53 protein-coding genes (2 of these 53 cut by a window edge) are annotated in these 57,671 nt (G+C 51.2%); 17 read left to right on the forward strand and 36 right to left on the reverse strand.

Annotated elements, in window-relative coordinates:
- From ACCI51_RS00190 to ACCI51_RS00275, 18 genes are all read right to left on the reverse strand, one after another.
- Positions 1–665: the 5' portion of a hypothetical protein gene (locus ACCI51_RS00190; RefSeq protein ID WP_371842177.1), read on the reverse strand. It extends 571 nt beyond the left edge of the window; only the first 665 of its 1,236 coding nucleotides appear in the window; the start codon lies at positions 663–665; its stop codon lies beyond the left edge, outside the window.
- 3 nt (positions 666–668) lie between these two features.
- Positions 669–1,376 (reverse strand): ABC transporter ATP-binding protein, encoded by a 708-nt coding sequence (locus ACCI51_RS00195; RefSeq protein WP_371842178.1) that lies wholly within the window; start codon positions 1,374–1,376, stop codon positions 669–671.
- Positions 1,373–2,164: an ABC transporter permease gene (locus tag ACCI51_RS00200; protein WP_371842179.1), complete on the reverse strand. Its 792-nt coding sequence runs from the start codon at positions 2,162–2,164 to the stop codon at positions 1,373–1,375. The genes ACCI51_RS00195 and ACCI51_RS00200 overlap by 4 nt, the downstream gene beginning before the upstream one ends.
- Before the next feature lie 2,163 nt (positions 2,165–4,327).
- Positions 4,328–4,708, reverse strand: coding sequence for an IS30 family transposase (locus ACCI51_RS00205; RefSeq protein WP_371842433.1), 381 nt, complete (start codon positions 4,706–4,708; stop codon positions 4,328–4,330).
- Between the two features lie 354 nt (positions 4,709–5,062).
- Positions 5,063–5,251: a helix-turn-helix domain-containing protein gene (locus tag ACCI51_RS00210; protein WP_371842180.1), complete on the reverse strand. Its 189-nt coding sequence runs from the start codon at positions 5,249–5,251 to the stop codon at positions 5,063–5,065.
- Positions 5,252–6,106: 855 nt separating this feature from the next.
- Positions 6,107–7,090, reverse strand: coding sequence for a lipoyl synthase (gene lipA, locus ACCI51_RS00215; protein WP_371842181.1), 984 nt, complete (start codon positions 7,088–7,090; stop codon positions 6,107–6,109).
- Positions 7,083–7,784: a lipoyl(octanoyl) transferase LipB gene (gene lipB, locus ACCI51_RS00220; RefSeq protein WP_299585419.1), complete on the reverse strand. Its 702-nt coding sequence runs from the start codon at positions 7,782–7,784 to the stop codon at positions 7,083–7,085. Before lipB ends, lipA begins: the two co-directional genes overlap by 8 nt.
- Positions 7,784–8,065, reverse strand: coding sequence for an HP0495 family protein (locus tag ACCI51_RS00225; protein WP_299585421.1), 282 nt, complete (start codon positions 8,063–8,065; stop codon positions 7,784–7,786). The genes lipB and ACCI51_RS00225 overlap by 1 nt, the downstream gene beginning before the upstream one ends.
- 175 nt (positions 8,066–8,240) lie before the next feature.
- Positions 8,241–9,386: a D-alanyl-D-alanine carboxypeptidase family protein gene (locus tag ACCI51_RS00230; protein WP_299585423.1), complete on the reverse strand. Its 1,146-nt coding sequence runs from the start codon at positions 9,384–9,386 to the stop codon at positions 8,241–8,243.
- Between the two features lie 377 nt (positions 9,387–9,763).
- Entirely contained in the window at positions 9,764–10,630 is an 867-nt protein-coding gene (locus ACCI51_RS00235) for a septal ring lytic transglycosylase RlpA family protein (RefSeq protein ID WP_371842182.1), read from the reverse strand.
- A 149-nt stretch (positions 10,631–10,779) separates the two neighbouring features.
- Positions 10,780–11,790 carry a lytic murein transglycosylase B gene (gene mltB, locus ACCI51_RS00240; protein WP_371842183.1) on the reverse strand — a complete coding sequence of 337 codons (1,011 nt, stop codon included), beginning with the start codon at positions 11,788–11,790 and terminating at the stop codon, positions 10,780–10,782.
- Between the two features lie 41 nt (positions 11,791–11,831).
- Entirely contained in the window at positions 11,832–12,977 is a 1,146-nt protein-coding gene (gene rodA, locus ACCI51_RS00245; RefSeq protein WP_371842184.1) for a rod shape-determining protein RodA, read from the reverse strand.
- Positions 12,970–14,862, reverse strand: a complete 1,893-nt coding sequence (mrdA, locus tag ACCI51_RS00250; protein ID WP_371842185.1) for a penicillin-binding protein 2 — start codon at positions 14,860–14,862, stop codon at positions 12,970–12,972. The genes rodA and mrdA overlap by 8 nt, the downstream gene beginning before the upstream one ends.
- 121 nt (positions 14,863–14,983) lie before the next feature.
- On the reverse strand, positions 14,984–15,460 hold the full coding sequence (rlmH, locus tag ACCI51_RS00255; protein WP_299585433.1) for a 23S rRNA (pseudouridine(1915)-N(3))-methyltransferase RlmH: 477 nt from the start codon (positions 15,458–15,460) through the stop codon (positions 14,984–14,986).
- 5 nt (positions 15,461–15,465) lie between these two features.
- Positions 15,466–15,843 (reverse strand): ribosome silencing factor, encoded by a 378-nt coding sequence (rsfS, locus tag ACCI51_RS00260; RefSeq protein ID WP_299585435.1) that lies wholly within the window; start codon positions 15,841–15,843, stop codon positions 15,466–15,468.
- Complete coding sequence (gene nadD, locus ACCI51_RS00265) at positions 15,843–16,538, reverse strand: nicotinate-nucleotide adenylyltransferase (protein WP_299585437.1); 696 nt, start codon at positions 16,536–16,538, stop codon at positions 15,843–15,845. Before nadD ends, rsfS begins: the two co-directional genes overlap by 1 nt.
- Before the next feature lie 36 nt (positions 16,539–16,574).
- Positions 16,575–17,858 carry a glutamate-5-semialdehyde dehydrogenase gene (locus tag ACCI51_RS00270; protein WP_371842186.1) on the reverse strand — a complete coding sequence of 428 codons (1,284 nt, stop codon included), beginning with the start codon at positions 17,856–17,858 and terminating at the stop codon, positions 16,575–16,577.
- A gap of 102 nt (positions 17,859–17,960) precedes the next feature.
- Positions 17,961–18,536: an LON peptidase substrate-binding domain-containing protein gene (locus ACCI51_RS00275; protein WP_299585441.1), complete on the reverse strand. Its 576-nt coding sequence runs from the start codon at positions 18,534–18,536 to the stop codon at positions 17,961–17,963.
- A 194-nt stretch (positions 18,537–18,730) separates the two neighbouring features.
- Here ACCI51_RS00275 and ACCI51_RS00280 point away from each other — a divergent pair, with 194 nt between their 5' ends.
- Positions 18,731–19,012, forward strand: coding sequence for a peptidylprolyl isomerase (locus ACCI51_RS00280; protein WP_299585443.1), 282 nt, complete (start codon positions 18,731–18,733; stop codon positions 19,010–19,012).
- A gap of 300 nt (positions 19,013–19,312) precedes the next feature.
- On the opposite strand, the gene ACCI51_RS00285 is transcribed toward ACCI51_RS00280, so the two are convergent.
- The 4 genes from ACCI51_RS00285 to mpl all read right to left on the reverse strand — a co-directional run bounded on the left by ACCI51_RS00285 (position 19,313) and on the right by mpl (position 24,377).
- Positions 19,313–21,901 carry an efflux RND transporter permease subunit gene (locus ACCI51_RS00285; RefSeq protein ID WP_371842187.1) on the reverse strand — a complete coding sequence of 863 codons (2,589 nt, stop codon included), beginning with the start codon at positions 21,899–21,901 and terminating at the stop codon, positions 19,313–19,315.
- A 118-nt stretch (positions 21,902–22,019) separates the two neighbouring features.
- Positions 22,020–22,250, reverse strand: coding sequence for a SelT/SelW/SelH family protein (locus tag ACCI51_RS00290; RefSeq protein ID WP_371842188.1), 231 nt, complete (start codon positions 22,248–22,250; stop codon positions 22,020–22,022).
- 66 nt (positions 22,251–22,316) lie between these two features.
- Entirely contained in the window at positions 22,317–22,898 is a 582-nt protein-coding gene (locus tag ACCI51_RS00295) for a flavin prenyltransferase UbiX (protein WP_371842434.1), read from the reverse strand.
- Between the two features lie 90 nt (positions 22,899–22,988).
- Entirely contained in the window at positions 22,989–24,377 is a 1,389-nt protein-coding gene (gene mpl, locus ACCI51_RS00300; protein ID WP_299585451.1) for a UDP-N-acetylmuramate:L-alanyl-gamma-D-glutamyl-meso-diaminopimelate ligase, read from the reverse strand.
- Positions 24,378–24,658: 281 nt separating this feature from the next.
- Between mpl and ACCI51_RS00305 the strand changes: the two genes are divergently transcribed.
- The 3 genes from ACCI51_RS00305 to ACCI51_RS00315 all read left to right on the forward strand — a co-directional run bounded on the left by ACCI51_RS00305 (position 24,659) and on the right by ACCI51_RS00315 (position 29,278).
- Entirely contained in the window at positions 24,659–25,921 is a 1,263-nt protein-coding gene (locus ACCI51_RS00305) for a 6-phosphofructokinase (RefSeq protein ID WP_299585461.1), read from the forward strand.
- A 496-nt stretch (positions 25,922–26,417) separates the two neighbouring features.
- Entirely contained in the window at positions 26,418–28,337 is a 1,920-nt protein-coding gene (locus ACCI51_RS00310; RefSeq protein WP_371842189.1) for a histidine kinase, read from the forward strand.
- 242 nt (positions 28,338–28,579) lie between these two features.
- Entirely contained in the window at positions 28,580–29,278 is a 699-nt protein-coding gene (locus ACCI51_RS00315; RefSeq protein ID WP_371842190.1) for an FG-GAP repeat protein, read from the forward strand.
- Between the two features lie 169 nt (positions 29,279–29,447).
- Here the strand turns inward: ACCI51_RS00315 and ACCI51_RS00320 are convergent, their stop codons facing one another.
- The 3 genes from ACCI51_RS00320 to ACCI51_RS00330 all read right to left on the reverse strand — a co-directional run bounded on the left by ACCI51_RS00320 (position 29,448) and on the right by ACCI51_RS00330 (position 33,317).
- Complete coding sequence (locus tag ACCI51_RS00320) at positions 29,448–29,807, reverse strand: VOC family protein (RefSeq protein ID WP_299589215.1); 360 nt, start codon at positions 29,805–29,807, stop codon at positions 29,448–29,450.
- Positions 29,808–29,841: 34 nt separating this feature from the next.
- Positions 29,842–30,216: a hypothetical protein gene (locus tag ACCI51_RS00325; RefSeq protein WP_371842191.1), complete on the reverse strand. Its 375-nt coding sequence runs from the start codon at positions 30,214–30,216 to the stop codon at positions 29,842–29,844.
- A gap of 251 nt (positions 30,217–30,467) precedes the next feature.
- Positions 30,468–33,317, reverse strand: a complete 2,850-nt coding sequence (locus tag ACCI51_RS00330) for an ExeM/NucH family extracellular endonuclease (protein WP_371842192.1) — start codon at positions 33,315–33,317, stop codon at positions 30,468–30,470.
- Between the two features lie 250 nt (positions 33,318–33,567).
- Here ACCI51_RS00330 and ACCI51_RS00335 point away from each other — a divergent pair, with 250 nt between their 5' ends.
- The 3 genes from ACCI51_RS00335 to ACCI51_RS00345 are packed head-to-tail and all read left to right on the forward strand — an operon-like array spanning position 33,568 to position 35,537.
- The gene (locus ACCI51_RS00335) at positions 33,568–34,044 is read left to right on the forward strand and encodes a MarR family winged helix-turn-helix transcriptional regulator (RefSeq protein WP_371842193.1); all 477 of its coding nucleotides are present in this window, start codon (positions 33,568–33,570) and stop codon (positions 34,042–34,044) included.
- Positions 34,041–35,009, forward strand: coding sequence for a S41 family peptidase (locus tag ACCI51_RS00340; protein WP_371842194.1), 969 nt, complete (start codon positions 34,041–34,043; stop codon positions 35,007–35,009). Before ACCI51_RS00335 ends, ACCI51_RS00340 begins: the two co-directional genes overlap by 4 nt.
- Positions 35,010–35,051: 42 nt before the next feature.
- Positions 35,052–35,537, forward strand: coding sequence for a GNAT family N-acetyltransferase (locus ACCI51_RS00345; RefSeq protein ID WP_371842195.1), 486 nt, complete (start codon positions 35,052–35,054; stop codon positions 35,535–35,537).
- Between the two features lie 18 nt (positions 35,538–35,555).
- Here ACCI51_RS00345 and ACCI51_RS00350 read toward each other — a convergent pair whose 3' ends face one another.
- Entirely contained in the window at positions 35,556–36,155 is a 600-nt protein-coding gene (locus ACCI51_RS00350; protein WP_371842196.1) for a pyridoxamine 5'-phosphate oxidase family protein, read from the reverse strand.
- Between the two features lie 103 nt (positions 36,156–36,258).
- Between ACCI51_RS00350 and pdxR (ACCI51_RS00355) the strand changes: the two genes are divergently transcribed.
- The 3 genes from pdxR (ACCI51_RS00355) to pdxR (ACCI51_RS00365) all read left to right on the forward strand — a co-directional run bounded on the left by pdxR (ACCI51_RS00355) (position 36,259) and on the right by pdxR (ACCI51_RS00365) (position 42,445).
- Positions 36,259–37,731 carry a MocR-like pyridoxine biosynthesis transcription factor PdxR gene (gene pdxR, locus ACCI51_RS00355; protein WP_371842197.1) on the forward strand — a complete coding sequence of 491 codons (1,473 nt, stop codon included), beginning with the start codon at positions 36,259–36,261 and terminating at the stop codon, positions 37,729–37,731.
- A gap of 241 nt (positions 37,732–37,972) precedes the next feature.
- On the forward strand, positions 37,973–39,379 hold the full coding sequence (locus tag ACCI51_RS00360) for a hypothetical protein (RefSeq protein WP_371842198.1): 1,407 nt from the start codon (positions 37,973–37,975) through the stop codon (positions 39,377–39,379).
- Positions 39,380–40,981: 1,602 nt separating this feature from the next.
- Positions 40,982–42,445, forward strand: coding sequence for a MocR-like pyridoxine biosynthesis transcription factor PdxR (pdxR, locus tag ACCI51_RS00365; RefSeq protein WP_371842199.1), 1,464 nt, complete (start codon positions 40,982–40,984; stop codon positions 42,443–42,445).
- A 161-nt stretch (positions 42,446–42,606) separates the two neighbouring features.
- On the opposite strand, the gene ACCI51_RS00370 is transcribed toward pdxR (ACCI51_RS00365), so the two are convergent.
- The 6 genes from ACCI51_RS00370 to ACCI51_RS00395 all read right to left on the reverse strand — a co-directional run bounded on the left by ACCI51_RS00370 (position 42,607) and on the right by ACCI51_RS00395 (position 49,155).
- The gene (locus ACCI51_RS00370; protein WP_371842200.1) at positions 42,607–43,668 is read right to left on the reverse strand and encodes a lipase family protein; all 1,062 of its coding nucleotides are present in this window, start codon (positions 43,666–43,668) and stop codon (positions 42,607–42,609) included.
- A gap of 78 nt (positions 43,669–43,746) precedes the next feature.
- Positions 43,747–44,337, reverse strand: coding sequence for a peptide-methionine (S)-S-oxide reductase MsrA (msrA, locus tag ACCI51_RS00375; protein WP_371842201.1), 591 nt, complete (start codon positions 44,335–44,337; stop codon positions 43,747–43,749).
- A gap of 63 nt (positions 44,338–44,400) precedes the next feature.
- Positions 44,401–45,585, reverse strand: coding sequence for an iron-containing alcohol dehydrogenase (locus ACCI51_RS00380; protein WP_371842202.1), 1,185 nt, complete (start codon positions 45,583–45,585; stop codon positions 44,401–44,403).
- A gap of 233 nt (positions 45,586–45,818) precedes the next feature.
- A complete protein-coding gene (locus ACCI51_RS00385; protein ID WP_371842203.1) occupies positions 45,819–46,280 on the reverse strand; it encodes a hypothetical protein in 462 nt (153 codons plus the stop codon).
- 24 nt (positions 46,281–46,304) lie between these two features.
- On the reverse strand, positions 46,305–47,693 hold the full coding sequence (locus ACCI51_RS00390) for an aldehyde dehydrogenase family protein (RefSeq protein WP_371842204.1): 1,389 nt from the start codon (positions 47,691–47,693) through the stop codon (positions 46,305–46,307).
- A gap of 88 nt (positions 47,694–47,781) precedes the next feature.
- Positions 47,782–49,155: a glutamine synthetase family protein gene (locus ACCI51_RS00395; RefSeq protein WP_371842205.1), complete on the reverse strand. Its 1,374-nt coding sequence runs from the start codon at positions 49,153–49,155 to the stop codon at positions 47,782–47,784.
- Positions 49,156–49,317: 162 nt separating this feature from the next.
- Between ACCI51_RS00395 and ppa the strand changes: the two genes are divergently transcribed.
- Positions 49,318–49,854 carry an inorganic diphosphatase gene (ppa, locus tag ACCI51_RS00400; protein ID WP_299579187.1) on the forward strand — a complete coding sequence of 179 codons (537 nt, stop codon included), beginning with the start codon at positions 49,318–49,320 and terminating at the stop codon, positions 49,852–49,854.
- 123 nt (positions 49,855–49,977) lie between these two features.
- On the opposite strand, the gene ACCI51_RS00405 is transcribed toward ppa, so the two are convergent.
- The 3 genes from ACCI51_RS00405 to ACCI51_RS00415 all read right to left on the reverse strand — a co-directional run bounded on the left by ACCI51_RS00405 (position 49,978) and on the right by ACCI51_RS00415 (position 52,183).
- Entirely contained in the window at positions 49,978–50,472 is a 495-nt protein-coding gene (locus tag ACCI51_RS00405; RefSeq protein ID WP_371842206.1) for a hypothetical protein, read from the reverse strand.
- A 50-nt stretch (positions 50,473–50,522) separates the two neighbouring features.
- Positions 50,523–51,347, reverse strand: a complete 825-nt coding sequence (gene cysE / locus ACCI51_RS00410) for a serine O-acetyltransferase (protein WP_299579193.1) — start codon at positions 51,345–51,347, stop codon at positions 50,523–50,525.
- Between the two features lie 119 nt (positions 51,348–51,466).
- The gene (locus ACCI51_RS00415; protein ID WP_371842208.1) at positions 51,467–52,183 is read right to left on the reverse strand and encodes a M15 family metallopeptidase; all 717 of its coding nucleotides are present in this window, start codon (positions 52,181–52,183) and stop codon (positions 51,467–51,469) included.
- A gap of 246 nt (positions 52,184–52,429) precedes the next feature.
- Here ACCI51_RS00415 and ACCI51_RS00420 point away from each other — a divergent pair, with 246 nt between their 5' ends.
- From ACCI51_RS00420 to ACCI51_RS00435, 4 genes are all read left to right on the forward strand, one after another.
- Positions 52,430–52,714, forward strand: coding sequence for a TfoX/Sxy family protein (locus ACCI51_RS00420; RefSeq protein WP_299579199.1), 285 nt, complete (start codon positions 52,430–52,432; stop codon positions 52,712–52,714).
- Positions 52,715–52,859: 145 nt separating this feature from the next.
- Positions 52,860–53,744: a protease HtpX gene (htpX, locus tag ACCI51_RS00425; RefSeq protein WP_299579202.1), complete on the forward strand. Its 885-nt coding sequence runs from the start codon at positions 52,860–52,862 to the stop codon at positions 53,742–53,744.
- Between the two features lie 130 nt (positions 53,745–53,874).
- Entirely contained in the window at positions 53,875–54,930 is a 1,056-nt protein-coding gene (locus tag ACCI51_RS00430) for a S1C family serine protease (protein ID WP_299579205.1), read from the forward strand.
- Between the two features lie 87 nt (positions 54,931–55,017).
- Positions 55,018–55,362: a Rieske (2Fe-2S) protein gene (locus tag ACCI51_RS00435; RefSeq protein WP_371842209.1), complete on the forward strand. Its 345-nt coding sequence runs from the start codon at positions 55,018–55,020 to the stop codon at positions 55,360–55,362.
- A 51-nt stretch (positions 55,363–55,413) separates the two neighbouring features.
- On the opposite strand, the gene sfsA is transcribed toward ACCI51_RS00435, so the two are convergent.
- Positions 55,414–56,112 (reverse strand): DNA/RNA nuclease SfsA, encoded by a 699-nt coding sequence (sfsA, locus tag ACCI51_RS00440; protein ID WP_299579211.1) that lies wholly within the window; start codon positions 56,110–56,112, stop codon positions 55,414–55,416.
- A 254-nt stretch (positions 56,113–56,366) separates the two neighbouring features.
- Here sfsA and dksA point away from each other — a divergent pair, with 254 nt between their 5' ends.
- Both dksA and gluQRS read left to right on the forward strand, forming a co-directional pair.
- Complete coding sequence (dksA, locus tag ACCI51_RS00445; protein ID WP_299579214.1) at positions 56,367–56,804, forward strand: RNA polymerase-binding protein DksA; 438 nt, start codon at positions 56,367–56,369, stop codon at positions 56,802–56,804.
- 78 nt (positions 56,805–56,882) lie between these two features.
- Positions 56,883–57,671 carry the 5' portion of a tRNA glutamyl-Q(34) synthetase GluQRS gene (gene gluQRS, locus ACCI51_RS00450; protein WP_299579217.1) on the forward strand. 84 nt of this gene lie beyond the right edge of the window, so only the first 789 of its 873 coding nucleotides appear in the window; the start codon lies at positions 56,883–56,885; its stop codon lies beyond the right edge, outside the window.

Raw genomic sequence — 57,671 nt, forward strand, 5'->3', positions numbered from 1 at the left:
TTTTTTACAAATGCTACCTGCTTATCAGCAAGTTGATTACTCACAGCATTGACAAAATCCTCAGATTTTTGTGTCACCGTCTCTATGAGCAAACGTGCAAAGATCGGGTCAAAAGCCTGTATTTCTATGGTGATGATCCCAGTGGCTTCATCGTGCCCAACGGCAGTGTGTTCTCGATAGTATGCCAGATAATCTTCCTGGGTCGCGTCCCTAGCCAAACGGGAAAACAGATCGTGGCTGCTACTTTTGTAATAATCTGCCAACTTTAACTCCTTATCCAAATAAAGAGCCATATCGAGAGATTGTATGTAGTTGACAACCAAGAAGGCATCCTGGTTATCCGCCCCCATCCCAGGAATCAAAAACCCCAACCCAGGTGAACTACCAGGAGAGGAGGCTGTATCTTTAACTATCAGCTGAGTAATGCTCACATAACGTTCAGACACCCAAAACATGTAATAAAGGCCTACAACTAGTAAAGGAAGCAGCACGAATAGTGTGAAACCAAAATGGCGCCTGAACAGACCCCCACTACTCCCCTGTTTTTTCTCGCGGAGTATACTAGCGATTAAATATCTAATTTTTAGGGCGAACAATTCAAGTATTTTGCGCACAGATTTTTTCTTTTCTGTAGACACTGAAGAGCAATTCACTTCCATATTCATTGCTTAAACATTCACTGCGCTTGTGATTTCATTTTTTTGCCTCTGTGAGTCTGGCATTCTAGCCTGATACAAATCAATGGCTTCATCGACAGAATGGCATACCTTTACCTGTCCACCATCAAGATAGATACCTACATCACAATTTTTCCGCAAAAGTTGCATTGCATGAGCTACAATAATAAAGTTAGAGCTTTTTCGCTTTTCAGCAATTACCAACTCACACTTCCTTTTAAAATGTGCATCACCAACAGACATCACTTCATCTACCAAATAAACATCAAAATCTACAGCAATACTAAGACCAAAAGCTAGACGCGACCGCATACCAGATGAATAGTTCTTAATGGGTAAATCAAAATAATTACCAACTTCAGCAAACTGTTGCACTTGATCCATCACTCTCCGCTTGCCTTCTCTCCAGATGCCATGTATCCCACAAACAAATGCAACATTTTCTCTGCCAGTCATACTTCCCTGAAAACCGCCAGACAGGCCCATTGGCCAAGATATTCTTTGATCAGTTACAACACGCCCAGAATCTGGATAGTCGATCCCCCCCATGATGCGTAACAAAGTAGATTTACCAGCACCATTACACCCAAGAATGCCTATATTCTTACCTTCAGGAAATGTTGCGCTCACATTTTGAAACAGTACCTTGCGACCATGATTCGTACGGTAAGACTTAGTAAGGCTCTCTAGTTTTATCATTGACTACGTACCAAATCCCGCCAATGGGCTCTATAGACGAGAAGTCCTATAGCAAGCATGGCTATCGAGGAAAATAAAAAATACCTAAAATTAGCAAATTTACCATCATAATTAGCAAAAAGACCTTCTCGAGTTAGCTCTATAACATGCACCAAAGGATTCCAAGCTAAGTAGGCATGATATTCCGTTGGTATTTGCTCTAAAGAAAAAAAGACTCCGGAGATAAAATATAAAGGGCGCATAACAAAGAGAAGTGCTTTTGATAACTCTGGAAGTCTCTCACCTATAACACATAAAACCAAACTTAGCCCCAAGCAAAAGCAAAAAAAGAAAAAATTCACTTCAACAAGTAACAGGAAATTACCAAAAGCAACTCGGATACCAAACCAAGCAAAAAGAGCAAGCAAGGCAATCATACTAAGTATGTAGATCGTAAATTCTAATAACACTCTACTTAACACTGCATCGAAGGGGCGTAACTGACGATAGTTAAATAAGCCTCGATTCGAAGACACAGCAGCAATTCCTTTGGAAAAGCAATGGCCAAAAAACAAAAATGGTGCAATTCCACCAAGCATAAACAGTGGAGTAGGTATACCAGGGTAAAATTCTCGTCCTATAAAGCTGAATATCCCAGCCAGCACAATTATATGCAGGGCAGGCTCGAGCAGTGCCCAGGCATACCCAAGTCGCCACTTACCAAAGCGTGTGTTCATCTCGCGTATAATCAACGCGTAGATCACATCCCGTTGAATTTGCCAAACAGTACGTGAAGTTGTTGAACCCATAGCAATCTTTTCTTGGATAATTGTGAACCAGTCCTCTCCGACTCAAGCCAGGAACTGGAATAATATACTCAAATTCTTCTATAGAGTTCTTGCACTGGGTCAAGTTGTGTGCACAGAGCCCTTCCGCGATGGGCTATTTATTGCACAATTTTCTGACACATAACGCTCTGAAAGTACCAATAGCCTAATTAGCCAGCGCGGCATGCTATCGTAGCCGCCAAGCCTCGTCATGCAAAATTAATTACACGCCATTACACGTCTCCTACCTAATTTTTATATTTACTTAGTGTAGTGGCCGCAAATTTACGCATATTGAAAAGGCACCATCAACGTATTACCCACATATGTCGCCTAATGATAACCACCCCCTCCAACAAAAATTATAAAGATAAAAACCACCTCACTTTTCAACATCTTCAAAAATGATTAAAATTACGCCACCCATCTCCTGCCAAGATTATCATTCGCCCCATCCAACTCACTTCAAATATAGCAATAAATTTATATAGATAAGATTCCATTTTCTTAATCTAAAACCAACTAGAGAAACTTAAATAAACTAGACTGCTAGGCTCCTCTTTTATCTTTTCAAGTAGCTAAGTTACCAGTATCACTAGAAGGAAAAGGTGATGGAGTTGGTACTTGTAAATAAAGTTGAAGCCTGTAAAATTTCTTTGGACAAAAATCTACTTTCCTTTTCGTGGATTGTTACCTGCCATACCAATTCAATATTTATGCTCAACCTGACATCAGGTAATAACATGATTTTTATTCATCAAAAAATTTGCCCATAGCCCCAGAAACCAATCATATAGAAATAGACATCTCGCAGACAATTAATGACCCATCTCTGGCGTTCCGAGAAGGTATCCCGGAGAATTAAATTGCCGTAATTATTCGCACAAAAAATACAATTCGATAAACTATATTAACGAAATACTTACCTCCAAAATCTCGATATATTATCAATTTAAGTAGAAAATAATTATTTTGAAACCTACGCTCAACTCTGAAGTTACATCAGTTAATCAACTAGAAAAGAACGGCCAGCAGAAGGTAATATCTGGCGCTTCTTTTCCGCCAAGACATTAAGGCATGACCTGAGAGCAACGATGCCATGTTTGGGTGCTAAAGAAAGTGCACTGGAGCCAGAGGACAACCGCTAGGAAAACTGGAGTTAGCCAGCCTATGATCGCTAGGGAAATGGATCTCAATCAAGGTGGCAATGGTTACCGCTATAAACAAGCCTAATGGATGACTGAAGAGCTGCATGGGCTGGCGAGACTGCCAACAAAGCTGCTAACCATGAACATTTCACTGATAAATGGCAGGCTGAAGCTATAATGGAGTCCAGAGAAAGTTTCTGGCTAGCTAGAGTAAGAAGAAAACCTGTGAATCAGCTATAAAACTATTTACCTGCATGTCTGGGCTGATAAGCCGCGTTGTGGGCCCCTGTATGAGAATGCGGATCAGAGATTGACACTACGACAAACGAGTTAATGAAAAGTCAACTCTAGGACACACCAAGAACGCCATTCGCATCGAACAACGGTCACAAATTATCGATAATAAATCCCGCATTGTAGATGGTAAGAACAAATTAACTCTCTCAACAGGTTGAGCGCACGACGGCAGAGTTGGTCACTGAGGCTACCATGGTGCTACTCAGCCATATAAACACTTAATACACACCATTACTGCCAATAATTGAAAAGAATTTCTCGGAACGAGAAGATTTGTGAGGCACTGGATGTAGCAGTCTATTTTGCGTATTCGTATGTATCCTGGTAGAGAGGCTTGAGCGAGATACTAATGGCTTGCTGCGCCAGTACTTTCCAAAAAATACTCACTTCAACCCTGTGAGTCAAAAAGATGTCGTAGCAACTGTTGAACCTTTAAATAATCGCCACATAAAAAGTTGGGTTAGAATACTCCTAAGCAAATATTAGAAGAAAAATAAATCTGCCGCAGATATCTAAAGGCTGATTTATTTCAGAGTTGAATACAGGAAACTAAAACTAGGAATATTTATTATTTTACTTATAGAATACCCCAATAGCTTACATACTTGGTAATACTAAAGGGACGTGGTGGTCTAATGCTTCCGAATACTTCTCAAAGATGATAAAACCACCAAATGAATTTATGTATAAAAACAAAGGCCTAGATTACCAACATAAGTGACACACGTTTACCCACCAAAAATTCCAGTGAGCTCAAGTAATTTAACGCCTTCCCGTGTCGAGTATTGATTCGAAACTCTGTATCATCAATACGGATTCTTGGTATCTTGCCAATTTCCACTCCCTTCGGAAATAAGCGCCTCAAAAGACCATTGGTGTTTTCGTTCAGCCCACGCTCCCAGGAGTGGTAAGGTTTCGCAAAATATATTTTGCATCCTAACTTCTGCGCAACCGATTGATGAGCTGAAAATTCTCTGCCATTATCGAAGGTGATGGTTTTACAGATGGCCTGATATGGCTTCAACATCTGCTTGATTGCCCTACTTAATATTTTCTTGCTCTTATTTGGGACTGCAATAATTTGGAGACTCGTTCATCCAGCGTCATCAGATAGCCATCTTGACCATAAACTGTATCACCTTCTCAGTGATCGATCTCAGTGTTTTCATCGACAACCGCAAGCTTTTGATCAATATCTATGCGCTCTGGAATTAGCTTTACGCCTGCCTCGGAACTTGCCCGCTTACGATAAGGTTTGCCTTTCCTTGGCAGACGTGACCTCCAGTTAAGTCGACTGATCTATCGGTAAATTGTTGAACAGCTAGCCATTTTCGTACACCGCTCAAACCACATTCGCCCAGCGATTTGTTCAAGGCTTGCATTTTTTAGCTGGTGATCGATTTGTACCTGCATGGCAAAGTTGGGCTTGGTGTGCTTAAGCGCTTCTGCCGCCGTTGCAATGGCTGACGGTGGGCACTCTCGACACACGATCAAGCTCGCGAGAGATGGTCTTATTGGATCTATGGAGGCGTTGTGCAATAGCTCGAGCTGAATAGTTCTGCCCATGTAGGGCCTCAATCTGGTATCGTTCTTTCAAGGTCAGCTGATTGGTACGGGTTCCCATGAGGTTCCTGGCTTGTTTGTGTTGAAGCTTGCTAACCTACAGCCAGCTGGCCTCCTTCGTTATCGCCAAGTGTGTCAGTTATTGTGAGAATCTAGGGTGAAAAGGTAGCCTCTATTCAACAAGAGAGGATACGATATAAAATTTGAGAGCCTACATTGCTTATTACTACTCACGTAGAAAACATTCAATACTAGGGGATGTAACTTTCATCGAACTTTAAAAATATGCTTATAGAGGTGTCCGGCTGGGCATGCCCACAACACAACTGCTACAGCATAATTTGAACCCAATGAGACCTATCATTGAAAGTTATATCTTAGCTGGTTTTGCACTACCTTTATGGTGTTACTCCGCCTTTACTGTGCCTGCCTGTGACGATATCTCCCGCAATCAGTATTCCTAACCGACACCCTACTGATAGGTGATTAACTTACATCAATAGCTGAGACTACCAGCCTTTGATTCAAACGGTTTTTAATTAGCACGCAAATCTAGCGTCTTCCTCATGGATCATCTGTTTGTAGCTTTGATCATTATTTTACCCCTTTGTTTGGGGAAAACATGACAAAACCTACCCAGCGCTGTCTTTTTTCTACCTCTTCAAGTGATGCACTTTAGAGTTAAATTCAAGCATCATTCAAAAATAATAAAAATAATTTTCATTGACCGGTCAGGCATAGATATTTAAGTAGGCAATTCCACAAAGTATAGATTTTTGAAACCAAAATTACAGATAAGGAATAGGTAAGAAAAATAAGACTGAAGGGAAAACAATAAACAGGGACCTTATAAAAAGCACAAGCTGACTAAGCTGGAAGACTAAAAGGGAGGAGCTTTCCCCCCTCTTTTTAAATGTTACCCCACCTTTTCTCCATGGGCCTGCTTATCCGCATGGTAAGAAGAGCGCACTAATGGGCCACAAGCGGCATGCTTAAATCCGATTTGCTCGGCATAGAGGCGGTACTCCTCAAACTCATCCGGATGTACATAGCGCTGTACCGGCAGGTGCTCCTTACTAGGCTGCAGATACTGACCAATGGTGAGCATATCGATGTCGTGCTCACGCATATCGTCCATCACCTGGAAAATTTCTTCCTTTTCCTCACCGAGGCCCACCATCAGACCGGATTTTGTCATGACATCCGGGCGACGTTTTTTGTATTCCTGCAGCAGCTTCAGGGACCATTTGTAATTGGCACCGGGACGGGATTCTCGATACAGACGTGGTACCGTCTCTAGGTTGTGGTTAAACACATCCGGAGCTTCCCCTTCCAGGATCTCCAGTGCCGTCTCCATACGCCCACGAAAATCCGGAGTAAGAATTTCCACTTGTAAGTTCGGGGAGAGCTGCCGCGCCTCGCGAATACAGTCGGCAAAGTGCTGGGCACCACCATCGCGCAAGTCATCGCGGTCCACCGAGGTGATGACCACATAGCGCAAGCTCATAGCCGAAATAGCTTCGGCCAGGTTCTTGGGCTCTTCTGGGTCCAAAGGATTGGGTTTACCGTGGCCCACATCGCAGAAGGGGCAGCGACGGGTGCAGATTTCCCCCATGATCATAAAGGTCGCAGTGCCACCGCTAAAGCACTCCCCCAGATTCGGGCAACTGGCTTCCTCACAGACCGTGGAGAGCTTTTGTGAGCGCAGAATTTTCTTAATGCGATCCACTTCTTTGGAGGCTGGTACTTTAACGCGGATCCAATCCGGCTTGCGCAGAACCGTATCGCTGGCAATCACCTTGACCGGAATGCGCTCTACCTTTTCGCCATCGCGTAATTTCTCTCCCTGCTGGAGACGGCGGGTGCGCTTTACCGGCACCAGATCGGGTTTATCAGCCATTATTTAATTCCTGCTGTTCCGCGCTCAGTTGCGCCAATAAAGTATCTTCTAATGGCTGCCACTCCGCCGGGGACAGCTCTAGGGTACGCAGTAGTTCGCGTACAAAATTCTCAGCCACCTGCTTCCAGGTGGGAACCTGCGGTAGCAGTTCGACCATCTGCACCATTTGCATACCGGCGTAACCGCAGGGGTTGATTCGAAGGAAGGGCGCCAGATCCATATCGATATTGATGGCGATACCGTGAAAACTGCAACCGCGGCGAACACGCAAGCCAATTGAGGCAATCTTGTTGCCACTCTGCGGACCCTCGGTCAGGTACACTCCCGGCGCATCCGCTCTGGGAGCCGCGGCTATACCGAAAACCTGCAACATCGCCACGGTGGCATTTTCCAGCGCCGTCACCAGGTTGCGCACACCGATTTTGCCACGGCGCAAATCGAGCAGCGGGTAAACCACCAACTGACCGGGGCCGTGATAAGTAACCTGGCCACCGCGGTCCACCTGTACGACCGGGATATCACCGGTATTCAGCAGGTGCTCGGCCTTGCCAGCCTGACCTTGGGTGAATACAGGTTGATGCTCGACGCACCAGATTTCATCGGCGCTATTTTCATCGCGAAGGTCAGTGTAGCGAGACATGGCGTGCCAGACGGTCTCGTAATCCCGCCGGGCGAGGTTGCGGACAATGGTCATCAGAGCACCATATGAACCGCTGGGTGAACTTTCAGCTCCTCAAAAAGTGCCTTGAGCTGCTCCTCCCCGGTGGCGAGGATAAAAAAAGTCATCGAAGTAAATTTCCCCGTGCTGCTGTCACGCAGGGTGATACGATCCTCATCCAGACCGGGGGCATGACGGCGCATAACGTCCAGCACAAACTCGTGTGCCTCCTCATTGGCGTCACGCACCACTTTGACCATATAGTCTTCGCAGGGGAACTCAATTTTCGGGGGTTTCTGATTGGGATCTTGACTCATACCACTCTCCGGGCCCGGCTGTTAGACATTGAGAAAAGCTTAGGTGCAGCCGGGCGGCGATTATACAGCGAGTACAGGACAGTGGACAGAGAATGGCGGGGGAAGTAGTCAGAGGATTTGGGGGACTGGCCGGGGCAGCTTATCAGCTGCCCCGGCTACCGAGCATTCGCCAAATTTAATTGAAAAAGCCCATAACAAAACGCTTGATAGAGTCCCACATACGCTTGAAGAAGCCCGCTCGATCGACCTCTTCGGCAGCAACGGCCTTTACATCGGCAACTGTTTCGCCATCGAGAGTCACTACAACCTTGCCCACCGGCTGGCCTTTCTCAACCGGGGCCTCAAGTTCACCGTCCACGATCAGGTCGGCCTTAATGCCCTCTTCGCCACCGCGGGGAATGGTGACAAAGATATCCTTTTCCACTGCGATGCCGACACTGGGTTCCTTGCCACCCCAGACGCGCTCGGTCTGTAGAACTTCACCCTGCCCATACACCTTGTGCGTCTGATAGTAACGGAAGCCGTAAGCCAAAAGTTTTTGTGTCTCGGAGGCGCGCTTCTCATCACTGTCGGTGCCGACCACAATGGCAACCAAACGCATACCGCGCTTCATCGCAGAAGCTACCAAGCAGTAGCCGGCCTCTTCAGTGTGGCCAGTCTTAATTCCATCAACAGCGGAATCGCGCCACAAAAGGCGGTTGCGGTTGGGCTGGTTGATACCGGAATAGCTGAAGTACTTTTCTGAATAGATATCGTAGTGTTCCGGGTGATTGGTAATCAGGGCGCGAGCCAGGATGCCCAGGTCGCGGGCGGTGGTGACGTGCCCCTCCGCCGGCCAACCGGTGGCATTGACGAAGTTGCTGTTCTCCATACCCAGAAGCTCGGCCTGCTGATTCATCACCTCAGCGAAGACCTCCTCACTGCCGGAGACATGTTCGGCCAGGGCAATACTCGCATCGTTACCCGACTGGATAATCACGCCGCGCATAAGGTCCATTACCGGCACTTGGTCGCCGACTTTGACAAACATCTTCGAACCGCCCTTACGCCAGGCTTTTTCAGAGATGCGCACCTTGTCTTCTTCTTTAATACTGCCCTTGAGAATCTCCTCAGAGACAATATAAGCGGTCATCATTTTGGTAAGGCTAGCCGGGGGTACCTCTTTATCAGCCTCATGCTCAACCAGCACCTGACCGGTATTGGCATCCAATAGCAGGTAAGAGGTGGCCGCCAGCTGCGGCGGAGCGGGAATAAGTGATTGCGCCTGGGCCAGGCCCGCACAAAGTAAAAGAAAAGAGCAGGCAATAATCCGTGTGATCATAGGTGAGAGTCTCATTAATCCTCGTGTTCGTTGGCTGGCTGTTAACCCATTACTTATTTTAAAAGATTAATTCACGGCGAAGGCTTGTCACCAATACCGCGCGCCAGTAATACAAACAAAATACAAGAAAATTCGCGCCAATGCGCAGTATTTTGTGAATGGCCATCCCGTGGGCCATCAAACCGGGGAGCAGTCACTCACTACCCGGTAAAAAAATTATGCGTTGCTTGTACAACCCAGGGGCCAGTACTTTTAGGTCCGACAGGTAAATAATACTTTAGACATATCTGTACCTGGGCTTTCCGCTGACCTGTGGGAGGCCGCGACATGCTCCGCGCCGTATTAACATTCCCCCTGTCCAACCACCCGAATGCGGGTTATTCATACACTACCTGGGGGTCACCAAGCTGGCTTTTCTGTACAGTTTCCCGCGCATTGGCCAGAGCCCGCTGCTGGGAAATCGGACCTATACGCACCCGGTAAAACTGTTTGCCACTGCGGTCAACCGGACTAACAGAAACAGGATAGTCAATTGCCGCAGCCAAGCGAGCCCGAACTTTCTCGGCCTGCGCAGGATTGCTGTAAGCGCCAACCTGTAGGAAAGTATTCTCTGGCAAGCGGATGCTGGCATCCTGCGGCAGACCGCCAGTGAGATCACCTGCCAGAAGGGTTTCTGTCACCGGTGGCAGGGAATTTGGATCGAGTGCTTCCACTTCAACGCGCGCAACGCCCTTGTCGACATACCCCAGCTTTTGAGCGGCAGTATAACTCAGGTCGATAATTCGCCCGTGGACAAAGGGGCCACGATCATTGATACGAACAATAATACTGCGCCCGTTATCCAGGTTGGTTACCTTGGCATAACTGGGCAGAGGCAGGGTTTTATGAGCTGCAGACATGGCATACATATTATATATTTCGCCATTGGCTGTGCGCCGCCCATGGAACTTGGTGCCGTACCAGGAAGCCTTCCCGCGCTCCTTGTAGCCTTTTACCGCGTTCCGCACATGATAGGTAACCCCCCTCACCTTATAAGGAGTTTTATTACCGGCCGGGCCAATCGGCTCTCGCACCGGTGTCGGTTCCGGCGTAGCGAGCATATTTACCGGCGCCGTGGGACCGCTGTCCTTAACGCGGTCAAAGTCCCGCTCCCCCTGTTTAGCCGGCTTGGTCTGAGGGCCGCCACAGGCGACCGAAAATAAAGCGGCGAGCAGTACTACTCGCCGTATATTGCGCTGAAACATAATCCCCCCGGCGCGCGGCAACTCCAGGTTGCCGTCTCCAAGCCGCTATTATCTAAAACTGCTTATTGAAACAGAAAATTTTCGATTACAGGTGCTGTCATTAGTTCCCCAGTTCTGACGAATTCCCCAGGGGATTACTCGCGCATTACTCAGCTTTTGCCGCCGCGTGCCTTGACCACTTCCTGAGCGAGCTCGTTCACCGCCATAGCGTAGAGGCGGCTGCGGTTGTAGGTAGTGATGGTGGAAAAATTGTTGAGTCCAAGCCAGTATTGCTTGCCCTGCGCAGTCTGTAGGGAGAAAACAATAGCAGGCATTTCGGGCGCCACCTGGCTGGTAGCATTGAATCCCTTCTCCGCCAGCTCGCCGACGGTCCACTCCGGCTGCAAGGTATCGTTGACGATGGTCATATCCGCATTGGGGCGCGGGCTCGCCAGTACGGTCACCGGTTCACCGGGCTTCCAGCCATGCTTAGCCAAATAATTGGCCACACTACCGATCGCATCGGTGGTATTGTTCCAGATATCCACCTTGCCATCATCACTGAAATCTATAGCGTAAGCGCGGTAGCTGGACGGCATAAACTGGCCGTAGCCCATGGCTCCGGCATAGGAGCCTTTCAGGGCGAGAGGGTCCATCCCCTGGTCGCGGGTCAAGAGCAAGTAGTTTTCCAGCTCCTTGGTAAAGAACTTAGAGCGACGCGGATAGTTAAAGGCTAGGGTGGAGAGCGCATCGAGTACCCGGTAGCCTCCCATATTGCCCCCGTAGCGGGTTTCAATTCCGATAATGGCGACGATAACCTCAGCGGGTACACCGTATTTTTTCTCAGCCTCCGCCAGGGCTTCGGCATTTTTATCCCAGAAGTCCACACCGCCGGCAATGCTCTGTGGTGTCAGGAACAGCTTTCTATATTCATACCAGGGCTTAGCTTTTTCCGCAGGGCGCTTGATCGCCTTGAGGATCGAGTCTTTGCGCTTGGCATTGCGCATGAGTTCCTGCATATCTTTGCGGTCAAACTGATGCTCTTGCACCATGTACTCTACGAACTTTTGCGCATCTGTATTATCGCCGTGACCGGGCTCCTGCGCACAGGCCGCCAGGGCCAACCCCATCCCAATCAATAGTCCCGAGGTCCACTTCAAAACCACCGCTCCTGTCTTCATCTCGTGTCTCTACATCCAGTTTTTATTTAGCTGCAGGCCCATTAGAAATGCACTCTGCGCCGCTCTGTCCCTACGGCCATGAGAATACCGAATCCCGCCATCAAGGTAATCAGTGAGGTACCACCGTAGCTGATCACTGGCAAGGGTACCCCCACCACTGGCAACAATCCCGTAACCATACCAATGTTTACAAACACATAGACAAAAAAAGTGAGGGTAATACTCCCGGCCAATAACCTTCCAAACAGGTGTTGTGCCATAAAGCTAATATAGATACCCCGTGCGATCACCAGCACATAGAGCAACAGCAGCAACAAAACACCGCGCATGCCCCACTCCTCCGCCAGTACCGCAATAATAAAATCCGTATGACTCTCCGGTAGAAAGTCCAGCTGTGATTGGGTGCCCTGCAGGTACCCTTTCCCGTACGTGCCCCCGGAGCCGATTGCGGCTTTGGAATTGAAAATATTCCAGCCGGCACCAAAGCGATCATCGTCGGGATTCAGTAATGTCAGGATGCGCTGGCGCTGATAGTCCCTCAGACCCCACTGCCAAATCGGCCAGGCGGCAACCAACACTCCCATGGCCGCCGCACCGATCATTTTCCAGCTCAATCCGGCCAGATATAGTGCGAACAGACCGGAGGCGGCGATCAGGATTGAGGTGCCCAGATCCGGTTGACGCACGATCAACGCGGCCGGCACGGCTACAATGGCTAATGCGCCAATGACCGTCACTAAAGAGGGGGGCTGGGCGCGCTGGTGCAGAAAAGCCGCCACCGCCATCGGCACGCCAAGCTTCATTACCTCTGAGGGCTGAAAACGGAATCCCGCGATCTCCAACCAGCGCTGGGCGCCCTTGGCACCCGTGCCAAATAGAAGCACCCCCACGAGTAGTGCACACCCCCCCAGATAGGCCCAGGGCGACCAGCGCCGGTAAAAATCCAGAGGAACCTGCGCGACAATTAACATGCCCAAAAATGCCAGGCACATAAAGATAGACTGGCGTCGCACATAGCTCATATCACCGCCCGAGGCGCTGTAGAGCATCCCCAGCCCCACGGAGGCCAAAACCAGCAATAAGACCAACAGCGGTACATCGATGTGCAGACGGCGCGCCAAGCTTACCGGTTTTCTGAGACTACCGTGGGCATCGGACAGCCGGTGGGAAAAGTCGCGGCTAGCCATTATCCGCCCCCTCGCTCAATACGGTTTCCTGGGCCGTCTCCACCTGGGTATCAGGGCGCGGCACCCACTCGGCAAAGAGCTCCCGCGCCACAGGCGCCGCCACTTTGCCACCACCCTCGCCGTTCTCCACCAGAACAGCCACGGCAATGCGGGGTTTATCCACCGGTGCGAAGGCGACAAACAGGGCGTGATCCCGGTGGCGCTCCTGCAGAGCCTCAGAATCGTAACGGGCCCCCTGGGCGATACCCACCACCTGGGCTGTGCCGGATTTACCGGCCACTCGGAAATTGAGTCCCTCACCGGCGCGTTTACCTGTGCCGTCAATGCGATTCACCACCGCTTCCATGCCCTCAAAGACCAGATCCCAATTATTCGGATGCGCCTCCAGGTTATGTAAAACCTCCGGCGGCTGGACCACGCCGTTAACGCTTTTCACCATTTGCGGACGGTAATGTGTACCCCGGTTGGCGATCGTGGCCGTCATCACCGCCAGTTGCAGTGGTGTCGCCAATACAAAGCCCTGCCCCAGTACGGCATTTAAACTGTCCCCAGGGAACCAGGGCATACCCCGCGCACCGCGTTTCCAGTCCCGCGAGGGAAACAGGCCCGCGCGCTCCATCGGCAGGTCGATACCGGTTTTCGAACCCAGGCCAAAGTGGCTGGCCATATCGTGCATACCATCGATGTCCCAGCGATGCGCCATATCCCAGAAATAAACGTCGCAACTCTGCGCCAAGGCCTGGATTAAATCGACTTTATTGCCGTGTCCCCAGCGGATATGGTCGCGATAAATACGCGGGTCATTGGGCAGCTTATAAAAACCGGGGTCCTTGATTTTGGTCTCACGGGAAATCAACCCCGCCTCGAGCCCACCGAGCCCCATCAATGGCTTCAGGGTGGATCCGGGTGGGTACTGGCCCTGCACGGCGCGGTTAAACAGCGGCACATCGAGGGAATCACTGAGGGCACGGTAATCGGCAAAACTGATGCCGGTCACAAACAGGTTGGGGTCGAAGGAGGGCTTGCTGACAAAGGCTAGGACACCGCCGGTATTTACATCGATGGCAACAACCGCACCGCGTCGATCCCCCAGGGCATCGGAGGCCACCTGTTGCAGGTGGGTATCCAGATGCAGGCTTAGATCCACACCTGGTTTGGGGTCCTGGCGCTCCAGCACGCGCAGAACACGCCCGCGCGCATTGATCTCCACATTTTCATAGCCCACTTCACCGAGCAAAGTCTTTTCATAGGAGCGCTCCAGTCCGACCTTGCCGATACTGCGGGTACCGCGATACAGGCGCACATCCTCTTTGGTGAAATTACTCAGGTCTCGATCGCTAATACGCCCCACATAGCCCACACTGTGCGCAAAAAGGTCTCCCAGGGCATAGTAACGCACCAGCTCGGCTTCCACAGAAACCCCCGGCATACGGAACTGGTTGACGCTGATGCGTGCGATTTCCTCTTCACTCAGACGAAACCTCAGAGGCACAGGCTCAAACGGGCGGCGGCGCTTCAAACGCTTGCGAAACTTGGCCACATCGCTGTCGTCCAAGCGAACCAAGTGGCCGATTAACTCGAGGGTCGCGCCCAGGTCTTTCACCCGCTCGCGCACAATAGAAAGATTGTAACTGGCGCGGTTATCCGCCAGTAATATTCCGCTGCGGTCGTAAATTAACCCGCGGGTTGGCGCAACCGGACGCACCTGGATACGGTTGTCATCGGATTGAGTGCGGTAGTCGTCGTAATTCACTACCTGCAGGTTGTAAAACCGCGCGACCAAAACGCCCAGCAATACAATCACGCCAATAATGGCCACCAACATACGGTTGCGAAACAATCGCTGTTCCGTGTGTGGATCCTTGAAATGATGATCGTGAGGCATTGGCGTTTTTTGAACGATTTTGACTGGCGCGGGAAAAGTCTAATCGGACTACATTACCACAGCGAGGGCGCGGAGAGAGAATCCCATTTGGCAAATCTCTCCACACTTGGTCGCAAATATCTCACTTGTGATAGGGGTGGCCGGCAAGCAGGGTCCAGGCACGGTAAATCTGCTCGGCCAAAACCACGCGCACCAGAGGGTGCGGCAAAGTCAGAGGGGAGAGCGACCAGCGCTGGCGCGCCTTATCCAGGCACTCCAGGGAGAGGCCGTCGGGCCCCCCGATCAGCAGGCTGACGTTTTCCCCCAAAAGCTGCCAGTCGCGCAACTGCCCGGAAAGTTGCTCCGTGCTCCAGGGCTTGCCTTTTACATCCAGCGCAACCACATGATCGCGAGGACCGATGGCAGCGAGCATGGCCTCCCCCTCTTTCTTGCGCGCCTTGTCAATCAGCGCCGCGGAGCTTTTCTGGCTGCGCTGGCCCAGAGGGATCTCAACCATTTCCAGTGCAATTTCACGGGGCAGGCGCTTGGCGTATTCGGCATACCCCTCCTGTACCCAGCCTGGCATTTTGCCCCCGGCCGCGAGAATGCGAATCTTCACGTTACTCAGCCCTGGTGCGGGTCGCTACCATCCGCCTCGCTGCGGGTATTCGGCGTCATAGACCAAAGTTTTTCCAGGTCGTAGAAACCGCGCACGTCGGCCAGCATTACATGTACCACCAGGTCGCCGTAGTCCACCAGTACCCACTCGCCCAGCTCTTTACCTTCGACACCAATCGGGCGCACGCCCTCTTTTTTGATTTCCTCTACGACATTATCCGCCAGTGACTTCACCTGACGGCTGGAGGTACCGGTGCAAATCAGCAGGTTGTCCATTACATCGGATAATCCGGATACATCCAGGGCGACAATGTCCTTGCCTTTCAGATCTTCCAGAGCATTCAGCGCGATATCTTTAATATTTGTCATAACACCTTGATTCATTACTGGCCGCCTGTGGCGACCGATTCTATGTAAAGTTGATGGTCTTCAATATATTGCAGCACAGTTGCCGGCAGTAGAAAACGCGGCGACTGGCCGCTGCCAAGCAGCTGGCGAATTTGTGTAGCGGAAATTGGCAACAGGGTTTGCTCGCGCACTACCAGGCAGCCGTGGGGTCTGTCGTGCAGATCCGCCACCTCGGCGCGGTGGTACTTCAGTAGCTCTGCTAACGGGTGATGTTCGCCCTGCTCACCCTGTTTCTCTTCGCCGGGCAAATGCCAACCCGGCCGTGTCACCACCACTAGGTGCGCCAGTTCCAATAGCCGCTGCCAGCGGTGCCAAAGGTGCAGGTTCAGCAGGGAATCCAACCCCATACAAAAACTGATGGAGACTTGCGGACCCAGTTCTGCTCGCAATTCCTCTAGGGTATCCACCGTAAAGGTATCACCGCCGCGGTGTAACTCGCGCTCGTCCAGTTGCAGCTCGCTACAGCCCGCTAAGGCCAGTGCCAGCATCTCGCTACGCTGCTGCGAGGAGACTCCCGGACTCTGGCGATGGCGCGGCTGGTGGCTCGGTAACAGGCGCATTTCATCGAAGCCCAGGGCCTGGCGCAGCTCCAGCGCCATGCGCAGGTGGCCGAAATGCACCGGGTCGAAAGTACCGCCAAACAGGGCGATGGTCTGCCGCTTAGTTGCCAAAATCACCTCTTACCTGGCTACCGGAGTCGGGGGAAACTAACGGCGAATATGCCCGTCCCCCAGTACAATCCACTTCTGCGAGGTGAGTCCCTCAAGCCCCACCGGGCCACGAGCGTGGATTTTATCAGTACTGATACCAATTTCCGCCCCCAGACCGTATTCAAATCCATCCGCAAAGCGGGTGGAAGCATTGACGATCACCGAACTGGCATCCACCTCTGCAAGAAAACGCCGGCTGCGGCTGTAATCCTGGGTCACAATCGCCTCGGTGTGGCCGGAGCCGTAACGGGCGATATGATCCATGGCTTCGTCCATATTTGCCACCACACGAATCGCCAGGATTGGGGCCAGGTACTCCTCGCTCCAATCGCTGTCGCCGGCTGCATTGATCTGAGGCAGTATCTCTCTGGTGCGCTCGCAACCGCGCAGCTCCACCCCTTTGAGCATATAGGCCTCGGCCAGGCGCGGCAGGATACCCTCGGCGATACCCTCGGCCACCAGTAAACTCTCCATGGCATTGCACACACCGTAGCGGTGGGTCTTGGCGTTTAGGGCAATCTCAAAACCCTTCTGCTCATCGGCTAGGTCGTCGATAAACACATGGCAGACACCGTGTAAGTGCTTAATTACCGGTACCGTGGCCTCGCGACTGACCCGCTCGATCAGACCGGTACCACCTCGGGGCACGACCACATCCACATAATCGGGCATAGTGATCAGGGCACCCACCGCGGCGCGATCGCTGGTGTCTACCACCTGCACTGCCGTTTGCGGCAACCCCGCCTCGCGCAGCCCCGCACTGATGCAGGCAGCGATAGCCTGATTGGAGTGCAGTGCTTCGCTGCCGCCACGCAAAATAGTCGCGTTGCCGGATTTCAAACAGAGGCTCGCCGCATCTATGGTCACATTGGGGCGGGACTCGTAAATAATACCCACCACGCCGAGGGGTACGCGCATCTTGCCCACCTGGATACCACTGGGGCGGTAACATAAATCCTCAATTTCCCCCACCGGATCGGGCAAATCCGCTACCTGTATCAACCCTTCGATCATCCCGTCGATACGCGCTTCATTGAGCTCCAGCCGATCGAGCAGGGCCGCATCCAGGCCGCGTTCACGACCCGCCTGCATATCCGTGGCGTTGGCCTCGGCCAATTGAATACGCTGGGCCTCCAGTTGTGCCGCAATTGCCCTGAGGGCGCGATTCTTGCCTTCGGTATCGGCGCGCGCCATCAAACGCGAGGCGGCGCGTGCAGCGCGGCCCATCTGTTCGAGTTTGTCGCGGGTGGATTGCAGATCAGTGGTAGTGGTTGTAGTCACTTGGCTCTCCGTGCGAAATCCGGTCGGCCGCGCAGTATACCCCAGTGACAAAGGGTTTAAACGGCATAAATAGGGGCTGAATACCCGGTGTAACTCCCGGATTCACTCCTTAGTCCAACGATCCAGGCTCTCGGCGATGTTGGCCAGGCGTGCCAGCGGGTCTTCCAGAGCCAATAAGTCCACCCGCGCCTTGTCCTCCAGAGGCAACAGCTGGGCCAGCTGCCAGGACAGGGCATCGGCAGAATCGACACTGTCGAATTTGAGAGAGAGATTTTTGGCGCGCTCTTTTAATTCTTCCAGCACGGTCAACAGACCGTCGCAATCGGCCGGTATCGGCCTGGGCGCATTGTCCGGTAACCACTCCACATCACCGAGTAAAAGGCCATCCTCGGCCCGCTCGGTGTGACTGATACGGAAACGCCGCCGCCCGACCACCTGAACATGCAGCAGCCCCCCCTCCCCCTGACTCCAGTCGACAATATGCACATAGACACCAAGAGGCCACACCGAAGCGCTGCCCACCTCACCACCCGAGCGAATCAGCACAGCGCCAAAGCCGCTATCTGTTTTCAGTGACTCACTCACCAGATGTAAATAGCGCTGCTCAAAAATACGCAGCGGCAGGGCAACCCCTGGATATAGAGGGACGCTCAAGGGGAAAAGAGGGATCTGTTGCAAGGTGTTTTCTCGCTGGTGGGTTTGCTCACTAAAGATAACATTGGCAACAGGCTCCGCAGATAGCCGCCGAGTCGTTTTAGCGCCAATCCTGAGGGAGCGGCAGAAATTCCTGCTCGTTCGCGATAATTGCCAGTGGCAAGCGCAGCCTCCAGCTATTAAGCTGCTGCGGTTTATCAAACCAATGGAGACTATTGATGCCCAAAGCAACAGCCCGCCACATCCTGGTCGAGAGTGAAGGCAAGTGCCAAGAACTGAAAGAGCAGATCGAAAATGGTGCAGATTTCAGTAAGGTCGCCGAGCAATTTTCCCAGTGCCCTTCCGGTCGCTCCGGCGGTGACCTGGGTGAATTCAGTAAAGGCATGATGGTGCCTGAATTCGACAAGGTCGTTTTTTCTGAAGAGCTGCACAAGGTGCACGGCCCGGTGAAAACCCAGTTTGGCTACCACCTGCTGGAAATCACCAGCCGCCAAGACTGATAGCTCAGAGGCTTTCAACCAACAGAAAGCCACCTCAATGCCGGACAGTACAGACTTTCTTTCACTGATCGGGCAAGAAAAATCCGGAATTCCCAGCGGGGATTCCGGATTTTTTTATGTAATTCAATCAGGCTGCAAATCCTACCTACCCTGTCGCCCAGCACTCTCTGAAGCCGATACCAACCTCCTCACTGCGAACTACAAATGCCCCTTAAAAAGAAAATGCCAGCCAGTTAAGCCTACTGACTGACATTGGGGATAGATCCGATTGCTTTATTTTCAAAAATTCACCGTGGTTATTTAGGCACCGGCGGCAGATTCGGGCATTTCGGCTTCGCCCTCAACCTCGGCTTTGGCTTTGGCTTTGGCTCCCAGGGGCTTAAACATCACCAGCAATAATGGCAACAGGGTGAGTGAGCCCAATAGCGCCGCAGACATCGCCAGCGCCGTCAGCAGACCAAAATAAATCGACGGTACAAACTTGGACAGGGCCAGGATCGAGAAGCCGGCGATAATCGTGATCGCCGTATAAAACATGGCGCGACCGATCGTCGCATGGCTGCGGTGCATGGTGGCCAGGTAGTTACCATCTTTGGCAAACTCAGCGCGGAAGCGATACAGGTAGTGGATCGCGTGGTCCACGCCGATACCGACGGTAATCGCGGCGATAGTGATGGTCATCATATCCAGTGGGATACCGGCGAGGCCCATACCCCCGAGCACCACACAGGCCGCCAGCATATTCGGCACCAGCGCAATGATGGCGATCGACAGGGAGCGGAACAGCACCAGGAACATCAACAGAATGCCCACAAACACCGCACCCAGAGTCAGAATCTGTGATTTGAACAGGCTCTGCAGCATATTGTTGTACAGTACCAGCAAGCCAGTCTGGTGAATATTTTCCGGCGCTATGCCCATTTCGCTGTGGGCGTAGTCGTAAATACGCTCAATCAACTCACTGCGGCGCAGGTTCGGGTCGGTTTCCATCACACGCAGAGTGATGCGTGCCTGGTTGTGCTCCACCGAGAGGTAGGGGTCCACCAGTACACCGCGGATTTCTGCCGGCAGGCTGGTATTGGCCACCGCCAGTTCGAAGTCGTTGAGCTGACCGCCTTTCAGATCGCGGGCCACCTTATACAGCGTGGCCAGGGACTGCACCTTGCCGATCTCCGGCTGCTCTTCCAGGTAATCGTGCAATTGCTCCAGCGTGCTGAGGCCGGCCACGGTAAACCAGTAGCTCTGCTCTGGGGCCGCCTCTTCGCTGCCGAAGGGGTCCTCGGAGGCAAAGGGGTCCTCTTCCACCGCAAACGGATCTTCTTCCGCTTCCATCGCAAAAGGATCTTCCTCGCCCTCAAAGGCCGGCTCTTCTTGCTCGGGTTTATCGAGGATAATATCCAGAGTCACGGTGCCACCCAGGCGGCGGTCGATCACCAGCATGCCCTGATAAATCTCGGTGGAATCGTCGAAGTAATCGATAAAACGGTTTTCCACCTTGAGCCGGGACATACCCACCACACTAACCACCGCAGCCAGTAGGGAAACCCCGAGTACCACAAACTTATGGCGCTCGGCAAAGCTGGAAAAACGCAGGGTAAACGCGTGGGAATTATCCTCGCTCACCTTGCCCTGGCGCTTGGGCAGAATCATCAAAAAGCTGGGAATGATCAGGAAAGACAATATCAGGGCCAGAGTAACGCCCAGGGTCATCATCCAGCCGAAGTCGATCACTGGGCGTATACCGCTCACCACCAGTGAGGCAAAGGCAACAATCGTGGTCAGAGCCGTATAAAGACAGGGCTTAGCCATAAAGCGCACGGTCTGCAGCACCAGTTCCTGGCGCCCCCACTGGGGGTTTTGCGCAATATATTCGCGGTAGCGCACCGCAAGGTGGATAGTGATGGCCAGAGTGATAATCAGCAACAGTGCCACAAAGTTCGCAGAAATCACCGTCATACGCCAATCGAGCCAGCTGAACAGCCCCAGGATCATTACCGCGGTGGTGACACAGGTGAGCAGTGGCAGCATTACCCAGCGCGGCTGGCGGAAGATCAACAACAAGGTAAGGATAATGAAAGCGAGAATACCTACCCCGAACACCACCAGATCGCTTTTGATAAACGAGATCATATCCGCGGTGATCATGGTCACACCGCCGAGGAACAACTCCGCCTCGCCATCGTAACCGGCGAGAATGGCCCGCACCGTAGCCACTCGCTTGTGCGCCTCCTGCTCCTGAATAGTGCGGTGCTCCAGATAAATGGCACTCACCTCTTCAAGGCGCGCCGTTTCCTCCGCAGAAAGCCCCTCGCTATTGCGCTTGCGGCGCAGGGCATCGCGCTCGCGCACCAGTTCAATACCGCGACTATCCAACTTGAGGTTGGCGAGCAACGCGGTGGTCTGGCCATCGGGGCTCAGGATCAATTCGCGGTAGATAGGGCTGGAGAGAAACTCCTGGCGGGCCAGGTCCCGATCGGTATCCGACTGCGACAGAGTGCGAATCTCGTCGGTAATATCGGTCAGGGACAGTTTGGGGCTGTACAGCAGCGGTACATCGAGAATGGTCTGCACACTGGAAACGCCATCCACCCCGGCGAGCTCGTCGCGCAGCTTGCTCAGGGTTTGCAGAGATCTATCGCTAAACAGGTCGCCGTCTTTATAGCGGTAGGTAACTACCAGGAAATCCCCACTGGCGTAACGCTCGGCAATCTCACGGAAGTAATCTAGGGATTTGTCCGCTTCCAAGGTGAGGGAATCGGCCGAGGCGTCGATCTTGAAGCGGGGCAAGCCCAGTGCCGCCAGCAGTGTGAGCAGGCCGATCACCACCAATACAGCCACAGGCCGCTTGGTCACCAGGTATTCGTAACAATTCTTGAAAGCTGACAGCATAAGTTTCCGCTTCTATCCAATAAATCAGTGGGCCGCGATGCGGCGCATATTTTGATCGCCCCGACGGTGCTGGTGCAAATACAAAATTTGCGTTTACACGGCGCTATTGGAAATATTTTCAGGGAGTATCGATATGTCCCAGGTCGCGCTCGGGAAACAGCAGGTCCCGCACGCGCCGCTTCAGTTCCTTTGCTCCGGGAAAACCGCCATCGCGTTTGCGTTCCCAGATCAAATTTTCACCAATGTGGATTTCGAATACTCCTCCAGTTCCGGGTTGTAATGCAACCTCCTGGAGGTCATCGGCAAAGGTATAAAGCAACTCCTGGGCCATCCAGGTAGCCCGCAACATCCAGTTGCACTACACACAATAATGAATAGTTATACTCGGCTTCACGGTATTCGCCCCCTCAGAGGTCTACGCACCCCAGGCGGGCAGTAACTTCTGTTCCACGCCCAACTGGTCGAGCATTCTCGCCACCACAAAATCCACAATATCCTCAACCGTGCGCGGCTTCTGATAAAAGCCGGGGCTGGCCGGCAGGATCATCGCGCCCATACGGGTAAGTTTGAGCATATTTTCCAGATGGATTTCTGAATAGGGCGCTTCGCGCGGAACCAAAATCAGCTGGCGGCGCTCTTTCAGGGCAACATCCGCAGCGCGTTCGATCAAGTTATTCGAGGCCCCACAGGCGACCGCCGAGAGCGTGCCGCCGCTGGCCGGACAGATCACCATACTGGCCGGGGCGCCTGTGCCGGAGGCCACCGGGGAAAACCAGTCGCGCTTGCCAAAAAGGGTTAACTGACCCTCTTTTGCCGCGAATCGATCGGCGAGAAAAGCCTGCAGGGTTTCATCATCCCCCTCGGGCAAGAGCAGATCAGTCTCGGTATTGATAACCACCTGTGCCGCATCGGACATTAACAGCCACACACGCACATTAGAGGCGAGCAAGCACTGCAGCAGGCGCAGGCCGTATTGGGCCCCGGAGGCCCCGGTCATCGCCAGGGTGACGGTTTGATCGAAAGTGGGCGGCAAGGTTGATCCCTCAGTTGTGCAACCACAGCCATCGGCTGTGGTCACCGATGTTGATTAAGTTGGGCGGTTGTATTTTTGTTCCAGGGCCCCCATCAGGCGCTGGTGAATACCGCCAAATCCGCCGTTACTCATCACCACCAGGTGACTGCCCTCACCGGCGAGCTGTAGGGCCGATTCCACCCCAGCTTCAATGGTGTCAAAAATCTTTGCGGGTACCGGGGAGTGATGGGTAACCTCTTCCAGAGACCAATTCATACCCTGGGGCTGATACCAAAGCACCATATCGGCACCGCTGCAGGCATTCGCCAATTGATTCTGGTGTACGCCCATACGCATAGTGTTGGAGCGCGGTTCGATCAGGGCGATGATTTTGTCCTCGCCCACTTTGGCTCTAAGCCCACTGAGAGTGGATTCGATTGCCGTGGGGTGGTGGGCAAAGTCATCGTATACGCGAATACCGGCCACTTCACCGAGGCACTCCATACGGCGCTTCACCCCCTCGAATCGGCCCAGCGCGGCGGCGCTCAGCGCCGGTACCACACCCACATGCCGGGCCGCTGCCATGGCCGCGAGGCCATTGCGCACATTGTGCATACCGGTGAGATCCCACTCCACACGCGCCACCTCGGCCCCTTCCAACTGTACGGAGAAGCTACTGCCATCCGCAGCGATATCCACCGCGCGCCAGTCTCCGGCGCCGATATCTTGCTGGTCTTCGCTAGCGAAGCGCTGCACTTCACTCCAGCAGCCCTGCTCCAGTACCTGTTCAATATTTTCCTCTGCAGCGGCAACAATCAGACCATTTGCCGGTACGGTACGCACCAGATGATGGAATTGCCGCTGGATTGCCGCCAGATCATCGAAGATATCCGCGTGATCGAATTCCAGGTTGTTGATAATCACCGTGCGCGGACGGTAGTGCACAAACTTGGAGCGCTTATCGAAAAAGGCGGTGTCGTATTCGTCCGCCTCCACAATAAAGAAGGGAGACTCCCCCAGTCGTGCCGACACCCCGAAATTCCCCGGTACGCCACCGATCAGGAAGCCCGGTCGCATATCCGCCACTTCCAGAATCCAGGCCAGCATACTGGCCGTGGTGGTTTTGCCGTGGGTGCCAGACACCGCCAACACCCAGCGCCCGCCGAGAAAGTGGTCGCACAGCCACTGGGCACCAGAGGTATAGGGCAGCCCCTGTTCCAGCACCGCTTCCACGGCGGGATTACCGCGAGACATGGCATTGCCGACAATGACCAGATCCGGCGCCGGCTGCAGTTGGCCGGGGTCATAGCCCTCGGTGATCTGGATACCCGCCTGCTGTAATTGAGTGCTCATGGGCGGATAGATATTGGCGTCGCTGCCGGTGACCCGGTGTCCTTCGGCCACAGCCAACTGGGCTAGGCTGCCCATAAAGGTGCCGCAAATACCTAAAATGTGGATATGCATGGCGGAAATCTGTACTCCTCGAGGTTGCGGCGCAAGCTTAACATGGCGAAACCGGGCAGTAATTGCCAAATACCCCGTTTGCCATGCAATTTATTCGCTATTCCATTAGACTCCGCCCCCGCACAGATCGGCCTCACCCCCAGTAGGGTGGTAGGAGTTTTCCAGCAGTGGCCGACACCCGATACGAGCTCCCGGAGTTCCCCACAGGTACCAACCTAAGAGTGCCTGATGAACCGCCGGATCGGGTCACCTCCCAAGATTTCTATGAAAACAGGATAACCATGTCGAAGAAGAACGCCTTTTACGCGCAGTCCGGTGGTGTGACTGCCGTAATCAATGCCTCCGCCTGCGGCGTAATTGAAGCTGCCCGTGAGAACCAGGACAAAATCGGTAAAGTCTACGCGGGACTCAACGGCATCCTCGGCGCACTGCGCGAGGAACTGATCGACGTGAGCCAGGAGAGCCTGGAAGATATCGCCGCACTGCGCCACACCCCCTCCGGCGCCTTCGGTTCCTGCCGTTACAAGTTAAAGAGCCTGGAAGAGAACCGCGCCGAGTACGAACGTCTGATCGAAGTGTTCAAGGCCCACGACATCGGCTACTTCTTCTATAACGGTGGCGGTGACTCCGCCGACACCTGCCTAAAAATATCCCAGCTGTCCGAGACCATGGGCTACCCCATCCAGGCCATCCACATCCCCAAGACTGTGGATAACGACCTGCCGTTGACCGATAACTGCCCCGGATTCGGCTCCGTAGCCAAATACGTCGCGGTTTCCACTAAGGAAGCCGCCATGGACGTGGCCTCCATGTGCGCCACCTCGACCAAAGTCTTTATTCTGGAAGTCATGGGCCGCCACGCCGGCTGGATTGCCGCTGCCGGCGCCCTGGCCCAAGAAGAAGAAGGCGATGCGCCACACATTATCCTGTTCCCGGAAGTGGCCTTCGACAAAGAAAAGTTCCTGGCCAAAGTACAGAAGACCGTGGACGAGAAAGGCTACTGTGTGATTGTCGCCTCCGAAGGCGCCCAGTACGAAGACGGCACCTTCCTCGCCGACGCCGGCACCACTGATGCCTTCGGCCACAAACAGCTGGGCGGCGTAGCGCCGACCCTCGCCAATTTGATCAAGAGCGAGCTGGGCTTGAAATACCACTGGGCACTGGCCGACTACCTACAGCGCGCCGCCCGCCATATCGCCTCCGCCACCGACGTAGAGCAGGCCTACGCCGTGGGCCGTGCCGCCGTGGAAATGGCGGCAGCCGGCAAAAACGCGATTATGCCGGCCATTATTCGCGCAGAGGGTGAAGAGTACAGCTGGTCTATCGCCGAAGCGCCGCTATCTGAAGTGGCCAACGTGGAAAAATTTATGCCAAAAGACTATATCAGCGAAGACGGTTTCGGCATTACCGCAGCCGGTCGCGAGTATCTGTTGCCACTGATTCAGGGTGAGGACTACCCTCCCTATAAAAACGGCGTACCCCAGTATGCCAAACTGAAAAAGCAGCTGATTGAAAAGAAGCTGGATACTGAATTTAAAGGCTAAGAAAAAATCTTTACCCTGAATCAAAAAAGCCCCCGAATAAAATCGGGGGCTTTTTTTTGCGCTTACTTTATGAATACCAACACCATAAGCCTTTCAAGGTTTCATACCGATCCAAATAATACAACAATCCCCTTCCCAGCCTTACTCTTAACTCCAAACTGACCTCTTGGCCGTACTTCCAAAACTCACCCAAAAAAGAACAATTCAGCAATACACCGACCCAACAAATAAAAAACAAATCACCCCAGGTGTACCAATTAACAAAATGAGGCAATAGTATAAAACCCTTATAAACGGATGCCATTGATAACCACTCACCCAAAACACAGCTTTCAAAGCCGAAAACATCAACAACCAAAAGTCAATCAACAAAAAATAAAAATATTGATTTTGAAAACCCCATCAGAAAAATCCAATCACTATCGTGATGAGCAATTGAATTGCGGAAGGAACTATTTGCATAATAAAACGCCAAAGTTCACAACCATTAAAAATCATGCTCAGTAAAACCATTCAGCTCACTTTTATCACCCTGCTGCTCTCCGCTTGTAGCGGTGGCGGATCAGGTAGCAGCAATAACGACACTACCGCTGAAGAAACCCCACCGGTAGCGGACGCGCCCTCAACGGGTGGCGATACTCCGCCGGAAACAGGAGATCCCTCAACTGGAGATGACACCCCGGCCACACCTGCGCAGGCAAAAGATCTCACTTTAAGTTTTGAAGCAATTAAAATTTTTCGCTTCGACTGGACCGATGCAGAAGGGGCCAGCCACTACCACCTGCTGGAAAATCCCGACGGCGTCTCTGGTTTTAGCCCGGTTGCAGAAAATATTCCCCAGGGCACTGAAACCCAAGCATTAGAGATAGAAGCTGCGTTGTATAACCGCACCAATGCACAATATATGCTGCAAACTTGCACTATCGAAGAATCCGAGGAACAGTGCATTGATTCAGAAATACTCTCTGTTAACGATACTCTGGCTGACAGCATTGGCTACCTCAAGGCGAGTAATACCGATACCGAGGATCTATTTGGCGGAGTGATAAGCCTTAGTGCCGATGGCCAGACCCTGGCTGTGGGCGCTGATAATGAAGATAGCAATACCACCGGTATTGATGGCGATGAAAACAATAATGATGCAACTAATTCCGGGGCAGTTTACATCTTTGCCCGCAATCAAAACCGCTGGCAACAGCAGGCCTATCTCAAGGCTAGCAACACAGGTTTTGATGATCGTTTTGGCCGGGCCCTTAGCCTCAGTGCTGATGGCCATACCCTCGCAGTAGGAGCAGCCCAGGAACGCAGTAAAGCCACTGGTATTAATGGTGATCAGAGCGACAACAACGCTAAATGGTCCGGCGCAGTCTACATTTTTACCCGCAATGAAAATACCTGGCAGCAACAGACTTACCTAAAGGCCAGTAATACCGATGCAGACGACACCTTTGGCAACTCGTTAAGCCTAAGTGCCGACGGCCAGAGCTTAGCTGTGGGAGCTCCCCTAGAATCGAGCGCAGCCACTGGTATCAATGGTGATCAACAAGATAATGAAATATCGGGAACCGGGGCCGTTTATATCTTTGATCGCGATGAAGACAGCTGGCAACAGCAAGCCTATATCAAAGCTAATACTACGGATTCCTATGACCATTTTGGTATCTCGGTCAGCCTTAGTGGCGATGGACGGACCCTGGCGGCAGGAGCTTCGAATGAAAGCAGCAGTGCCACCGGAATCAATGGCGATGAAAACGATGATAGCGCTTCAGGTTCTGGAGCTGCTTATGTCTTTACACGCAGTGGAGATAGCTGGCAACAGCAGGCTTACATTAAAGCCAGCAATACCGATAAAGGAGATGGATTTGGTGGAGCACTCAGCCTAAGTGCCGATGGCCTGACTCTCGCGGTAGGTGCTAGAAGAGAAAAGAGTAGCGCTACCGGCATTAATAGCGATGAGAGCGATAATAGTCTTAATGCATCCGGAGCCGTATATATCTTTGCCCGCACTGAAGATAGCTGGCAACAGCAAGCCTACATTAAGGCCAGTAATACAGATGAATATGACAGTTTTGGCAACTCAATGAGTTTAAGTGCCGATGGCCAAATCCTTGCGGTAGAGGCTCCATACGAAAATAGTCGTGCTATCGGCATCGGCGGTGACCAGCTGGATAATTCCGCAGATAACAGTGGAGCCGTGTATATCTTTGTTCGTAGTGAAAATAACTGGCAGCAGAAAGCCTATTTAAAAGCCAGCAATGCAAGTCGAGCAGACCTTTTTGGTCACTCAATCAGCCTCAGTGCCGATGGCCAGACTCTCGCTGTAGGGGCTCGGAAGGAAGATAGTAACGCCACCGGTATCGGGGGTAATCAACAGGATGACTCCGTATTAGATAGCGGGGCGGTGTATATCTACTAACGCCTTACCGCCTGAGAAACTGAATTCTAGGCCTGAAGCCCTCGGATAAAGCCGGGGGCTTATATATATCTACTTCTTTCGTATCAATACCCAAAACCCAGTTCTAGATTCCATAACTGCTTAACCGAAGAACCCGACATAAAACCATTCAGTTCGTCTTACTTGCTCTGCTAGTCTCCGCCTGTAGCGGCGGCGGATCGGATAGTAGTGATAACGACAGTGCCACAGAAGAAAATCCGCCAGTGGCCGATGCCCCACCAGAAACAGAGAATCCCTCAACTGAAGATGACACCCCGGCCAAACCAGGGCAGGCAAAAGATCTCACTTTAAGCTTTGAGGCGGTTAAGATTTTTCGCTGCAACTGGACCGATACAGAGGGGGCCAGCCATTACCACCTGCTGGAAAATACCGATGGCGTCTCCGGTTTTAGCCCGGTTGCAGAAAATATTTCCCAGGGCAGTGAAACCCTGGCATTAGAAATAGAGGCAGCGTTATATGACCGCACTAATGCACAATATATGCTGCAAGCCTGCATTGGCGAAGGGGCGCAAGAGCAATGCAGTGATTCAGGGATACTCTCTATAAGCGATGCCTTGGTAGACAGTATTGGCCATCTCAAACCAACTAATATGGATACTGAGGATCGATTTGGTCGAGCTGTAAGCCTTAGCACCGATGGCCGGACCCTAGCTGTGGGCGCTCCCAGTGAAGCCACAGGCATAAATGGCCATGAGAACGATAATAGCGCAAGTAATTCTGGCGCGGTGTATATTTTTGTACGCAATGAAGATGGCTGGCGACAAAAGGCTTACCTTAAAGCCAGCAACACTGATGCGGAAGATTCTTTTTGCAGTACGCTGCACCTTAGTGGCGATGACAAAAATTTGGCAGTAGTAGCTCTGGGTGAGGATAGCGGCGCCACCGGTATCAATGGTGACTAGCAGGATAACTCCGCCTCAGCTAGCGGCGCTGTGTATATCTATTAGCACCTTAGTGGCCATGAAACTGGATTTATAGCTTAAAGCGTAATTTAAAAACTCACTGCCCGGACTTAAAAAACCCCCAACTAACAACGGGGCTTTTTTATTCGATGCATTTCACTAATTCGTTTTACTTTTCCCTATCCGACCAAACCGCGAACTCATTGCCACTGGGCTCGGTAAAATGAAAACGTCGACCGCCGGGAAAGGAGAAAACCGGCTTCACCACGGTACCACCGCAGCGCTCGACTTTTTGCAAAGTATCTTCTAAATCAGAGCTGTATAAAACTACCAGCGCTGCGCCGTTTGCGGGTTTACTCTGCTGCTCGGCGAGGAAGAATCCACCATCGAGGCCTGCATTAGAGAACGCCGTATATTCTGGACCGTAGTCTGTAAACTCCCAGGCGAAAGCCTCGGCAAAAAAAGCCTTGGTTTTCTCTAAACTACTGGATGGAAATTCCACATAGTTGATTTTTTCATGTGTAGGCATTCTGGTCCCTCCCCTATAATATGCCTTTGTGGCTTTAGATTATTCTGGGTTTTTCCGGGGTATCTACTAGCCGAAAGCTGCCATTGGCTATCGCCAGGGGGTGGTCATTATGCACAATCACGGCCCGATCCATCATCAGATCAAAATCCAACATGGCATACAGAACCACCCCACGCCTGCCTTGATAAATCTCCGGCCAATAAATCAATGTGGCCATACGCACTCCCAGAGGCTCGTAGCAATAACGGGCTTCCCCCAAATGCTTTCCAGGGGAAGTGATATAACAACTGGTCTCTGTTTCGTAACTGACAATATGGGTGGAAAGGTCGGGAAAATCTCCCTCCCTGGAGTAATGAGTGCCAGTCCACTCCAGGCTCAGCCCCTTAAGATTTTCGAATGTTCTCGACATAAAATTCATATTCCCCATTAATCCTGTAGTCCCAGTATGGTCGCAAATAACAGGGGTGGAGCTCAGAGGTCATTTTGGGGGAAATGTGAAAAACAGCGACGAGCAAAAAAAAAGACCGCACCACCAGGGTGCGGCCACTCGCTTCTAGGGAAAAGCTACATGCTTGTAAAACACCGGCACTGCCCAGCTGGAACCAAAAACCTGCTGAGCAATATTCCGAATATTTATTATTAGTTAAAAATCAAAATAATTCAGCGTGGCAAAGAAATATTTACTTCTTGAGAAACACTATCCTCAGCGCCTTCGCTATCACTCACAGTGAGCGTAATTTCGTATTTGCCGGTTTGCGCGTAACGGTGTAACGCCCAGCGCCCACGACGCTGCACTCCATCCCCGAAACCCCACTGATATTGCAGTTTGTTATCTCCGCTGTACTGGCTGCGATCTTCCACCAAAATCCAGCGGAAAAAACGCTGCAGTTTGAATTTAGCTTGCAGTGAAGCCAGATCTTCTTTTACTTCAACGATCTGCTCCTGTATGGATCGCACACCGCGGTCGTCTTCCACCTGAAGCCGTACCAAATAGCTACCTGCACTATCGAAGCTGTGGCCGGGATTCTGTTCGGTACTACTTGCGCCATCGCCAAAATCCCAAAACCAACTCACCAGCTCCCCGTCCATATCGCGGCTGTTGTCGATAAAGCTGACCAGCAACCCTTCGGATTCCCAGTGGAATTCTGCCGTCGGCGCCAGGTTACCTGCACCCAGATCCAGCTCAACGATTAAGGGATCGTGATCGGATGCGCGGTAAGGGCCGGTGGAATAGAGATTTTCCTGCTGCTCCGCACTCTTGTATTCAGTGTTGTAGTCGAGCACACGCGGTTCATCAGCATTGATATGCCAATCCACCGCGGCAGTAACTAACGGAGCCAGCGAAGGACTGGCAAGGGCGTGATCAAGGTAGCCAGACTGGCCGTTATAGACATAGGAGTAAGCCTTACCGGCACCATACCATTCGAGTAGGTCGGTATAACCGGCCCCCTTCAAGACGCTAATGGGGTTTTCCATGGCGTAGCTGTTGAGGTCGCCCAGCACTAGTATGCGGTCGATTCCAGTTCCAGTGGGATCACCATCAACCCAGCTCACCAGGGCATCCGCAGCCTGGGTTCGTAGGGCATTCCAACACCCCTGGCCATCACCCTGGTCGCCATTCAGACTGCCATCATTTGGGCAGCTGCCCTTGGATTTAAAGTGATTAACCACCACGGCGAGCTCTTCGCCAGAGGAGAGTTCGGCAAATGCCTGCAGCAGCGGCTGGCGGTTGCCAAGATCGAAGGGGTAATCCTGCAAGGTAACGGTGCTACCGATTGGCATAACACGGTCGCTGCGGTAAATCATGCCCACAGCGATTTCATCATCGCCGAGTTGGGTAAGGTCCGGTTGCACAAACTGGTAGCTCTGCCCTGAGGTTGAGCTGTTCAGTCCATTAATCAAGTCCTGTATGGCGCTGTCCGTGCCATAGCCATCGTTCTCAATTTCCATCAGACCGACAATATCCGCATCCATACGCAGAATTGCGGAAATAATTTTTGCTCTCTGACGCTCGAATTCTTCCAGAGTATCGGCACCACGCGCAGTGGGGAAACCACGCCCATTGCCATCGCCATTGAAATAATTCAGCACGTTAAAACTGGCTACGCGCAGACTGCCATCACCCGGCAAAATCGGCGCTTCATCGCGAAAATTGACCGGGCTAAATTGTGGTACTTCCACCGGGTGCACACGGTAGGCGCCGAAGCCATAGCCCATAACACCGGTCAGCCCTTGTAGGGTGTCGCCGCTGCGCAGAGTATTGGAAGCGCTGAGCACTGACGCCGGATAGGGCATTTCCTCAGGGTTTTGTACGGTGGAGCCATCGTCCAGAATAATCTGGTTGAGCGCGTTGGCTTCCACCTGTGCCGCTGCCGCTGCGCCGGGCCTGTTATTGTGGGTGGGAATATACAGGCGGCCATTGGACAAAATTACTTCGCCATAGCGGCCCAGATTGTAATGGCCGTTGACGGTGAGACTCTGCGAGAATTCAACCAGCATCCCTTCGAGTTGCTCCTGCTCTTCTGCTGAGCTAAATGGCATCTGCACATTGGCCGCCGTTACCTGGTAACCACTGCCGCAAATGCTGACGCCATCCACCTGATTCAGTTCGGTGAACTCGTAAAACTCATCGACAATACCGCCAACACGCACTAGGTCACCAAACTGTACATCCACACCGAAGGCATTGTCATGGATAAACAGCCCCTCGGAAGTGGTATCCAGTCCATCCTGATCGCCATCTTCTTCTTGCAGGAAGAAACCGGCAAGGCCGGTATTGGGGTCCTGGAAATTACCGACGACCACCGCTTCAATTTCGTGGCGCTCCCCTTCGAATGCACTTGCCGATCCACCGCCCTGTACTTGGCTAATTAATGTGGCGGTATCACCACAGGCGCCCAGCTCAACACCGCCATGGTCATCGCCGCCACCATTACCGCCATCGTCAGCGCCGTGCCAACCGAGATGGGCAAAACTATTCAGGCCCGAGCTGGTCCATTCCTGAGCGGGATCGAAGGCATTGCTGCCATCGTTGCGGCCAGCGCCTACATCCAGATTGCGCACCAGTGTTTGGTTTTGTGTGCCGAGACTGCTATTGCCCCACTGGCTTCCGGGGTCTGTGCCGATCTGGCCGATCACATCGACAAAACCATTGGGGCCTACCAGCGCTACCGCATCATCGCCATTAAACAGGCCACTGGTGTAAACCTGGTCGGCCTGATCCAGTAGCGCCGTATCGGCACTGCCGTGGGCCAAGACAAATACCGCACCGCTCTGCAGGGAGCCACTCAGCGCAATATTCGCAGAGACGCTATCGGCTCCATTGAAAAAAAGCTGGATAGCGTAATCGCTCAAATCAATCGCAGTTTCGCTGCCATTAAAAATTTCTAACGCTTTATTATTACCGCTGCCCTCAATGTACTCCGAGATAATGAGATCGCTGGCTTGGACCTCTGCAGCCATTAGTGGAAGACCCAGGGCTGCCAGAGCAGCCAAGCCAAATTCTTTCATTGTCTTATTTCCCAGTTACCCGATTCGGATTAAGCGGCAGAAAGAGTGGCGGGGAATTCCTAAATTTCGATGAAAAAAATATGAAGTTTATGTTTCAGTAGCTCTATTTGGCGACTCACCTACAATTGGCTTTCAAACTGAGTGTGGGCTCTCAACCCCCACACTCCGAAAAAACTACCAAGCCGCTATTTGCATTTATCCCGCGACGATATATAGTCATTTATATAATCACTTATATAAAAACCTGAGCATGCACTACAGCCAATTGGGAACTCGCCTAAGGCACTTGCTTGAGCTACTGGATGGCGACGTCAGTAAAAGCTATAGCGCCTGCGGCCTAGAGCATTACAAACCGCGCTATACACCGGTAATGCGCGCACTCATGCATAAGCGGGACGTCACGATCGGCGAGATTGTAGCCAGTGCACGATTGTCCCAACCTGCCGTTAGCCAGACCGTTAAAGATATGGTGACGCAAGGGCTGGTGGAATTAGTGACCGGCTCAGATGCAAGGGAACGCAGAGTTCGCCTGACTCGCAAAGGTATTTTGCTCCTGCCACGCTTAAAAGCGCACTGGCTAGCTACTGTATATGCAGAAAAAACACTCAACACAGAATTACCCATACCTTTGTCAGACCTATTGGACACCGCCATTAACGCCCTGGAAAAACATCCCTTCCAAGATCGAATACAGGGGCAAATACCTGCGGAGATAAAAAAGCGATGAAATCTTCTCTAGCCCTCATCCTGGCCCTACCCTTACTGCTTTACGCCCATTCAAGCCAGGCCGAAGAAAAATGCCGTTTTAATACCCACACGATTATTAAAGCGGCATCCGCCGCGATTAAGGATCAATATGTACTGTCCGATAAAGCACATTCCCTATCGGAAAAACTCGCTGCAATCTCTGACTCTACTGAACTAGAGCAGCATTGCCATGACACCCAAGCCTTCTCCAAAATAATCACTGAAAAAATTCGCAAACTCTCCGGTGATCAACATTTCTACCTGGAACATATTGGTGACAAAGAGAAATCCAACAATTGGATAGCGCAATGGCGAGCCGCAGCCCCAAAAAATAATTATGGCGTAAAGAAAATTGAAATATTTCCTGGGAATATTGCCTATATATCCCTTTCTTCTTTCCATACTTTTGAAAATGCCAAGCATACTTTGGGAGCAGCATTTACTCTGGTCCAGCATAGTGACGGTCTGATTTTGGACCTACGCGATAACGGCGGGGGCGACGAAGATACTGCAAATGCTATTCTTAAATCCTTTATTGACAGCTCTCTATCATTCCCTTTTGTGATAGAGAGCAGAGAAACGAAAATAGAACCGAAGCGTATCAGCTCCCTACCCTGGCCAGTCTATGGCACGGAAAGACCATTGGTTATCTTAATTAACAACCGATCCTTTTCCGCCTCCGAGAGTATTGCCTTCTCTCTACAACAATTGGGCAGGGCCACAATTATCGGCAGTGCCAGCGCCGGTGGGGCCCATATGATAGATGCCCCTCAATTCCTGCCATTTGGATTTGAGATTGGCATTCCCAATAGCCGCCCGATTTCTACACTGGCTAAAGGTCCGATTAATTGGGAAGGGCATGGGGTAAAGCCAGATATTGAGGCCGCTGATCAAGATAGTTTACAGATTGCTCTAAAAACGATAAAAAAACAAAGTGAATCGTAAATCATTCAAATGGACCTAGGTAATGGGGTTTAAGAATTAACAATGGTCACCTTTCTGCAACCGATAACCAAGGACAATTACGAAGCAGTTTGCGATCTAGATGTTTCCAAGGAACAGCAGAAATATGTCGCCTGCAATATGTGGTCACTGGTAGAGTCACAGTTCAATAGTGAATATGAAACCCGCGCTATTTATTCTGGGGAAAGTCCTGTTGGTTTTTTAATGTGGGTGAAGGAAAACCATGAAAAAATCTCTATATGGCGTTTTATGGTTGACCAGAAACACCAGAAAAAGGGGATAGGCCGAACTGCGTTGGAGCTAGCCTTGCATGAGATCAGGCAAACACCCAATATCAAACAGATAGAGATTTGCTATAACCCCACAAACCCAATAGCCAAAGATTTCTACTCCAGCTTTGGCTTTGTAGAAATCGGCATGGATGACGATAACGAGGACATGCTTGCCATAATCGATCTCTCCAGCTTCAAAAATTCAGTTAACGATAGCACCCTACCAAAAGAGATCTGAACTCACCGCAGATAAATGCTAACTAAACGGACAGGCAGGCTTGGTGCCACTCCAGACCGGTAAATCGAGATCTTCTTTATTGTCTGATGGCGCCCCTCTGCGACTCTTAAAAGAACCTTCCTCTATGGTCAGGCGCATCAAAGCCGTACCCTTGCGTTCCTGCACACTGGGAGTGCGCACCTGACTCCAACGGCCGGGCTCAATATCCTCAATGATGGATGCAAAAACCGTGTCAAATTCCTTCGGATTCTGCACCCGCTCACCACGACAAAACAAAACAACCGAGCGATAGTTGGCGCTATGGTGATACGCGGACTTGGCCAGCACCCACTCGTCGTAGCGGGCAAAAGAAATACATACCTGCTGCCCCGATTCCAGTAACTTCTGTAAACGGCTTTTATTGGGCACATGAAAATACAAAAAGTCCCCATGGCGCCATACCGTCATGGGAATAACAATCACTTCACCATCCTGGGTAAAACCAATATGCCCCAGCTTCAGTTCATCGACCAAACGATAAATATCCTCGCGACGATAACTCGCCCTCTTGGCGGCCCGGCGCACCCGGCTCTTTCCCGTAACCGAAAAATCGCTCTTTAAGGAATTTGAAGTATCCATTCAGAAAGCTCCCATAACGATATTTAAACAAGCTATATCGCCAATATAGGGAGTTACTGGTACCCTGATTAGATCCAGTTTTAGCTAACTTATGGTGCCAGTTTTGAATAACCCGGATTTAGCCGACCTGATCCTGGACCCTGAGCACCCCCTACAGGCCCAGCTATATCGCCGATTGGTGGAGTGGATTTGTAGCGGCCGGTTGGCGCCCGGCTGCAAGCTTCCCTCCTCACGCAGACTATCTGCCTCGCTGGATATCAGCCGCAATACCGTCACGCTGGTACTAGAACAACTCAAAGCCGAGGGCTTTGTTACCAGCCATGTCGGACAGGGCATTTTTGTATCTAGCGCCCTGCCCGCTTACGTACAGAAGCCACAGTACCAGGCATGGCATTCCCAGGACTCCGATGGTACAGCTCCCTTACCAGGGCTCTCAGCCCTTGGCCAAAAGCTGCAGACTGCCACGGCATTTAAAACCGACAGCGGCGTATCTCTACCTTTTTCACCGGGTATACCGGATCTCAATGCCTTTCCCTTATCTATTTGGTCCAGACTCTATAGGCGCCACAAAGATAGGTTTCCACTACTTGGCTATGGACACAGCCAGGGCCATCCACCCTTGCGCCAGGCACTGGCAGAATACCTGCGCAGCTGCCGCGGAGTGCTCTGTGATGAAAGCCAGATCATCATAACCAATGGCGCCCAGGAAGCCTTGAGCCTGTGCGCACAAGTGCTACTTGGCCCCGGAGATACCGCCATCATGGAAAACCCTGGCTACCGCCGCGCCCGCTGGGTGTTTCAAGCCTGCGGCGCCAAATTGGCATTGGCCGAATTGCAAAGCGGCTATTTAGACGTGGATGCACTAACCAAAAGCAAACTGCATGGCAAAGTCCTCTACACCACGCCAACCCATCAGTACCCCATGGGCGGAGTCATGCCTGCCAGTGAACGGCTAAAGCTGTTGGACTGGGCCAGCAAGACGCAATGCTGGATTTTAGAGGATGACTACGACAGCGAATTTTCCTTTAAGCACAAACCTGTCGCCGCTCTCCAGGGAATGGCAGAGCATACCCCGGTTATCTATATGGGCAGCTTCAGTAAAAGCCTGCAGTCCGGCCTGCGTTTAGGTTACATAATCGTTCCCAAACCCTTTGTACAGGCATTTGCTCGAGCAAAGGAAATACTCTCCGGCCACTCCCCCCTACTTGCCCAGGCGGTTGTGGCCGACTTTATTGACGAGGGACACTTCGTACGACACCTGCGTAAAATGCGCATCAACTATCGGGAAAAATGGCTGCATTTTTGCGATTTGGCACGAGATAAACTGGAACCCCAGGCGCAACTCATCGCAAGTAGTGCCGGAATGCACGTGGTACTCGCCACGCCCGGCAGGAATGACCTAGAACTGTCAAAGCAATTAGCCGAACACCGCTTCGGTAGCACGCCACTTTCTTTTTTCTATCCCGACAAGTCATTGAACCATGGCCTGGTATTAGGGTTTGCCAATACCAATAAACAGCAGCGAGAGGACTGTATAGATCTTCTGCAGAGTTTTTTAACACACTCATTCAGCTAGCAAACTTTCAATATCATTATTATTGGCAACAGCATTTCTATGCCATGGTCAGCAGAAAATATTGTTAGTGTATCTCCTATATACACTCTCCCTGCACATGGCTGGCCAGCCCTAGCCTGAAGTTATCCACACTTTCCTATTGCCGATAAAGACAACAACTTGGATGGATACACGCTGAAATAGCGAACTTTTTTGGCACAGGTATTGATCTATGGGGATCGAATTCAACTAGGCTGGGTTTATGCACAATTCCAGCCAAACTTTAGATACTAATCAGGGTAAAGCAGCGCCTTCGTCAACGGCATGGCTAGCCATGATAAGCCTTTTTTTAGGCGCCGCTTGTATCCAACTGGTCATTATGCGCTGCCTGAATGGCAAGATGGCTCCGCAGGCCTTTGCAGCCGTATTAGAGCAGCATATTCGAACGGAAGAAGTTCCCGCAGCTCTTAAATCTTTAGCCATATTTTTCACCCCGCACATCACGATCCTGACCTACTCACTGCATTTTGCCATTCTACTTGCCGGGGTACTCTTAATATTGCGGGTATTAATGACTCTAGGCGCCCTACTCATGTTTGTGAGCTTCATAGTATTATGGGGCTTTACTTATATGGGCGAAAATAGCTGGTTCTTTGAGTTTTTATCACCGGCTTTGTATGCATTAGTCTTAGCGGTAAGCATCTGTAGCTTCACCCCGAACATTCAGAAACCATCCGATCAAGCCTCATCCCATCCAACCCCCTATCACCAGCGTCTATTGGGCAGTATTCTGGCACCCGATATAAGCTTTTTGTCCTGGTGCCTCTGGGTGATTGTGGCATCTAGCGTGTTGTTCGCGATATTTTTGATGTCGCGCAACGGCGGCAATCATATACTTCTAGCCAGCCTTTTATCCAGTATCACCATTGCCGCCCTAGCAATACTTTCAAAATTTTTAGACCGATATCGCATGATCTTTCAGACAGAACAATCCAACCTACTGGTAGGGCATTGGATTAACCTGTTCACCATCACCATTGGTGTTATGTTGATTTTCCAGGTTTATGAAGACAGCTTACTGAACTGGTTTACCGTAGAGGGCTATAGAGGGCTGGTGAAATCCTATGTAGAATACGGAAACACCCCGTTATGGTTTCGCAACGCATTAGCCTGGGTTGCAGAACATGCCAATATTTTTATGCCCATTCAAAGGATTTTCGAAGTCTCTGCCGCAATCTGTATGGTCATATTAGTTTTTCGGTTCCCTATCGTTCTATTGACTACCGGACTATTCGCCATTCTCTCCTTTACCGAATTCGGAGTAACCAATGTTTGGCCCCCAACCCCTGGAAAACCTCCAGCCTGGGTGTTTGAGCTACTACTCACAACGTTGGTGAGCTTAACCTGTGGTCTATACTATTTTTTTGATATGTTAAAGCACAAATCCTGGCGTTACTGTCTGCTAGGAAGTAAGATTTTCGATTCCATATCAAGATTTGACAAACGTTTATTGTTTTCCTTATTTTTCATGCTGTGGATAATCGCATTATCCACCCCCCCTACTAGTAAAGAAAGCGACATCCTCGCCTTGCACTTGACCTTTTTATCAATTGTTCCTTTATTTTATATTTTGCTACACATAGATAGATTTAGAATAGAGAATAAATAGATTTAGTTATCAATCAACCTTAGGAGCCACTGAATAATCCTGAGGTAATTTGGCACTACTCACCTACCCAGCAAGGCCACATTAAATTATGTATCAAGTGAATTTTGCCAATACGGAATATATTCGGAAACGCCGTAAAAATCACCGAGAGAACATTCTTTCTCAGATGGATGCCCTTATTCCACGGCAGCGGCTGGAAGTTCGGGCAGCCCCAGTTATCCACTAAGCAAACGTACCGACAGCCGTACCCTCTGAGTGTCAAGTTAGGTTTTGATTTAATATTAGAAGTTAATTTTTCAGAGACCCCATAAATCGCCCCCAGAAGATTTATCTGGCATAAATTATCTGGCAGACCATTTCCTGGTGCAAATATAGATCTTTGTGCCTTTTTAAGTTACTCGCTTTTTATTCTAAGCATAACTCTTTCCTAGAAAGACAACCGCTTGTTGCAGCATCTCATCAGTTACGCTTCATGCTTTGCATACTTGGCAGGGCCCAATATTTAAGCGCTGATGCCATGACCAGGGCGACATCCTCGCAGTCCAACAATACACCGAAGCTCTCTATTGATCGTCGATGGTTACCTTTCCAATAACTGGCGATTATTGCTTGTATGCATTCATATTTTTCCAAGCTATAAACCTAGTATCGCGCACTCTCTATCAACTGATAGTAGCTCACGGGTGCTTTTCTCTTGGTCTTTAGAGACGCCAACTCTGCCCGCTGGCCCCTATTACCAATTGTGCTTGTTATCCGAAAAAAAAGTAGCATCATTCTCTATAACTGATGGAATCAATTAAGACTATTTAGATGTTCACCTGAATCGCTTGCACCAATTATGGGATACGTTTATTAAATTCCCTAGATAGCCTACTATTTATGAACCCGCCCTCTATACCTCCCACTCATACATACCACCATTTATCGCACTATGAATAAAAAGACATACTACCGATATTAATGATATGAACAAAATTAAATTAGATACCATTTAGTTTGCAAGAAGAACCCACATGTTGGCCTTTATATATCAGCTGAGGAGACCTTTGTCGCCAAAGGACAGAAAAATATACCAACTAATTTTTTACAATGACAGACTGATAAGCACTCACCAAGGCAGCACCTACACAAGACTACCTATTTTATTATTAGATACCTATCAAAATATTTTTAATTTTTTTTGAAACTGTATAGTATCAATTGCCTGATAAAATTTGACAAACCTCCTGTAGAGAGTAAGGGCCAGTTTGAAAAAAACTATGGTGCCAGCTCCCGATAAGACACACAGACTGATACCATTAAGGAATTGCAGTCCCAAGTAAAAAATACTTTGAGTTGAAAATATAATCTATAAATACAGGTCAATTTAAAAGCCTATTGAGGACCCCCTCGCTCATTACAAACAAATATAAAACATACAAAATCACAAATGATTATTATTCTCAACAAGATGCCACAGCTAAACAATAAAAACCTCCCGAGAAAATTTTTTATGGATATTTCCTACACTTACACAGCCAAAAAATTAATTATAAGCAAGCCAATATAGATAAAAAATAAAACCTGACAAGATCCACTTTTGAATATTCCATGGTGCAAGCGGTGAGCACTCCAGACTTTTCTGACTTATCCCTCAATAGAACTCAACCCCTTCAGAAGCAACTCTATCAAGCATTGATAGAGTGGATAATTAACGGCCGATTAGCAGCAGGCTCAAAACTTCTGTCATCACGAAGAATGTCCGAATGCTTAAATATTAGTCGCAATACAGTTACCCAAGTTATAGAACAATTAAAAAACGAGGGTTGTCTAATTAGCAAGGCTGGAAAAGGTGTTTTTGTTTCCAAACACCTACCTCCCGGTATTGTTGAATTCCAAAACCCTCACTCTCTCAATAAGGAAAAATTCCGTGACAACTCCTTGCCTAGGCTGTCAAAATTTAGTGAGTTTTTAAAATCCAGACCCCGCACAATATCCAGATGGCCCACACTACTTCCTTTTTCACCAGGAGTTCCTGATCTAAAAGCTTTTCCTTTTTCAATTTGGAATAAAATTTATCGACAACATCAAGATAGAATTCCAATTAGCGGATATGGAGACCCAACCGGATATCTTCCTTTAAGAGAAAGGCTAGCAGAGTATTTGCTTGTTTCACGGGGTGTTCGCTGCACTTCAGATCAGATCATTATTACGAACGGGAGGCAGGAGGCTTTAAACATTTGCGCTCAAACCATATTAAATTTTGGTGATTCTGTATTAATGGAAAATCCTGGATTTCGGGGTGCCCGATTTGCATTTAACTCAATGAATGCAAGGATTAATCTAATAAAATTAAAAAGAAATCATCTAGACATAGATCAAATATTAAATGATGACTTAAACGCTAAAATTCTTTATACAACTCCAAACTATCAGCATCCTATGGGCGGAGTTATCCCACCTGATGATAGAAATAAGCTATTGGACTGGGCGGAGAACTCTAAGTGCTGGATACTGGAAGATGAAGCCAGCAGCTCTTTCTCATTTCAAGAAAAACCACAAGCTGCTTTACAAGGCATGCGGGAAAATACCCCTGTAATATTTATTGGTAGCTTCAATAGGGTTTTAATTCCCAGCTTAAGATTAGGCTACCTTGTGGTACCCAAGTCAGTGGCATCATCCTTTACAGATACAAAATCTGTACTTTCAGGCCCATCCACCCTACTCTACCAGGCAATATTAGCTGACTTTATGGACGAAGGACATTTCGTTCGACATATACGTAGAATGCAAAAAAACTATCAAAAGAAATGGGACCACTTGTGTGAGTTAATTAGATTCTGGTTAGAGCCTAGTGTCGAACTAGTTACAAGTAGTGTAGCTATGTATGTAGTTATACTTACCCCCATGTATGATGATACTCGTCTTTCAGAAAAACTAATCCAAAGGGGATTTGGCAGTGCGCCTCTTTCACTGTCTGATGCTAGAGAAAAAAAAATATCTGGCCTGGTACTCGGGTGCGCCAATACAACCCGGCTTCAGCGCGAACAGCTTGTACAGTATTTAGCTGACATTTTAAAAAAATAAGAACAATAGAACTCTTTAGGTTCTATACCTGCTTAACCTATTATCCCTTTGGTTTTATTGTAAACGCTTAATTAGTTTCCAGAAAGCCTACAACAAACCATTGGGACTCCCTCCGAACGAACTTATAAAAACCATCCTAGATCGAGCTATATGTTCATTGACTAACGGTTAAATAAGTCTTGAACACTTTTGACACGCAGAAAAAGCAATTTGATTTTTTCTGGAATGGCTCTTGCTCCAACACTGCCTAAAAAGAAGAAATGCCCCCCCGGCACACTCTGAGAAAAGTATTTCCCTGAGGTTTCAATAATAGTTTTCAAGCCTTCCCATTGCGCAGGAGAAAGTTTATCTAAGCTCTTAACACCAAGTATTTCCTTAATCAAAATTCGATCCCGAATAAACGCCCAATCAGATACATTCAACAAAACATTTTCCGCATCACATTGGGAGTTACCATGGATAACTACAGGAAAAGGATAACTTTCATAGTCGAAAGTATTCGCAGAAAACAAACTTCCTTTAAAATCCTCAATAAAACGGTTAGCTTTGTACATTAAACCTGCACCGATCAAACCCACAGGAGTGGCTCCCAATATTCGCTCCCGATAGACATCCTGCTCCAGAATAGTATGACCGCTATAGCTATTCTGCTTTTCTAAAGATTTAAAGAACCATGGATATAAACACTCACGGTTAGCCAAACCCTCTGGTGTCATTGTGATATTCTCTGCATTTGCCTTTGGGATAAAGCCAGGAACTGCAGGATCTCCAGACATAGCGACAAACATCGCAATTGAAATATTTTTACCTATAGCCGCTCGTCCTAACGCTCCGGCAATTTTACACCCCATACTCCAGCCGCAAACAATCACTTCACCCTGTAAGTTATTTTTTGATCTCACTTTTTCAATCACTTCCACAACTTGCTTACCCCAGTCAGCAATTGTGAAACTGGGAAAGAAACCATCAAATATTTGATTAGCAATAGGATAAGATATCGCAAGAAAAGGATAGCCTGCGCGATGTACCCAATAACTGACAAAATCATCTTCACGAGTTCCTGGGCAACCATAAAAGATACGCGCCAGATGAGAGTTTCCCGGAACAAACACCATCAAAGGCTTAGAGGCATCGGCAGCAATATAGCGGTAGAGAACGGGAAACCCGGCCGCAGAAACTAAGACTTCACCTTCCTGTAACTTCCCTATTGCTGTTTTTTTCATACTCTTGTCATAACCGCCACCCACTTTTCAAGCTTTAGGAGTGGACCTCAGAGAGATATCGATATAGGCATCACTTAATTAACCCGATGCTTTACCCCAAACTTCCTCAAGCCTTTGATCGCGCCCACAGCGGAAACGATAGTATTTATAACGCAGGGGATTACGTTGATAGTAGTTCTGATGGTAGGCCTCTGCGGGGAAAAATGTCGCCGCCGGTTTTATCTGGGTGACAACTTTCTTACCCAGCTCAGCCTCTATCTTCTTCTTACTCTCTTCAGCCAGCTTCTTCTCTTCTTCATTGCCATAAAAGATCTCTGCACGGTACTGGTCGCCCCGATCACAAAACTGGCCACCGGCATCAAAGGGGTCTACATTGTGCCAAAAAATATTGAGTAACTCAGAATAACTCACTTTGTCTGCATCATATTTAACTTGCACCACCTCGGCATGGCCGGTACCACCAGCAGAAACCTGATCATAGGAGGGGTTCTTCACATGGCCACCGCTATAACCTGAAGTGGTTTCCAGCACACCTTTGACCTTGTCAAATGGTGGCTCCATACACCAGAAGCAACCGCCGGCAAAAATCGCTGTGCGGATATTAGGAGAATCCTGGGCATATCCGAGGGTGGCTGACAAAAGAAGTAACAGAGCTAAAATACCGCGCATAACGAATTCCTCTGGACAATTCTATTGATAGGTAATCTTCTGTCGGCTTATAGAGGGAAACTCTTACAGTGTGACAGCACCCTGGCAGGCGCGCAGGAAAATATCGCGGTATTCCACCGCATTAAAAGACATAGGGTTACTGGCGGCAGAGGGATCATCCGCAGCCATACGACCAACCTTATCGGCATCATCCGTTCCAATACCAATTTCTTCCAAGGTATGCGGAATACCCAGCTGTTTGCGTAGGCCTATAACCCAGTCATACACGGCATCAAAGCCATTCTCAAACCTGTCTTTTCCGCTCAATTGCAATGAAAGCGCCAATTGTCCCATGGGAATCTCTATGGCGGGCCGATTTGCGACAAGGACATAAGGCATCAATATGGCATTGAGTAGGCCGTGGTGCTTATCGTAAAGCGCACCAAGAGGGTGTGCGAGGGCGTGAATGGCCCCCAAGCCTCGCTGGAAAGCCGTTGCTCCCATACAGGAGGCTACCAGCATCTGTTGTCGCGACTTCAGCTCGGTACCAATCATGTACGCTCGAGGAAGATAATTCTTGATCAGCCGCATGCCCTGCAGGGCAATGCCTTCCGCCATGGGGTGGTACATCCGCGAATAATAGGATTCCAGGTTATGGGAAAGGGCATCCATCCCTGTGGCCGCAGTAACTTCGGGGGGCAGCTCAAGGGTTAGTTCAGCATCCAGGATTACAATATTCGGCAAGATATTCGGATGAAAAATCAATCGCTTGATTTGCGCGGCGTCATCAGTGATCACGGCTACCCGCCCCACTTCTGAACCCGTTCCAGCCGTGGTGGGTACCGCGATCACCGGAACCATGCCGTTCGGGTCGACGCGTTTATAGTTATCGCCAATATCTTCAAAATCCCAAATGGGACGATGCTGCCCGGCCATTAGGGCGATCGCCTTACCGGCATCGATGGCCGAGCCACCACCGAAGGCGATTACGCCGTCGCAATTTTTAACTCGTAACAGCTCGACACCACAGTCAATATTCTCACCGTTGGGATTCCCCTTGATTGAGGAGAAAATCTCTACCTTTAAGCCATATTCCTTACAAGGCGCTAATGCGCGTTGAAGCAATGGTATGCCGGCAATACCGGGATCCGTTACCAGTAAGGGGTGCTGCATATTGAGATCAGAGCAGGCTTTGGCAAGATCTGATATCCGGCCGGGACCAACCCAAATATTGGTAGGGAAATTCCAGTTAACCCGGTATTTATCCACATTATCCTCTCTGCCTTTACCGCCTAACCACTTAAAATTTCTAGTTATCCACAGTCTCTATGCGTTTAACCGATAGGATAAGGTTAAAAACAAACTTTCTGTGCATGGCCTCGCCGCTATCTGGATATCCCACCTGTAAAAGCTCGGGGTTATTATCCATAGGCCAAACTACAGCTGAAAAAAGCACGATTGTCATTTTAGTAATTGGACCTATAAAACCAGCAGAAGCATCATTAATCGACTACATCTTCTAAGGGCTCGATAGATTCAACCAACTTAATCACTGGAGTAAAGTCCACTGAATGACAGTCACCTTGATAGGACGCTATCAGTAGATCGCTCCCATCCCCCAAAAACCAATTTGCCGAACACTTCCCTTCCGATGTAAAAGTGACAAAGTAACCGGAATATTTGCCAATCTGTACCGAAGAAACTGGATGCTCCAAAGGATGCATTTTTAAGAACGCACTGGGGTCTCCTCCATTAACCAACAACTCTTTCCTCAGAAAAAACCCCATCACATTGCCTGTATCATTCTGGCAAAATTCTATCCCCACATAGTCATTATATTCTCTGCGTATCGACCAACCATCAGGGACCTCTAAAGCAATATCTCTATAAACATAGGACTCCGCGTTTAGCACTAGGGGATAAGTTAAGAACAATCCATAAATACAACAAGTAATCCACCTCACAAATTTTCCCTCTTTACTGGTTTACTAGCCCCCAACTTTAAAGTGAAATGATTTGGGCCTGGTTAGCTGCTCAAACCCGACTCTGGACAAAGTACACCCCCTGCCAGACTGTTTAACTCCGCTCCAGGCCAACTCTGGGTCTAAATAGTCGCAGCGATTGAGGAAAACGGTGCCCACTCGCAAGTGATCGCCAATTGCCAGGGCAGTTTCTTCATCTTGTGAAAAAATAGCTGCCGTCAAACCGAAAGGGCTGTTATTCATTAATTCTAGAGCTTCACCATCGTCATGCACTTTTTGCACCCCTAAAACCGGGCCGAAAGATTCCTCGCGCATTAGCCGCATTTTGTGGCGCACACCGGTGAGTAGTTGCGGCGCCATATACTGAGTGCCGCGTTTGTCCTTGGAGAATTTATTACTCTGGAGGTGGGGCTGGGCGCCCTGTGCCAGTGCTTCGTCAATTTGACCTCGCACCTTGTCGGCAGCCTCCGCATTGACCAACGGACCCAGGGTTGTGTCAGAATTATCGGGCCGCCCCAACTGGTAGTCACCCACTAATGAAGCGGCACGCTCAACAAACTCATCAAACAGATTTTCATGCACATAGGCACGCTCAATACCACAGCAGGACTGACCGGAGTTAAAAAAGGCTCCATCCACAACTGCTTCTATCGCCTGCTTAAGGTCTGCATCTTCCCGCACATAAGCCGGGTCTTTACCGCCCAATTCCAGCCCCAACTGGATAAATCGGCCAGCGATAGTGCGCTCTATATTGGCCCCCGCATCCACAGAACCGGTAAAAGCAATATGTTGAATTTCATCAGCACAGGCTAAACGTTGTGTATTTGAATGATTGAGATGTAGAAACTGAAAGACCCCGTAGGGCAGGCCCGCCTCCCTAAAAGCCTCCACCATGCGCTCCGCGCATAAAGGCGTTTGCGCAGAGTGTTTTAATATGACCGCATTACCGGCCAGCAGGGATGGCACCACCGCATTAACCGCAGTTAAATAGGGATAGTTCCAGGGGGCTATCACCAGGGAAGTCCCCAGCGGCTCACGGCGTATAAAACGGGAAAACCCCGGCTTGATTGGCAAATGGATATCTGCGAGAGCCTCTTCCGCCAAGTTCGCCATGGCGATGGCACGCTCAGCAAAGCCATCTATTTCTCCCGGCGCATAACGAATGGGTCTGCCCATCATCCAGCAGATTTCCTCTGCCAGTCGATGCTTTCGCTCAGTAAAAAATTCCACCGCACGGTGGACTATGGCAATACGCTCTAACATAGGGGTCAAGCGCCAGGCCCTTTGCGAAGACGCCGACCTATCCAGGGCTACACGAATTTCAGCTTCGCCGGCCAAGGCCCGCTCTAGATACACACTGTTATCAACGGGGGAAATACAACGCAGGTGGTGCATTTTAACTATCCGTTATCGCCGGCATAACCGGCATACATTGATTTCCCTTCAACATAAAAAACACTGAAGCGCACTGTTAGAATGCCATTTAAATAATTTCGAAATACCTATCCAATTCCCAATCAGTGACATGGCGGCGATACTCGCGCTCCTCCCACTCGCGACTGGCGGCGAAGTGCTCAATAAATTCACTGCCAAACAATTCATATGCAGCTTCAGAGTTTTTCAGGCGCTGCGCTGCATCCCACAACGTGGTCGGCAGTTTTTGCTGTGCCTGCGGGGCCAAAGCATAGGCATTGCCCTCAATCGGATCGCTGGGCTGCCACTGTTGCATCACGCCGTATAGGCCGGAACCCAGTGCGGCGGCCAGGGCCAGATAGGGATTGGCATCGGCTGCGCCGAGGCGGTATTCCACCCGCTGGGATTTATCGCATCCGGGAATAACACGAAGGGCCGTGGTGCGATTTTCCACTCCCCAATTAGCGCCAGTCGGCGCCCAGAACCCAGGTACCAAGCGGCGATAGCTGTTAATCGTGGGCGCGAACAGAGCCAGAAATTCCGGCATCAAACGCTGTTGACCGGCAATAAAGTGACGCATGGTTTCACTTATGCCCTGGGACCGGCTTCCATCGAAAAAAGCAGAATGGCCACGATCAACATCACACAGCGAGAGGTGTATATGCCCACTCTGTCCGGGGTAATCGCTGGACCAGCGGGACATAAAGGTCGCCATTAACCCCATTCGCTGTGCCAACACTTTCATAAATGTTTTAAACAGCGCCGCCTTATCGCCTGCAGCCTCGGCACCATCCACTGTAATCGCTGCCTCCAGAACGCCGGGACCGGTTTCTGTGTGCAGGCTTTCCATGGGGAAGTCCATCTGCTCGCCCATATCGAGGATTTCTCGGTAGAGCTCGGCGTGGACCGAATTGCGCAGCATCGAGTAGCCAAACCAGTCCGGTGTGAAGGGCTTCAGGTTGCGAAAACCCTTTTCCCGTACCGACTCGGGTGTTTCATCAAATAAAAAGAACTCATATTCGAGGGCGGCAAAGGGCTCAAAACCAATTGCCCGACAGCGCTCCACCACCCGGCGCAGGGCTGCACGGGGACACACGGCCTGAGCTCGGTCATCAAACTCGGCCAAAAACAGCAGCATATTGTCTTCGAAGGGAATATCGCGGCAGCTGTCCGGCAGGATGCGTACTGCGGCATCCGGGTAACCTGTGTGCCAGCCGGTGTAGCGGGCGTTGTCATAGAGTTGATCTTTAACATCCCAGCCCAGTATCACGTCGCAGAAGGAAAACCCTTTATCCAGAGAGGAGAAAAATTTTTCACGACTCATATATTTGCCGCGCATGACCCCGTCCAAATCAAACAGGCCCACTTTGACATGACTAAGACCGCGCGCCTCTACGATGGCACGGGCCTCCTGAACGGTTTTTACCTCCCGAGCTTTGATCATGACCGTCCCTGCCCCGTTGTTGTTATCAATGACTTACAGGATAGACCCGCCAGCCAATCATTGACGTCCGATATTTCCTCCAAGGGCGTGGCTTTCAGCCGTGCCGAACTGCATATATAATCCGCGCTCCAAATTTTTCGTTTTATCCAGTCAGGACCAGCAATGAGCTTCGACAAGATCCCCGCAGGTAACGACCTGCCCAGCGACATCAACGTAATCATCGAGATCCCTGCCAACTCCGACCCCATCAAATACGAGGTGGACAAGGACTCAGACGCCGTATTTGTGGATCGTTTCGTTGCCACACCCATGTTTTACCCGGCCAACTACGGCTATGTGCCCCAGACTCTGTCCGAAGACGGCGACCCCCTGGACGTACTGGTAGTGGCCCCCTACCCGGTAATGGTTGGCTCCGTAATCCGCTCGCGTGTGATCGGCGTTCTGAAAATGACCGACGAATCCGGTGTTGACGCCAAGCTGCTGGCGGTACCGCACACCAAGCTGACCAAACTATACGATCACGTTCAGGAAATCGGCGACCTGCCCGAGCTGCTGCTCAAGCAGATCGAGCACTACTTCGAGAACTATAAGGCGCTCGAAGCTGGCAAATGGGTGAAAGTGGAAGGCTGGGCCGACGCTGAAGAAGCGCGCAAAGAGATAATGTCCTCCCGCGAGCGCTACCTGAAAGAAGAAGGCTAATTGCCGCTTCTTCTGGCCCGGTAATACCCCGTATTACCGAGCTGGCAGGCATAAAAAAACCGGCTGTATGCCGGTTTTTTTATGCCTGTAACCCAGGGGGGCAGGACAACCACCACCACACGCCTAATCGAGCGTCCACTGGGGAATATTGAGTGGCACTGGCACAGGCTCGGGCCGCTCACCCTTATCGAGCAAAGGGCCCTCCGCTTCGCGCAAGGTAATATGCGCCACGGACACCTCAACAGGCTGGCTTCGCTCTCGCTCGTGATCCTTGATCAGATTGCCTACCATAGGCGCCAGCGTCCAAGTCGGAACGCGAGGTCCCTGTGATTCGGGCTCAACGGCCGATTTTTGCTCCATGGTGGTTCTGGCCGTTTCGCTACCGCTCTCATCCCTGAGAGTTACCTCGGCACCGATCTTGGCTAAAGTCGCTTGAAACTGTTCGGCCTGGGCCCGGCTGAGCCCCTTGCGCAAGATCAGCGGTCGTCCACTAAACAGCTTTTCAACCCCCTGCGGGCCGCTTTTAAACAGGCGCGCCATATTGGCCTTCACATCGCCGGCGGTATACCCGGCAACCAGATCCCCGCGAAAAATCAAGCTGTAGGTGCGTTGCGTCATCACTCAATCCCTCTCTGTCTTGCTTGGCGAGTTATGCCTGTACGGCTGGTTTATTCTTCGGAATCCAGAGTCTGGTCCATAGTGAAGGCGGGGGCACCTTCTATACGCCCACCAACTTGGCGCGCCGGTACACCGGCCACTGTGGTGTGATCGGGCACATCGTGCAAAACCAGGCTGCCCGCGGCAATCTTTACCTCTTCCCCCACCCGCACCGGCCCCAGTACCTTGGCGCCTGCGCCAATCATCACGCCGCGACCAATTTTGGGGTGGCGGTCCCCGGAACCACGACCACTGCCGCCCAGTGTCACCGAATGCAGGAGGGAGACGTTATCCCCCACCACGGAGGTCTCCCCCACCACCAGGCCTGTGGCGTGGTCAATCATAATGCCGCGGCCAAATTTGGCCGCCGGGTGAATATCCACAGAAAACTGCTCCGATACCCGACTCTGGAAATATAGCGCCAGGGTAGTACGCCCCTGATTCCACAGCCAGTGGGCGATACGATGCGATTGCAGGGCGTGAAACCCCTTGAAGTAAAGAAATGGTGTTAAATACTGATCACAGGCCGGGTCCCGATCGTACCAGGCGCAAATGTCTGCCAGCATACTGCGAGATATTTCCGGATCGCGCTGCAGGGCGGAGGCAATCACCTCCTGCAAAGCCGTGGCGGTCAATGCGCTGTGATCGAGCACCGAGGCCAACTGATCGGCAATGGCGTGCTCCGGCGACTTGTGCCGTAGCACCGTATTGTGGAAATAACTCGCCAAGATCGGTTCGTCACTGGCGGCTGCGGCAGCCTCGACGCGCATGGCACTCCATACGTCACGGGGCTCGATTTGGCTATCGATAATCAGTTCCTCACCTTTCGGTCTCATTTCCCTGCGCTTCCCATTGTATCCAATCTAGGCGCCTGGGCTGGCGCAGCTTCGCAAGAATATCAGGACCTTTCAAGCGCCACCCAGCAGAATCAACGGCCCTGTACAAGGGTTTTCTCTCACAGTGGCATCGTTGCCGGATAGCAGTGATCCGGTATCCATACAAAACGCGTATAGATGTGCTCTAGCTCGAGGCAAACCGTCTCGCACAAAGCCAGTTCGCAAGCGCGTAGCTGCTCTTCCAAGCGCTCAACGGTCAGTAAATGCTGTAGCTCCAGGGCTCGCGGAGCATAACTTAAGTGCCAGCGCTCCGGTGCCACACCACCGCGGTCCTCGGCATAGGGGCGAAACAGGCCATAGCTCTGCTCCGCGGCTATGCGCTGATCCAGCCACTGGTGAAAGGGCCCGAAGACCCCGTTATCGGCCACTTCCTGCGGGGTTAGCTGGACCTGGTAATCAGCGGCGACGGCGGCGGCATCGATAATATCGAAATCGGTACCCCAGTGGTGGCGCGAGGCCCCGGGCAGGGCCGACCAGCGCAGTATGGCCAGTACCCGTTCCAGCGGCGGCAGCTCAGAGATTTGCAGTGCTACCCCGTCGTTATTAAGCACTGGTCGCTGCCCTAGGGCCTTGCCATTCCAAATTGTGCGCTGGCGCTCAAAACTGCGAAAGCCGGAGACCACTTTAGGGTTAAAACCGGCATCGCGTGCATCGCGACTCAGACGCTGGAAAGCGACGAGGGCCTCCGGGTGCAATAGCTGCCCTGAGGGTGGATCGAGAATAACGTGTTCATCGGTAAGCCCAAAGAGCATACGCTGAAGCGGTGTGGATAACATTTGACTCCCATCGGCAGGCGATTTTTAAAAGGCGGGCTAAAGTGAGTAAACCCACAGGCACTACTCTATCAAAGAGCAATGTGTAATAAGCAAACCCACCGGAATTTGCTAGACAATGTAATAGGCGCTGTCTTATGAACCGCGACGGTAATCTTTATTGGCAGCTCATTAATTTATGTTAAGTTCAGTCCCGCGATTGAGGACTGATCGCGGCCACTGGACGGAAAAACTTGCAGGGAAAACTGAATGCACCCGAGTCAATCAGAACTACTCAAACTGAAGAATTTGGGGCTCGCCTCCGTCAATATCCTTCACTCTATAGGCATCCGTTCCTACGAAGATCTCCATCGCATCGGCCCTGTGGAAGCCTTTATCAGTATCCGCAATCGGGGCATCAACGCTTCTCGCGTTATGCTGTACGCCCTGCAAGGGGCGCTGATGGACGTTCACTGGAACGACCTGGACCCCGACCTCAAACAGCGTCTGGCCAGTGAGGCAGACCGTCTGTTGGCCACTCAAAGTTCAGACTAAAGCGAACACATCGACTTCCCGGCTACCTCCCTGTAATGCAATGACCTGGAGAGGGGCCGAGCGCTCAAATTCTATTCAAATTTTGTCACACAAATCGCCGCGCCCTATCTAAACTTGCCTAAGGGCAAAGAGAAGGAGAGAGCCGATGTTGCGCATTGGACTATTCCTGCTGACCAACTTGGCGGTGTTGGTTCTGGTCGGCATCATTTTCAATATTTTCGGTATTGGGGGCATCCTCCAGGCCAATGGTGTGGACCTGAACCTGGGCGCCCTGCTGCTCCTCTGCGGGCTGTTTGGGTTTGGCGGATCTTTCATCTCGCTACTCCTCTCCAAAACCATCGCCCGCATGAGTACCCGCACTCAAATTATCACTGATCCACGCAGCGCCGATGAGCAGTGGTTGGTGGAAACCGTGCGGGAGCTATCGCGCAAAGCCAATATCGGCATGCCGGACGTAGGTATTTTCCCCATGCCCCAGGCCAACGCCTTTGCCACCGGCTGGAATCGCAACAACGCCCTGGTCTCTGTCAGTGCCGGACTACTTCAGCGTTTCAGCCGCGAAGAAGCGCGGGCGGTTATAGGCCACGAGATCGGCCATGTGGCCAATGGAGATATGGTGACCCTGGCCTTGATCCAGGGGGTGGTAAATACCTTTGTGATGTTCTTCGCGCGCCTGGTCGGTTTCTTTGTGGACCGGGTGATACTGCGCAATGAGCAGGGCCTGGGTATCGGTTACTTCGTCACTTCAATAGTGATGGATATTGTCTTTGGCTTTTTTGCCATGTTTATCGTCGCCTGGTTCAGCCGCCGCCGAGAGTATCGCGCAGACCACGCCGGCGCCACTCTGGCCAGTCCCAACGCCATGATCGCGGCCCTGCAGCGGCTTAAAGTCGAGTCCGAACGCGGCCACGAGGAACCTCTACCCGGCAATATGAAAGCCTTCGGTATCTTCGGCAATATGGGGGCGATGCTCGCCACTCACCCGCCGTTGGATGAGCGCATCCTCGCTCTGCAAAATTTCCGCAAGTAATCCACGCTCACCCCCATCTATCCGCAATTTTTTGGGGCGGCACCGTTTGTTGAGGCGCCCCCGTCTTCACTCGCTCACAGTGGCCGAGGTAAACTTTCTCGCAAATGTGATCAAGGGAAGACTAGCATCCATGACACCGCTGAAAACTCTGCCCATTCTCCTGTCAGCACTGCTGTTTATTATCACCGGCTCCCTGTGCGCACAGGTACAGGAGTTCGCCACCGATGACGAGCGCAACACCATGCAGGTGTTTAATTTCGCCAGTCCGTCAGTGGTCTATGTCACCAATGAAACACTGGTGCGCGACCGCAGAACCTTGCGCCTGCACGCGGTGCCCAAAGGCGCCGGCAGTGGCTTTATCTGGGATGAGCTGGGGCATGTGGTTACCAACTTTCACGTCATCGAGGGGGCGCGAAAAGTCACCATCACTCTGCAGGATCGCAGCGAATGGCCCGCCACTTTGATTGGTTCGGCGCCGGAAAAAGATCTGGCCGTGTTGAAAATTGAGGCTCCGAGAAAGCTGCTCAAACCCCTGGTGGCAGGCACCTCCAGCAACTTGGCGGTAGGGCGCAAAGTACTCGCTATCGGCAACCCCTTCGGTCTCGACACCACTTTGACCACAGGCGTTGTCAGCGCACTGGGGCGCGAAATCGAGGCTGCCAACAACCGCACCATCCGCAATGTGATTCAAACCGATGCCGCCATTAATCCCGGCAATTCAGGTGGCCCCCTGCTGGATTCCCTCGGCCGCCTGATCGGGGTAAACACCGCTATCTACAGCCCCAGCGGCACCAGCGTGGGTATCGGCTTCGCTATCCCGGTGGACACCGTAAAGAAAATTGTGCCGCAATTGATTAACCACGGCCGTCTGGTACGACCGATTCTCGGTATTGAATCCGCCCCGGATCAGTGGAGCAGCCGCTACGGTTTCGAAGGGGTCGCAGTCCTGCGAACAGCGCCGGGCTTGCCTGCGGAAAAAGCCGGGTTGCAAGGTATTCACCGCACTCGCCAGGGGGGGTGGCAATTGGGGGATGTGATCGTGGAAGTGGATCGCCAGCCTATCCGCAGCTACGACGACCTGCTCAACGCACTGGAGAAATATCGGGCCGGCGACCAGGTCACCCTGGGAGTCCTGCGCGACGGGACAATCCGCTACACCTCGATTACACTCGCCGCGCCGCAGTAATTGCGAGCAGTATCCGGTGCCCCCCGCTGTTCTCTAGCGGGGTATCGCGCCGCCAATACCAATAATTGCGCCTAGGGCCGACCAGTTATGCAAAAATACTTCCTGTGCCGCTACGAAGAATTAACGGAAGGGCAATCCAAAGGCTTTTCCCTCGGTGACACCGCCGCCGGTAGCGACAATGTATTTGCGGTAATGAAAGGCGGAGAGGTTTTCGCCTATAAAAATACCTGTCCCCACCGCGGTATCAACCTCGACTGGCAGGAAGATCAGTTTCTCGACCCCGATGGTGCGCTGATCCAGTGCGCCTCCCACGGGGCATTGTTTACCATCGAAACCGGCGAATGTATTGCAGGGCCCTGCACCGGCGACGCTCTCACGCCCGTGCCAGTGGAGTACGCCCAGGATGGTCTCTACGCCCTGCTAGCAAAATAAGTTTATCCGCCGGGTGAGAAACTCAGCCCGGCAAGTCCTTTCCCGCCAATCTCAGCAAAAGGTCAGGGCCTTAGTAAGGACGATTTCACTCGCGCTGATCTGCGCCTTGTAAGCGAGTACCTGCACACCGGCAGATACGGCTTTGTCGAGGGCTTCCGCATAAGCGGGATCAATTTCACGCGCGGCTTGCACACTTTCAATTGCACTGTGTTGCACGCAGTAAAAGAGCACTGCGCGCACTCCCCCCTCGGCTAATTTTTGTAACTCACGCAAATGTTTGGCGCCGCGAGCACTCACCGCATCGGGAAAATAACCGCGCGCCCCCTCCGCCAAAGTGACATTCTTGACTTCGACATAACAATCTCCCTCATCGCCAGACAAGAGAAAGTCGATACGGCTATTTTCATCGCCATAGCGCACCTCGCGACGCAGAGCATCATATCCCTGCAGCTCAGTGACCACCCCAGAGCGTATCGCCTCTTCCACCAAGGCATTGGCACGCCCGGTATTCACTCCGGCGAGCGCACCGTCTGGCGTAGTAGTGATCTCCAGTGTGTGACGATACTTGCGTTTGGGGTTGCCAGAATCCGAATACCAGCAGGCACCGCCCTCAACCCAACAGTTCTTCATGGAGCCGGTGTTTGGGCAATGAATAGTAAACACCTCACCGTCTGCCGACTCCACATCGGCGAGAAAACGTTTGTAGCGACGCAACAGCGTCGCCTTGTGTAACTCGGGGGAAAACTTCACTGGCTGGCACTCTTGTACATTCCGGCGCCACAAAATAGCAGACAACTATTTGTGGCGCGAATCGCGCAGATTTGATAGTTTCCTCGCTCTCGGTCGCCGGGGTACAGGCAACCGGGGCAAGGATTAGCCTGCCACCGCAAGTGATTTGATTGGTGAAAAAAACATCACTCAAAAAGATTCCGGTCTAGGCTAGATTGAATTTGGTGGTATCGCCCCCATTATCGGGGGCCCGTAAAGAAAGAGAGGCAACGACTATGCCCAAAACTGCTGCGAGCACCGATTCTCTGCACGGCTTTGAGCCCTATAAGGAGACTAAGGGCGAAGAGTACATGAATGAGAAGCAGCAGGAGCATTTCCGCAACTTGCTGTTGGCCTGGAAGGCCGAACTGATGGCGGAAGTGGACCGCACCGTTTCCCATATGAAAGACGAGGCCGCAAATTTTCCCGACCCCGCTGATCGCGCGAGCCAGGAAGAAGAGTTCAGCCTGGAATTACGCACCCGCGATCGTGAGCGTAAATTAATTAAGAAAATCGATGCCACCCTGGAACTTATCGACCAGGAGGACTACGGGTTCTGCGAGGCTTGTGGTGTTGAAATCGGTATTCGCCGGCTCGAAGCACGTCCCACCGCAACCCTGTGTGTGGACTGTAAAACCCTGGCAGAAATCAAGGAAAAGCAGCTTTCCGGCTGATGTATTCCAATCGCATTACGGCGGTCATCCCCGATCGCCCAGCTCGATAGGGCGACCGACAGGATCGCCCCAATCACCTTGAAGAAAACGAATCCCTACATCGGTCGTTTTGCACCTTCACCGAGCGGCCCTCTGCACTTCGGCTCGCTGGTGTGCGCACTCGGTAGCTATCTCGACGCCCTCGCGCACGGCGGGCACTGGCTCGTGCGTATGGAGGATCTCGACCCTCCACGCGAAGAGCCCGGCGCAGCAGACCGCATCTTAAAATCCCTCGAATCCCACGGACTGCATTGGCATGGCACCGTGGAATGGCAGAGCAGACGCCATGGCTTCTACGAAGAAACGCTAGAGCAATTGCGCCAACAGGCCGTGCTTTACTCCTGCTACTGCTCGCGCAGTCAGATCCGTCAAAACGGCGGGCACGATAACTTGACCTGTCGCACAAAAAACGATGACCAAGGCGCCTGCGCTCTGCGCCTGCAGTGCGCGGGAGGCGAAGAGCGCTTCGAGGATATCTGGCGCGGCACGCAAATCCAGTCTGTTCGCGAAGATACGATCCTCAAGCGCCGCGATGGGCTCTACGCCTATCAGCTGGCCGTGGTGGTCGATGATATCGCTCAGGGGATTACCCATATCGTGCGCGGTGCCGATCTCCTTGACACCACCGCCGCACAAATCCGCCTGTTCCGTTTACTCGGCACCGAGGCTCCACGCTTCGGCCACCTGCCCCTGGTCATGGGCCCCGGAGGCCGACAAAAACTTAGCAAGCAAAATCATGCGGCGGCAATTAATGACAACAATGCCTCTGGCAACCTCTGCACGGCCCTGGATTTTCTCGGCTTCCATGTGCCCGATGCATTAAAGCAG

Origin of the sequence: Microbulbifer echini, assembly GCF_041447225.1 — a bacterium.
Classification (GTDB): Bacteria; Pseudomonadota; Gammaproteobacteria; order Pseudomonadales; family Cellvibrionaceae; genus Microbulbifer; species Microbulbifer echini.

Bases quoted from the DNA above. Each gene is read 5' to 3' on its own strand.
- ACCI51_RS00305 (WP_299585461.1), top strand. From the start codon at position 24,659: ATGTCGAAGAAGAACGCCTTTTACGCGCAGTCCGGTGGTGTGACTGCC.
- mpl (WP_299585451.1), bottom strand. From the start codon at position 24,377: ATGCATATCCACATTTTAGGTATTTGCGGCACCTTTATGGGCAGCCTA.
- ACCI51_RS00415 (WP_371842208.1), bottom strand. From the start codon at position 52,183: ATGTTATCCACACCGCTTCAGCGTATGCTCTTTGGGCTTACCGATGAA.
- ACCI51_RS00435 (WP_371842209.1), top strand. From the start codon at position 55,018: ATGCAAAAATACTTCCTGTGCCGCTACGAAGAATTAACGGAAGGGCAA.
- dksA (WP_299579214.1), top strand. From the start codon at position 56,367: ATGCCCAAAACTGCTGCGAGCACCGATTCTCTGCACGGCTTTGAGCCC.
- ACCI51_RS00310 (WP_371842189.1), top strand. From the start codon at position 26,418: ATGCTCAGTAAAACCATTCAGCTCACTTTTATCACCCTGCTGCTCTCC.
- mltB (WP_371842183.1), bottom strand. From the start codon at position 11,790: ATGAAGACAGGAGCGGTGGTTTTGAAGTGGACCTCGGGACTATTGATT.
- ACCI51_RS00200 (WP_371842179.1), bottom strand. From the start codon at position 2,164: ATGGGTTCAACAACTTCACGTACTGTTTGGCAAATTCAACGGGATGTG.
- mrdA (WP_371842185.1), bottom strand. From the start codon at position 14,862: ATGCCTCACGATCATCATTTCAAGGATCCACACACGGAACAGCGATTG.
- ACCI51_RS00320 (WP_299589215.1), bottom strand. From the start codon at position 29,807: ATGCCTACACATGAAAAAATCAACTATGTGGAATTTCCATCCAGTAGT.
- lipA (WP_371842181.1), bottom strand. From the start codon at position 7,090: ATGGCTGATAAACCCGATCTGGTGCCGGTAAAGCGCACCCGCCGTCTC.
- rsfS (WP_299585435.1), bottom strand. From the start codon at position 15,843: ATGAATCAAGGTGTTATGACAAATATTAAAGATATCGCGCTGAATGCT.
- ACCI51_RS00235 (WP_371842182.1), bottom strand. From the start codon at position 10,630: ATGTTTCAGCGCAATATACGGCGAGTAGTACTGCTCGCCGCTTTATTT.
- ACCI51_RS00340 (WP_371842194.1), top strand. From the start codon at position 34,041: ATGAAATCTTCTCTAGCCCTCATCCTGGCCCTACCCTTACTGCTTTAC.
- ACCI51_RS00230 (WP_299585423.1), bottom strand. From the start codon at position 9,386: ATGATCACACGGATTATTGCCTGCTCTTTTCTTTTACTTTGTGCGGGC.
- ACCI51_RS00325 (WP_371842191.1), bottom strand. From the start codon at position 30,216: ATGTCGAGAACATTCGAAAATCTTAAGGGGCTGAGCCTGGAGTGGACT.
- ACCI51_RS00360 (WP_371842198.1), top strand. From the start codon at position 37,973: ATGCACAATTCCAGCCAAACTTTAGATACTAATCAGGGTAAAGCAGCG.
- ACCI51_RS00395 (WP_371842205.1), bottom strand. From the start codon at position 49,155: ATGATCAAAGCTCGGGAGGTAAAAACCGTTCAGGAGGCCCGTGCCATC.
- ACCI51_RS00285 (WP_371842187.1), bottom strand. From the start codon at position 21,901: ATGCTGTCAGCTTTCAAGAATTGTTACGAATACCTGGTGACCAAGCGG.
- ACCI51_RS00210 (WP_371842180.1), bottom strand. From the start codon at position 5,251: ATGGGAACCCGTACCAATCAGCTGACCTTGAAAGAACGATACCAGATT.
- ACCI51_RS00390 (WP_371842204.1), bottom strand. From the start codon at position 47,693: ATGCACCACCTGCGTTGTATTTCCCCCGTTGATAACAGTGTGTATCTA.
- htpX (WP_299579202.1), top strand. From the start codon at position 52,860: ATGTTGCGCATTGGACTATTCCTGCTGACCAACTTGGCGGTGTTGGTT.
- ACCI51_RS00280 (WP_299585443.1), top strand. From the start codon at position 18,731: ATGCCCAAAGCAACAGCCCGCCACATCCTGGTCGAGAGTGAAGGCAAG.
- ACCI51_RS00290 (WP_371842188.1), bottom strand. From the start codon at position 22,250: ATGTTGCGGGCTACCTGGATGGCCCAGGAGTTGCTTTATACCTTTGCC.
- rodA (WP_371842184.1), bottom strand. From the start codon at position 12,977: ATGGCTAGCCGCGACTTTTCCCACCGGCTGTCCGATGCCCACGGTAGT.
- msrA (WP_371842201.1), bottom strand. From the start codon at position 44,337: ATGCGCGGTATTTTAGCTCTGTTACTTCTTTTGTCAGCCACCCTCGGA.
- ACCI51_RS00420 (WP_299579199.1), top strand. From the start codon at position 52,430: ATGCACCCGAGTCAATCAGAACTACTCAAACTGAAGAATTTGGGGCTC.
- ACCI51_RS00345 (WP_371842195.1), top strand. From the start codon at position 35,052: ATGGTCACCTTTCTGCAACCGATAACCAAGGACAATTACGAAGCAGTT.
- ACCI51_RS00335 (WP_371842193.1), top strand. From the start codon at position 33,568: ATGCACTACAGCCAATTGGGAACTCGCCTAAGGCACTTGCTTGAGCTA.
- lipB (WP_299585419.1), bottom strand. From the start codon at position 7,784: ATGACCATTGTCCGCAACCTCGCCCGGCGGGATTACGAGACCGTCTGG.
- ACCI51_RS00225 (WP_299585421.1), bottom strand. From the start codon at position 8,065: ATGAGTCAAGATCCCAATCAGAAACCCCCGAAAATTGAGTTCCCCTGC.
- ACCI51_RS00370 (WP_371842200.1), bottom strand. From the start codon at position 43,668: ATGAAAAAAACAGCAATAGGGAAGTTACAGGAAGGTGAAGTCTTAGTT.
- ACCI51_RS00195 (WP_371842178.1), bottom strand. From the start codon at position 1,376: ATGATAAAACTAGAGAGCCTTACTAAGTCTTACCGTACGAATCATGGT.
- ACCI51_RS00405 (WP_371842206.1), bottom strand. From the start codon at position 50,472: ATGACGCAACGCACCTACAGCTTGATTTTTCGCGGGGATCTGGTTGCC.
- ACCI51_RS00330 (WP_371842192.1), bottom strand. From the start codon at position 33,317: ATGAAAGAATTTGGCTTGGCTGCTCTGGCAGCCCTGGGTCTTCCACTA.
- ACCI51_RS00295 (WP_371842434.1), bottom strand. From the start codon at position 22,898: ATGACCGGGGCCTCCGGGGCCCAATACGGCCTGCGCCTGCTGCAGTGC.
- ppa (WP_299579187.1), top strand. From the start codon at position 49,318: ATGAGCTTCGACAAGATCCCCGCAGGTAACGACCTGCCCAGCGACATC.
- cysE (WP_299579193.1), bottom strand. From the start codon at position 51,347: ATGAGACCGAAAGGTGAGGAACTGATTATCGATAGCCAAATCGAGCCC.
- ACCI51_RS00350 (WP_371842196.1), bottom strand. From the start codon at position 36,155: ATGGATACTTCAAATTCCTTAAAGAGCGATTTTTCGGTTACGGGAAAG.
- ACCI51_RS00430 (WP_299579205.1), top strand. From the start codon at position 53,875: ATGACACCGCTGAAAACTCTGCCCATTCTCCTGTCAGCACTGCTGTTT.